The sequence below is a fragment of the Thermostichus sp. MS-CIW-37 genome, from assembly GCF_054060065.1.
In genome coordinates, this window is the sequence record NZ_JBSSCV010000002.1 from 112,783 (window position 1) to 168,307 (window position 55,525).

55 protein-coding genes and 2 pseudogenes (2 of these 57 running past the window's edge) are annotated in these 55,525 nt (G+C 58.9%); 17 read left to right on the top strand and 40 right to left on the bottom strand.

Features of this window, described 5'->3' with window-relative positions; translation table 11 throughout:
* Nucleotides 1–3,470, bottom strand: partial view of a methionine synthase gene (gene metH, locus ACVWYZ_RS01650; RefSeq protein ID WP_457465682.1) — the 5' portion only. It extends 181 nt beyond the left edge of the window; the window shows 3,470 of its 3,651 coding nt (coding positions 1–3,470); the start codon lies at nt 3,468–3,470; its stop codon lies beyond the left edge, outside the window.
* Between the two features lie 634 nt (nt 3,471–4,104).
* Here metH and rpoD point away from each other — a divergent pair.
* From rpoD to ACVWYZ_RS01670, 4 genes are all read left to right on the top strand, one after another.
* Nucleotides 4,105–5,316 carry an RNA polymerase sigma factor RpoD gene (rpoD, locus tag ACVWYZ_RS01655; protein ID WP_457465683.1) on the top strand — a complete coding sequence of 404 codons (1,212 nt, stop codon included), beginning with the start codon at nt 4,105–4,107 and terminating at the stop codon, nt 5,314–5,316.
* 84 nt (nt 5,317–5,400) lie between these two features.
* Nucleotides 5,401–5,679 (top strand): hypothetical protein, encoded by a 279-nt coding sequence (locus ACVWYZ_RS01660; protein ID WP_011433785.1) that lies wholly within the window; start codon nt 5,401–5,403, stop codon nt 5,677–5,679.
* The gene (locus tag ACVWYZ_RS01665) at nt 5,676–6,461 is read left to right on the top strand and encodes an adenosylcobinamide-GDP ribazoletransferase (protein ID WP_457465685.1); all 786 of its coding nucleotides are present in this window, start codon (nt 5,676–5,678) and stop codon (nt 6,459–6,461) included. The genes ACVWYZ_RS01660 and ACVWYZ_RS01665 overlap by 4 nt, the downstream gene beginning before the upstream one ends.
* A 278-nt stretch (nt 6,462–6,739) precedes the next feature.
* The gene (locus ACVWYZ_RS01670; RefSeq protein WP_041436693.1) at nt 6,740–7,198 is read left to right on the top strand and encodes a molybdenum cofactor biosynthesis protein MoaE; all 459 of its coding nucleotides are present in this window, start codon (nt 6,740–6,742) and stop codon (nt 7,196–7,198) included.
* 6 nt (nt 7,199–7,204) lie between these two features.
* Here the strand turns inward: ACVWYZ_RS01670 and ACVWYZ_RS01675 are convergent, their stop codons facing one another.
* Entirely contained in the window at nt 7,205–8,137 is a 933-nt protein-coding gene (locus ACVWYZ_RS01675; protein ID WP_414384440.1) for a bifunctional riboflavin kinase/FAD synthetase, read from the bottom strand.
* A gap of 33 nt (nt 8,138–8,170) precedes the next feature.
* A complete protein-coding gene (locus tag ACVWYZ_RS01680; protein WP_011433781.1) occupies nt 8,171–8,656 on the bottom strand; it encodes a CGLD27 family protein in 486 nt (161 codons plus the stop codon).
* Between the two features lie 182 nt (nt 8,657–8,838).
* Here ACVWYZ_RS01680 and ACVWYZ_RS01685 point away from each other — a divergent pair, with 182 nt between their 5' ends.
* Entirely contained in the window at nt 8,839–9,855 is a 1,017-nt protein-coding gene (locus ACVWYZ_RS01685; protein WP_457465687.1) for an FHA domain-containing protein, read from the top strand.
* Between the two features lie 149 nt (nt 9,856–10,004).
* Entirely contained in the window at nt 10,005–10,442 is a 438-nt protein-coding gene (gene hpxZ / locus ACVWYZ_RS01690; protein WP_457465689.1) for an oxalurate catabolism protein HpxZ, read from the top strand.
* Here the strand turns inward: hpxZ and ACVWYZ_RS01695 are convergent.
* Entirely contained in the window at nt 10,394–11,506 is a 1,113-nt protein-coding gene (locus ACVWYZ_RS01695; RefSeq protein ID WP_414344504.1) for an ATP-dependent 6-phosphofructokinase, read from the bottom strand. The two genes, hpxZ and ACVWYZ_RS01695, sit on opposite strands and share 49 nt — an antisense overlap.
* A 482-nt stretch (nt 11,507–11,988) precedes the next feature.
* Between ACVWYZ_RS01695 and ACVWYZ_RS01700 the strand changes: the two genes are divergently transcribed.
* A complete protein-coding gene (locus tag ACVWYZ_RS01700; protein ID WP_414355752.1) occupies nt 11,989–12,348 on the top strand; it encodes a pentapeptide repeat-containing protein in 360 nt (119 codons plus the stop codon).
* A gap of 29 nt (nt 12,349–12,377) precedes the next feature.
* On the opposite strand, the gene coaD is transcribed toward ACVWYZ_RS01700, so the two are convergent.
* From coaD to bchB, 4 genes are all read right to left on the bottom strand, one after another.
* Nucleotides 12,378–12,857 (bottom strand): pantetheine-phosphate adenylyltransferase, encoded by a 480-nt coding sequence (coaD, locus tag ACVWYZ_RS01705; protein WP_011433776.1) that lies wholly within the window; start codon nt 12,855–12,857, stop codon nt 12,378–12,380.
* A 20-nt stretch (nt 12,858–12,877) separates the two neighbouring features.
* Nucleotides 12,878–13,213, bottom strand: a complete 336-nt coding sequence (cutA, locus tag ACVWYZ_RS01710; protein ID WP_414330961.1) for a divalent-cation tolerance protein CutA — start codon at nt 13,211–13,213, stop codon at nt 12,878–12,880.
* A gap of 66 nt (nt 13,214–13,279) precedes the next feature.
* Nucleotides 13,280–14,284 carry a UDP-glucose 4-epimerase GalE gene (galE, locus tag ACVWYZ_RS01715; protein WP_457465770.1) on the bottom strand — a complete coding sequence of 335 codons (1,005 nt, stop codon included), beginning with the start codon at nt 14,282–14,284 and terminating at the stop codon, nt 13,280–13,282.
* Between the two features lie 56 nt (nt 14,285–14,340).
* Nucleotides 14,341–15,873, bottom strand: coding sequence for a ferredoxin:protochlorophyllide reductase (ATP-dependent) subunit B (gene bchB / locus ACVWYZ_RS01720; RefSeq protein WP_457465690.1), 1,533 nt, complete (start codon nt 15,871–15,873; stop codon nt 14,341–14,343).
* A gap of 713 nt (nt 15,874–16,586) precedes the next feature.
* Here bchB and ACVWYZ_RS01725 point away from each other — a divergent pair.
* Nucleotides 16,587–16,832 (top strand): annotated as a pseudogene (locus ACVWYZ_RS01725) (Mo-dependent nitrogenase C-terminal domain-containing protein); the annotation flags it as partial.
* Between the two features lie 533 nt (nt 16,833–17,365).
* On the opposite strand, the gene psbA reads toward ACVWYZ_RS01725, so the two are convergent.
* The 4 genes from psbA to ACVWYZ_RS01745 all read right to left on the bottom strand — a co-directional run bounded on the left by psbA (nt 17,366) and on the right by ACVWYZ_RS01745 (nt 22,923).
* A complete protein-coding gene (psbA, locus tag ACVWYZ_RS01730; RefSeq protein WP_414351839.1) occupies nt 17,366–18,430 on the bottom strand; it encodes a photosystem II q(b) protein in 1,065 nt (354 codons plus the stop codon).
* Between the two features lie 107 nt (nt 18,431–18,537).
* Nucleotides 18,538–21,081 (bottom strand): UPF0182 family membrane protein, encoded by a 2,544-nt coding sequence (locus ACVWYZ_RS01735; protein ID WP_457465692.1) that lies wholly within the window; start codon nt 21,079–21,081, stop codon nt 18,538–18,540.
* 4 nt (nt 21,082–21,085) lie between these two features.
* The gene (locus tag ACVWYZ_RS01740) at nt 21,086–22,528 is read right to left on the bottom strand and encodes a TIGR03279 family radical SAM protein (RefSeq protein ID WP_457465694.1); all 1,443 of its coding nucleotides are present in this window, start codon (nt 22,526–22,528) and stop codon (nt 21,086–21,088) included.
* A gap of 107 nt (nt 22,529–22,635) precedes the next feature.
* Nucleotides 22,636–22,923: a DUF2103 domain-containing protein gene (locus ACVWYZ_RS01745; protein ID WP_414373940.1), complete on the bottom strand. Its 288-nt coding sequence runs from the start codon at nt 22,921–22,923 to the stop codon at nt 22,636–22,638.
* A 77-nt stretch (nt 22,924–23,000) separates the two neighbouring features.
* Here ACVWYZ_RS01745 and ACVWYZ_RS01750 point away from each other — a divergent pair, with 77 nt between their 5' ends.
* From ACVWYZ_RS01750 to ACVWYZ_RS01775, 6 genes are all read left to right on the top strand, one after another.
* Nucleotides 23,001–23,702 carry a molybdenum cofactor guanylyltransferase gene (locus ACVWYZ_RS01750; RefSeq protein ID WP_457465695.1) on the top strand — a complete coding sequence of 234 codons (702 nt, stop codon included), beginning with the start codon at nt 23,001–23,003 and terminating at the stop codon, nt 23,700–23,702.
* Between the two features lie 32 nt (nt 23,703–23,734).
* Nucleotides 23,735–25,876 (top strand): FAD-dependent oxidoreductase, encoded by a 2,142-nt coding sequence (locus ACVWYZ_RS01755; RefSeq protein ID WP_457465696.1) that lies wholly within the window; start codon nt 23,735–23,737, stop codon nt 25,874–25,876.
* A 326-nt stretch (nt 25,877–26,202) separates the two neighbouring features.
* The gene (locus tag ACVWYZ_RS01760) at nt 26,203–26,541 is read left to right on the top strand and encodes a hypothetical protein (RefSeq protein WP_457465698.1); all 339 of its coding nucleotides are present in this window, start codon (nt 26,203–26,205) and stop codon (nt 26,539–26,541) included.
* An 84-nt stretch (nt 26,542–26,625) separates the two neighbouring features.
* Entirely contained in the window at nt 26,626–26,967 is a 342-nt protein-coding gene (locus ACVWYZ_RS01765; protein ID WP_011432043.1) for a histidine triad nucleotide-binding protein, read from the top strand.
* An 84-nt stretch (nt 26,968–27,051) separates the two neighbouring features.
* Nucleotides 27,052–27,702 (top strand): precorrin-8X methylmutase, encoded by a 651-nt coding sequence (locus tag ACVWYZ_RS01770; RefSeq protein ID WP_457465700.1) that lies wholly within the window; start codon nt 27,052–27,054, stop codon nt 27,700–27,702.
* A 500-nt stretch (nt 27,703–28,202) separates the two neighbouring features.
* Nucleotides 28,203–28,610, top strand: coding sequence for a hypothetical protein (locus tag ACVWYZ_RS01775; protein ID WP_457465702.1), 408 nt, complete (start codon nt 28,203–28,205; stop codon nt 28,608–28,610).
* Nucleotides 28,611–28,699: 89 nt separating this feature from the next.
* Here the strand turns inward: ACVWYZ_RS01775 and ACVWYZ_RS01780 are convergent, their stop codons facing one another.
* The 9 genes and pseudogenes from ACVWYZ_RS01780 to ACVWYZ_RS01820 all read right to left on the bottom strand — a co-directional run bounded on the left by ACVWYZ_RS01780 (nt 28,700) and on the right by ACVWYZ_RS01820 (nt 37,939).
* Nucleotides 28,700–30,448 (bottom strand): diflavin flavoprotein, encoded by a 1,749-nt coding sequence (locus tag ACVWYZ_RS01780; protein WP_457465703.1) that lies wholly within the window; start codon nt 30,446–30,448, stop codon nt 28,700–28,702.
* A gap of 115 nt (nt 30,449–30,563) precedes the next feature.
* Nucleotides 30,564–32,330, bottom strand: a complete 1,767-nt coding sequence (gene hflX / locus ACVWYZ_RS01785; RefSeq protein WP_457465704.1) for a GTPase HflX — start codon at nt 32,328–32,330, stop codon at nt 30,564–30,566.
* Between the two features lie 46 nt (nt 32,331–32,376).
* Nucleotides 32,377–32,550 (bottom strand): hypothetical protein, encoded by a 174-nt coding sequence (locus tag ACVWYZ_RS01790; RefSeq protein WP_457465705.1) that lies wholly within the window; start codon nt 32,548–32,550, stop codon nt 32,377–32,379.
* A 51-nt stretch (nt 32,551–32,601) separates the two neighbouring features.
* A pseudogene (locus ACVWYZ_RS01795) lies at nt 32,602–33,034 on the bottom strand (DUF488 domain-containing protein).
* A 151-nt stretch (nt 33,035–33,185) separates the two neighbouring features.
* Nucleotides 33,186–33,308, bottom strand: a complete 123-nt coding sequence (locus tag ACVWYZ_RS01800) for a dual OB domain-containing protein (RefSeq protein WP_457465707.1) — start codon at nt 33,306–33,308, stop codon at nt 33,186–33,188.
* Nucleotides 33,309–33,374: 66 nt separating this feature from the next.
* The gene (locus ACVWYZ_RS01805; protein WP_457465709.1) at nt 33,375–34,331 is read right to left on the bottom strand and encodes an ABC transporter permease; all 957 of its coding nucleotides are present in this window, start codon (nt 34,329–34,331) and stop codon (nt 33,375–33,377) included.
* 6 nt (nt 34,332–34,337) lie between these two features.
* The gene (locus ACVWYZ_RS01810; RefSeq protein ID WP_457465710.1) at nt 34,338–35,387 is read right to left on the bottom strand and encodes an ABC transporter permease; all 1,050 of its coding nucleotides are present in this window, start codon (nt 35,385–35,387) and stop codon (nt 34,338–34,340) included.
* Complete coding sequence (locus tag ACVWYZ_RS01815; RefSeq protein WP_457465712.1) at nt 35,377–36,939, bottom strand: ABC transporter ATP-binding protein; 1,563 nt, start codon at nt 36,937–36,939, stop codon at nt 35,377–35,379. Before ACVWYZ_RS01815 ends, ACVWYZ_RS01810 begins: the two co-directional genes overlap by 11 nt.
* Nucleotides 36,911–37,939 (bottom strand): BMP family protein, encoded by a 1,029-nt coding sequence (locus ACVWYZ_RS01820; protein ID WP_457465714.1) that lies wholly within the window; start codon nt 37,937–37,939, stop codon nt 36,911–36,913. Before ACVWYZ_RS01820 ends, ACVWYZ_RS01815 begins: the two co-directional genes overlap by 29 nt.
* Nucleotides 37,940–38,340: 401 nt before the next feature.
* Between ACVWYZ_RS01820 and ACVWYZ_RS01825 the strand changes: the two genes are divergently transcribed.
* Entirely contained in the window at nt 38,341–39,711 is a 1,371-nt protein-coding gene (locus ACVWYZ_RS01825) for an amidohydrolase family protein (protein WP_457465715.1), read from the top strand.
* On the opposite strand, the gene ACVWYZ_RS01830 is transcribed toward ACVWYZ_RS01825, so the two are convergent.
* The 4 genes from ACVWYZ_RS01830 to ACVWYZ_RS01845 are packed head-to-tail and all read right to left on the bottom strand — an operon-like array spanning nt 39,619 to nt 41,985.
* Nucleotides 39,619–40,077: an FxLYD domain-containing protein gene (locus tag ACVWYZ_RS01830; RefSeq protein ID WP_414332474.1), complete on the bottom strand. Its 459-nt coding sequence runs from the start codon at nt 40,075–40,077 to the stop codon at nt 39,619–39,621. The two genes, ACVWYZ_RS01825 and ACVWYZ_RS01830, sit on opposite strands and share 93 nt — an antisense overlap.
* Before the next feature lie 31 nt (nt 40,078–40,108).
* Entirely contained in the window at nt 40,109–40,735 is a 627-nt protein-coding gene (locus tag ACVWYZ_RS01835) for a 5-formyltetrahydrofolate cyclo-ligase (protein ID WP_457465717.1), read from the bottom strand.
* 44 nt (nt 40,736–40,779) lie between these two features.
* Nucleotides 40,780–41,244, bottom strand: a complete 465-nt coding sequence (locus tag ACVWYZ_RS01840) for an FKBP-type peptidyl-prolyl cis-trans isomerase (RefSeq protein ID WP_011432059.1) — start codon at nt 41,242–41,244, stop codon at nt 40,780–40,782.
* Between the two features lie 60 nt (nt 41,245–41,304).
* The gene (locus tag ACVWYZ_RS01845; RefSeq protein ID WP_011432060.1) at nt 41,305–41,985 is read right to left on the bottom strand and encodes a VOC family protein; all 681 of its coding nucleotides are present in this window, start codon (nt 41,983–41,985) and stop codon (nt 41,305–41,307) included.
* A 76-nt stretch (nt 41,986–42,061) separates the two neighbouring features.
* Here ACVWYZ_RS01845 and cobJ point away from each other — a divergent pair, with 76 nt between their 5' ends.
* Nucleotides 42,062–43,957: a precorrin-3B C(17)-methyltransferase gene (gene cobJ, locus ACVWYZ_RS01850; protein WP_457465718.1), complete on the top strand. Its 1,896-nt coding sequence runs from the start codon at nt 42,062–42,064 to the stop codon at nt 43,955–43,957.
* Nucleotides 43,958–43,973: 16 nt separating this feature from the next.
* Here cobJ and modB read toward each other — a convergent pair whose 3' ends face one another.
* Together modB and modA are read right to left on the bottom strand one after the other, a co-directional pair.
* Nucleotides 43,974–45,761, bottom strand: coding sequence for a molybdate ABC transporter permease subunit (gene modB / locus ACVWYZ_RS01855; RefSeq protein WP_457465719.1), 1,788 nt, complete (start codon nt 45,759–45,761; stop codon nt 43,974–43,976).
* Between the two features lie 37 nt (nt 45,762–45,798).
* Nucleotides 45,799–46,560: a molybdate ABC transporter substrate-binding protein gene (gene modA, locus ACVWYZ_RS01860; protein ID WP_457465720.1), complete on the bottom strand. Its 762-nt coding sequence runs from the start codon at nt 46,558–46,560 to the stop codon at nt 45,799–45,801.
* A 255-nt stretch (nt 46,561–46,815) separates the two neighbouring features.
* On the opposite strand from modA, the gene ACVWYZ_RS01865 reads away from it, so the two are divergent.
* Complete coding sequence (locus tag ACVWYZ_RS01865) at nt 46,816–47,028, top strand: TOBE domain-containing protein (RefSeq protein ID WP_414413814.1); 213 nt, start codon at nt 46,816–46,818, stop codon at nt 47,026–47,028.
* Between the two features lie 26 nt (nt 47,029–47,054).
* Here ACVWYZ_RS01865 and ACVWYZ_RS01870 read toward each other — a convergent pair whose 3' ends face one another.
* From ACVWYZ_RS01870 to ACVWYZ_RS01930, 13 genes are all read right to left on the bottom strand, one after another.
* A complete protein-coding gene (locus tag ACVWYZ_RS01870) occupies nt 47,055–48,707 on the bottom strand; it encodes a helix-turn-helix domain-containing protein (RefSeq protein WP_414407054.1) in 1,653 nt (550 codons plus the stop codon).
* Between the two features lie 343 nt (nt 48,708–49,050).
* Nucleotides 49,051–49,308 carry a hypothetical protein gene (locus tag ACVWYZ_RS01875; protein WP_011432066.1) on the bottom strand — a complete coding sequence of 86 codons (258 nt, stop codon included), beginning with the start codon at nt 49,306–49,308 and terminating at the stop codon, nt 49,051–49,053.
* Nucleotides 49,309–49,402: 94 nt separating this feature from the next.
* Complete coding sequence (locus ACVWYZ_RS01880; RefSeq protein ID WP_457465722.1) at nt 49,403–49,780, bottom strand: FeoA family protein; 378 nt, start codon at nt 49,778–49,780, stop codon at nt 49,403–49,405.
* Nucleotides 49,781–49,808: 28 nt separating this feature from the next.
* On the bottom strand, nt 49,809–50,108 hold the full coding sequence (locus ACVWYZ_RS01885; RefSeq protein ID WP_099813376.1) for a 2Fe-2S iron-sulfur cluster-binding protein: 300 nt from the start codon (nt 50,106–50,108) through the stop codon (nt 49,809–49,811).
* 42 nt (nt 50,109–50,150) lie between these two features.
* On the bottom strand, nt 50,151–50,516 hold the full coding sequence (gene nifW, locus ACVWYZ_RS01890) for a nitrogenase-stabilizing/protective protein NifW (RefSeq protein WP_414522058.1): 366 nt from the start codon (nt 50,514–50,516) through the stop codon (nt 50,151–50,153).
* The gene (locus ACVWYZ_RS01895; protein ID WP_011430665.1) at nt 50,513–50,776 is read right to left on the bottom strand and encodes a CCE_0567 family metalloprotein; all 264 of its coding nucleotides are present in this window, start codon (nt 50,774–50,776) and stop codon (nt 50,513–50,515) included. The genes nifW and ACVWYZ_RS01895 overlap by 4 nt, the downstream gene beginning before the upstream one ends.
* Before the next feature lie 60 nt (nt 50,777–50,836).
* Entirely contained in the window at nt 50,837–51,292 is a 456-nt protein-coding gene (locus ACVWYZ_RS01900; RefSeq protein ID WP_457465724.1) for a NifX-associated nitrogen fixation protein, read from the bottom strand.
* 2 nt (nt 51,293–51,294) lie between these two features.
* The gene (gene nifX, locus ACVWYZ_RS01905) at nt 51,295–51,714 is read right to left on the bottom strand and encodes a nitrogen fixation protein NifX (protein WP_414342057.1); all 420 of its coding nucleotides are present in this window, start codon (nt 51,712–51,714) and stop codon (nt 51,295–51,297) included.
* A gap of 81 nt (nt 51,715–51,795) precedes the next feature.
* Nucleotides 51,796–53,133, bottom strand: coding sequence for a nitrogenase iron-molybdenum cofactor biosynthesis protein NifN (nifN, locus tag ACVWYZ_RS01910; RefSeq protein ID WP_457465726.1), 1,338 nt, complete (start codon nt 53,131–53,133; stop codon nt 51,796–51,798).
* Nucleotides 53,121–54,527, bottom strand: coding sequence for a nitrogenase iron-molybdenum cofactor biosynthesis protein NifE (nifE, locus tag ACVWYZ_RS01915; protein WP_099887423.1), 1,407 nt, complete (start codon nt 54,525–54,527; stop codon nt 53,121–53,123). Before nifE ends, nifN begins: the two co-directional genes overlap by 13 nt.
* Complete coding sequence (locus ACVWYZ_RS01920; RefSeq protein ID WP_011430660.1) at nt 54,518–54,877, bottom strand: Mo-dependent nitrogenase C-terminal domain-containing protein; 360 nt, start codon at nt 54,875–54,877, stop codon at nt 54,518–54,520. Before ACVWYZ_RS01920 ends, nifE begins: the two co-directional genes overlap by 10 nt.
* A gap of 3 nt (nt 54,878–54,880) precedes the next feature.
* Nucleotides 54,881–55,105, bottom strand: coding sequence for a DUF2949 domain-containing protein (locus ACVWYZ_RS01925; protein ID WP_011430659.1), 225 nt, complete (start codon nt 55,103–55,105; stop codon nt 54,881–54,883).
* A gap of 42 nt (nt 55,106–55,147) precedes the next feature.
* Nucleotides 55,148–55,525, bottom strand: partial view of a ferritin-like domain-containing protein gene (locus ACVWYZ_RS01930; RefSeq protein WP_011430658.1) — the 3' portion only. Its footprint extends 168 nt past the window's final position; only the last 378 of its 546 coding nucleotides appear in the window; the start codon falls outside the window, past its right edge — the gene reads right to left on this strand; the stop codon is at nt 55,148–55,150.

Here is a 55,525-nt window from a genome sequence, read left to right on the forward strand (position 1 = left end):
CCCCGATAGCCCTGGTGCAGGATCTTGCGGATGTCGGGGCTATCTTCGTGGCCGAACCCCAGCTCCCGCCGGATGCGGGCATGGCACCATTCCGCCAGGGCTTCCGCCAGGGTCACAGCCAGGCCGTGGAAATACAGGTAGTCGGTGTACTGGCCCTCGGCAAAGAGGCGCTGGGCATAGGCGGTGGCCTCTGGGCCCACCGTAACCGCCTGCATGGGGAAGACATCTACTAGGCCAGTGGAGCGATCGGCAAAGAAGTCAGCGATACAGTAGCGGTGGCCGCTCTTTTGGCGGGGGAAGGTGAAGCGGGCCAGCTCCCGCACCTGGGGAGAAAGCTGGGGCCGCTCGACCGTCGGCAGTTGGAAGTAGGTGGTGGAGTCGGGCTCCAGGGCAAACAGCTCCGGGAAGCTGGCCGGGTCGAAGAGGATCAAAGTGTTCCCCTCTGCCTGGGCCGGGAAATAGCCGTAGACCACTTGGGGGTGCAGCAGATCTTCTGCCAGGATCCGCTCCTTCCAGCGCTCGATCACCGGCTCCACCTGGGTGGCGATAAACTCGGCAAACTCCTCCGCCGACTGGTCGCGGGGCTTGCGAATCTGCCATTGTCCGGCCACCAGGGCCTGCTTGTCGATGTAGAAGAAGACTTCCGGCCAAGGGATCTGATCTGAGGTGAGAACCTGGGATCCCCAGAAAGGCGGGATGGGTCGCTCGGTCTCCAGGGCAACGGCTTCAGAGCGGCGGGTGTCTTGGGACTCGGAGAGGGTGAGGGCGGGAGCAGCTCCCACGGTGGTCTCCGCAGGGGGCAGGCTGGGATCCGTTTCCTCTGGAACCCAAGAAGCCTCTTTCTGGCCATTGGCAGAGGGGGATCCCTGCTCCAAGTCATCCAGAAAACCCAGCCGGTCGTCCCAGCGGCCAGCAGCTTTGGCCTGCATCAGCCGATCCATAAAGTGGAGATCGACGAAGGCGTCGCGGCCATAGATCACCTGGCCTTTGTAGGTCTTGCGGCAGTCTTCTTCCACAAAGCGGCGGGTAAGGGCCGCCCCTCCTAGGATGACCGGCACGGTGATGCCCCGCTCGTTAAACACCTCCAAATTCTCTTTCATAAAGGCCGTGGATTTCACCAACAGGCCGCTCATGGCAATGCAGTCGGCCTTGCTCTTTTCATAGGCTTCGATGATGTTCTCCACCGGCTGCTTGATGCCCAGGTTGATGACTTTGTAGCCGTTGTTGGTGAGGATGATGTCCACCAAGTTTTTGCCGATGTCGTGGACATCCCCCTTGACGGTAGCGATCAAGAAGGTGCCCTTGCACACTCCCCCCTCCACCTTTTCCATGAAGGGCTCCAGGTATTTCACCGCCGCTTTCATGGTTTCTGCCGATTGCAGCACAAAGGGCAGTTGCATCTTGCCGGCACCGAACAGCTCCCCCACCTCTTTCATGCCATCCAGCAAAAAGGTGTTGATGATCTCCAGGGGGGGATAGTTCTGCAGCGCCTCTGCCAAGGTTTCTTCCAGGCCAATCCGCTCGCCGTCGATGATGTGCCGCCGCAGCCGCTCCTCCAGGGGTAAATCTGCAAAAGATCCGCCAGAGCGCAGTTCCTTCCCGGAAACGCCCGCAAACAGCTCCGTCAGCCGCGCCAGAGGATCGTAGGTGCAAATGCCCTCAGCGTTGAACGCTCGCCGATCCCAGATCAAATCCCGACACACCTGCTGCTGCTCTTCGGGGATCTTGTTCAGGGGCAGGATCTTGGCGGCACTGACGATAGCGGCATCCAGGCCGGCCTCGCGGCACTCGTGCAAAAACACCGAGTTCAACACCACGCGGGCTGCCGGCGAGAGCCCAAAGGAGATGTTGGAAATGCCCAAGAGAATGTGGGTCTCCGGGAAAGCCTGGCGGATACGGCGGATCCCTTCCAGGGTGGCTGCTCCGTTGCTACGGTCTTCCTCGATGCCGGTGGAAATGGGCAAGGCCAAAGGGTCAAAGAAAATCTCGTAGGGCGGGATCCCGTACTCAACCGCCTGACGATAGGCGCGCTCGGCAATCTGGAACTTCTTGTCGGCAGTGCGGGCCATGCCCTCTTCGTCGATGGTGCCGATGACCACCCCGGCGCCGTAGGTTTTGGCCAGCTCCAGCACCTTTAGGAAACGTTCTTCCCCATCCTCGTAGTTGGTGGAGTTGAGCAGACATTTGCCTCCCGCCACCTTGAGGCCCGCCTCCATCTTTTGCCAATCGGTAGAATCCAGCATCAGGGGAATTGGGATTTGGGTAACCAGCCGCGAGACCAGCTCCCGCATATCCCGCACGCCATCCCGGCCCACGTAGTCCACATTCACGTCCAGGATGTGGGATCCCTCCCGCACCTGCTCCCGCGCTAGGGCCACCAGGCCGTCCCAGTCTTCGGCGTTGAGCAGCTCCCGCATCTTTTTGGAGCCGCTGGCGTTGAGGCGCTCGCCGATGATTAAAAACGAGTTGTCCTGCAGGTAGGGCTGAGGGGCATAAATCGAGGCAGCAGCCTGGATCCGTTCGATGCTACGACGTTTGGGCCGCAACCCCTGCACGGCTTCCACCAAGGCGGCGATGTGCTCCGGACGGGTGCCACAGCAGCCTCCCACCACTGCCACCCCCAGATCCCGCACAAAGTGCTCCAGGTGGAAGCGCAACTGCTCCGGGGTGAGCTTGTAGTGGGCTTTGCCGCCGATGTTTTCCGGCAGGCCAGCGTTGGGGATGCAGGAGATGGGGAAAGGAGAATGGCGGGACAGATAGCGGATGTGTTCGACCATCTTGTCTGGGCCAGTGGCACAGTTGAGGCCCAGCACATCGATGGGATAGGGCTCCAGGATGGCCAGGGCCGCCCCGATCTCCGTGCCCACCAGCATTGTCCCCTGCACCTCAAAGGTCAGGGACACCACCACCGGCAGGCGGATCCCTCGCTGGGCAAACTCCTGCTGCACGGCCACCAGGGCCGCCTTGGTCTGCAAAATGTCCTGGCAGGTCTCGATGATGAGCAGATCCACCCCGCCGTCGATCAACCCCCGCACCTGCTCGGCAAAGCTGGAGCGCATGTCGTCAAAGCTGATGTGCCCCAGGGTGGGCAGCTTGGTGGTGGGGCCGATGGAGCCGGCCACGAAACGGGGCTTTTCCGGCGTCGAAAACTCGGCTGCTACCCGCTTGGCCAAACGGGCTGCTGCCACGTTCAGCTCGTAGGCTTTTTCCGGGATCCCGTACTCGGCCAAGACGATGGAGGTGGCCCCAAAGGTATTGGTCTCAACAACGTCGGCCCCCACTTCCAGAAAGCCGCGGTGTACCCGCTCCACCGCCTCCGGCTTGGTCAGCACCAGCATCTCGTTGCAACCCTCCAGCTCCGGCCCACCAAAATCCGCTGCCGTCAGGTTCTGGGCCTGGAGGGAGGATCCCATCGCCCCATCGAAGACAATTACACGTTCCTGGAGACAGTGCAGGAAGGGATGGGTCATAGAAGTCAAAGACAGGCAGGGTGTCATCGACCTAGAGTCTGATTTAAGTTAGCATCGAGCCATTTGCCCGGACTAGACCGAGGGGCCAGGGATCCCATCTTGGCCATTGTTGAGGTGAATTTAACATTTTCTTTGCCTGCCCCGTTGCTGTTTCCCCCAGGTCGGGCTAATTTAGGGAAGACGTTTTGGTGTGAACGGCTACAGTTGCTCGCAAAGGCTCCCCCCAGAGTCGTTTGCTGCCTGCTGTAGAGCGATCTTCTCCTCGCAGGTTGGAGTGGTTGAGGTGCTGAATGTTCCGTCCCCTTGGTAAAGTGCCTCGCACTCCGTCGCAGGATAGACGAAGAGAAAGATCCACCTTTCGCCACCTCGAGAGGCCCCGTCCATCAAGACGAGTCTTGCGCCAGTTCAGTTGAGCTCCATGAGCGATATCTGCTTCCAGATTGACCCGAGCAATCGGTTATTCAGAAGCGGGCAGGCTGGCCTAGGGCAAGTCAGGCTTTGGCTTGCGGATATCGGCTCCCTCACTCTGGCGTTGTGGGATGCAGCAGAGCTGCAACTTGCTCCTCTCCCTTTGGCGTCTAAGCTCCCTTAGTCACCTTCATTTGTCTGTGATTAGGATCACGAGGAACTCAGCATGGCTCAAGCAAAGGAATTGGTGAAATCGGGTAAAACAGCTCTTCTCGAACCGGATCTGGAAAATCCACCTTCCAGCGCCCTGGAGTTGGACACCGAGACAGATACCCTCGAGAGCGAACTGGATACCGGTGACACTGATGCTTTTGATGAGGATGACGACGACGAAGAGGCAGCAGAGGAGGATGGAGAGGCTGCCGCCGCCGGTGCCAAAGGTCGCTCAAAGCGCAAAGCTGCCAGTAAGAAAAAGCCCTACACCGATGACTCTATCCGGGTCTACTTACAGGAAATTGGGCGTATTCGGCTGCTGCGGGCCGATGAAGAAATTGAGTTGGCCCGAAAAATTGCCGATCTGCTGGAGCTAGAGCGCGCTCGCGAGGCCGTTTTTCAGCGCATGGGCCTCTGGTCAGACCCAGAAGAAGTGCCGGACACCCTCTGGGCAGAGGAGGTCAAGATGTCCCTGCCGGAGTTTCGGCGGCGGTTGCATCGGGGGCGGCGGGCCAAAGAAAAGATGGTGCAATCCAACCTGCGTTTGGTGGTGTCCATCGCCAAAAAGTACATGAACCGGGGCCTGTCTTTTCAAGATCTGATTCAGGAGGGATCCCTGGGCCTGATCCGGGCAGCCGAGAAATTCGACCACGAGAAGGGCTACAAGTTCTCCACCTACGCCACCTGGTGGATTCGACAGGCCATCACCCGTGCCATTGCCGACCAATCCCGCACCATTCGCCTGCCCGTCCACCTCTACGAGACGATCTCCCGCATCAAAAAGGTGACCAAGTTGCTTTCTCAGGAATTGGGCCGTAAGCCCACCGAAGAGGAGATCGCCACCCGCATGGAGATCACCATCGAGAAGTTGCGCTTTATCGCCAAGTCGGCCCAGCTCCCCATCTCTTTGGAAACCCCCATCGGCAAGGAAGAGGATTCTCGGCTGGGAGACTTTATCGAGTCAGAGGGGGAGACGCCGGAGGATCGGGTGGCCAAAGTCTTGCTCAGAGAAGATCTGGAAAGCGTTTTGGAAACCCTCACCGCCCGCGAACGGGATGTGTTGAAGTTGCGCTACGGCTTGGATGATGGCCGCATGAAAACTCTGGAGGAAATCGGCCAGATCTTTAATGTCACCCGCGAGCGGATCCGGCAGATCGAGGCCAAAGCCCTGCGCAAGCTGCGCCACCCCAACCGCAACAGCGTGTTGAAGGAATACATCCGGTGACTCTGGGGCCCATTCCTTCTAGCTCTCAGGGAGAGCCGGGGCAAGGGATCCAAGAGAGTTCCCGGCCCCCTAAGGCAGACTGAGTTGGAACTGCCAACCCGCGCGATGGAGGATCTTCAGCATGAACTCGAACCAGACTCCGCGGATCCCAGTCTTTCTGAAAAAGCAGCCCTCTTTCTGGTGTTGGCCGCGGTGGGCGCCATCGGAGCTTTGGTGGCCAAGCTCACCATTGTCAAGCTCACCATTGTGGTGGGGCGCACCGTTCGCAAGGATTCCTATTTTCTCTCCCAGAGGGCTGGATTGGCGGATCCCTTTACACAGACTCAAGGACTGAGCGATTGCGGCGCTTCTGGGCAGCCTTGACTTTCTACACGGCCCTGCCTCTGGGGTGGGTCGGAGACTTGCCGTTTGAGGGCATTGCCGCCTGGCTGCCGGGGGTAGGTGTGTTGCTGGGCGGGATCCTCTCCTTGGCCGGGATCCTGCTGCAGGTTTTCCCCAATCCGGTGCGGGCCGCTTTGCTCTTGGCCCTATGGGTTCTCTTGACCGGTGGGCTGCACCTGGACGGGGTGGCCGATACTGCCGATGGCTTGGCGATCAATGTCCACAAGAATCCTTACAAAGGGGATCCGGAACGTTCAACTGAGGATGGGCAAAAATCTGACTTGCAGGGATCCCGTCGCCGCCTGCAGGTGATGAGCGACAGCCACACTGGGGCCTATGGGGTGCTGGCCTTGGTGCTGGTGCTGCTGCTGAAATTTGCTGCCCTGAGTAGCCTTCAACCTTGGCCCCTCTTGCTGCTGGTGCCTGCTTGGGGGCGTTGGGGCCAGTTGCTCGCCATTGCCCTGTACCCCTACCTGCGCGAGCAGGGATCCGCCCGCTTCCTCAAGGACTCCACCTCCTTGCCGGGATCCCTGTGGCCGGGCACTCTGCTTGTGCTGGCCATCACCGGGGGGTTGGGCTGGGCTGGGATCTTGGCTTGGCCCCCTTTGCTGCTCTGGACGCTGGGATCCGCTCTGGGGGCTTGGGCCGTGGGCTATTGGATCTACCGCCAGTTGGGAGGGCACACGGGGGACACCTACGGGGCTACGGTGGAATGGTCAGAAGCGATAGCATTGCTGTGGGGATCCCTTATTGGGCCATCATGAATCTGATACATTTACGCTGAACACTGCTGAACATCACTGTTCAACTATGCAGCGATAGCATTCTGTTTGTTTCCAAACAGAATGGCGGTATCCCGCAAAGCTTTGAGTAGAATACCCAAAGCGCAGTTTCCGTGTCGTCTTACTACCAATTTTCTGCTTTGCTTTGGCTACCATGTTGGCAGACTCGAAAGTAAACAGAAAGATCAACTGGTAGTAATCCGTACTGAACATATTATACATTATTTTCAGTATAGTTGAGCTTATTATTGACTAGAGTCATGCTCCTGACCGTCCTGAAGACTTCCTTCCAGATTACCCTGGCTCCCCTGTCCATCGACCGTGTCCACCAAGAGGCCTACCATCCGGGCAATGGGGCCGTGGTGGTGATGAGCGGCACTGTTCGAGACAACACCAATGGCCGCCCTGTCGATTACCTGGAATACCAAGCCTACGAGCCCATGGCCCTGAAGGTCTTCGCCGATATTGCCCGACAAATTCAGCAGCGCTGGCCAGATGCCAACAGTGTGGTCATCCACCACCGCATCGGCAAGCTGCGCATTGGCGAGATCAGCGTCTTGGTGGCGGTGGGCACCCCTCATCGGGCCGAAGGGTTTGCTGCCTGCCAATTTGCCATCGACACCCTCAAGCACAACGCCCCCATCTGGAAAAAAGAATACTGGCGAGATGGCACCAGCGCCTGGGTGAGCCTTGGCGCTTGCGAGCTCTCTTCGGCATAGATCCCCCTACACCATACCCACTTGCTCAGCCAAACCCAATTGCTGGCGGGCTGTTTGGCAATCTTGCTGAATTTGCTGAATCAAATCTGCCACCGTGGGAAATCTCCGCTCTGGGCGGATAAAGCCCCGTAGCGCCACCCGCACCTCTTGCCCGTAGAGATCTCCTGTCCAATCCAATAGATGCACCTCGACGGTGTGCTGTAAACCGGCAAAGGTGGGCCGATGGCCAATGTTCATCACCCCAGGCAGAGCTGCCGCAGCAGCAGGCACATCCACCCAAACGCTGTACACCCCATCGCGGGGCAAAAACTTCTCCGGAGGCAAGCGGAGGTTGGCGGTGGGAAAGCCCAGTTGTCGGCCCCGCTGATCCCCTTGCACCACCTCTCCCATCAGACGATAGGGGCGACCCAAGAGCGCTTCGGCAGTGGACACCTCCCCAGTCGCCAAGGCAGCTCGAATGCGAGAGCTGCTCACCCGTTCCCCGTTCAGTTTCGCCTCCGGGATCACCTCCACCGGAATGCAGCGCTCGGATCCCCAAGCCTGGAGCGTTTGGGCGTTGCCGGAGCGACGGTGACCAAAGCAAAAATCCCAACCGACGCTGAGATGGCGAACGCGCAGGCCCTGTTCAAGTACCGTTTGGATAAACTCTTGGGGGGGCTGGCAGGCAAATGCAGGGGTGAAGGGGAGCAGTACCACCTGCTCAAAGCCCATTTGCGCCAACAGATCCAGCTTTTCGGCAGGGGGAGTGAGCAACAGCTGAGGCCGCCTCGTCAAGACTTCCTGGGGATGGGGATGAAAGGTGAGGACAGTACGTACCCCCTGAAGAGAATCTCGAATCGGCTGCAGCACCTTCTGATGGCCCAGATGCAAGCCATCGAAGTTCCCGATGGCCACAGCGGTGGGTCGCAAGGTTTGAGCCAGATCAGAAGTGATGTGCACTGTCCGGGATCCTAAAAACAGCCAACCAACTGCCTACCCCAGAGGCCACAGCAGGGCCACCAACCCACTCAAGCCCACTACGCCCCACAAGCTCCGTCGCAGGCGCTGCAACACAGGGTCGATCTGATACCTGACAATCAGCCGATGCTGAGCCAGCTCCTCTTCTGACTTGGCATACATCGCCCCATCGTACCAGCCACTTTCTTCATAGGGAATCTGGGCTTGTACCAAGCGCCGCCGCACATAAGCCCATCCCAAGTAGAGATGGAGCAACACCAGGCCGAGCAAGACATTGGCCCCCAGCACCGACCCAGAGACAAAGTGGCCCCAATCTCCGGCAAAGCTACTCCAAACCAGCGGGGAAACCGCCAGCACAACAGCTCCCCAAACCCCAAAGATTCGTTTTAAGTAAGGGATCCACCCCAAAGCAGGCCAGGAAAAAGGAAAGGCTTCCCTCAGCTCTGCATATTGCCGGAGCGGCTGTTGCTCAGCGGGAATGGGATGGGAGGGATCCAGCATAGACCTTAACGTATCTACACAAAATGATACCGGTCGGGTCGGCCCCCCGCCAAGCCCATCCTCAGACCTCCATCTCCCAGCAGAGGCGGCTCAGAAATCGAGCCCGGATACCCCCCATCAACCGAAGGCAAGCGGGGTATCGTATTTATTGAAGTGTGGTCGCGTCTACAACTTATCCCATCATGAGCGTCACAGGCGAATCTGCCGCCACCGCCGCACCCTATGTAGTCTTAAAAGAGCCGGATGGCAGCCAAAGAAAACACGTTCTCTCGGGAGCGACCGCTTGGACCCTAGGCCGTGATGAGGACAACGCCATCGTCTTGAGCGATCCCAGCGTTTCCCGCCAACATGCCCTGCTGCAATACCTCGACAACAACAGCATCTATCTCATCGATCTGGGCAGCCGCAACGGCTCGTTTGTCAACAATCGCCGCGTCAGCATTCCCACCCTGCTGCAGGATGGGGATCACCTCATCCTTGGACAATCCCAGCTGGAGTTCCACAGCGGATCCCTGGCCAGCTCAGAACCCAGCCCCGCGGCCAAACCTTCGGACACCCTGGTTTTACAAACCCGCTGGCTGATCTCGGTGGCGGTGGTCGATGTGCGAGGGTACGGACAACTGACTCAACAACTGGACGAGCGCCTGCTTTCCCAGGTGATGGGAGATTGGTTCCGGCGGGGGGGGGATATCATTCAGCAGTACGGGGGCACTGTCGATAAATACATTGGCGATGCGATTATGGCCGTTTGGTTCCATGTGCCCCAAGCCAACACTGCTTCTCTGGGCACGGAAGTGCCGGGAATTCACCTCGATGTGAAGTCGGTTTTGCAGGCCATAGCGAAGCTGTTTCAAATGACCGAGCAGCTGAACGGTGAGTTTCCGCTGCCTTCTCCCATTCGTCTGGGGGCAGGGGTCAACACAGGCTCGGCGATCGTGCGCCAGGTGGGCAACAACACCCGCCAAGAATATACGGCTCTGGGAGATACGGTGAATTTGGCCTTTCGCATCGAGAGCGCTACCCGCACCCTCAACGCCGACCTGGCGATCAGCCAGGACACCTATACCTGCTTGGCCAAACAGCTGGGGCAGGCAGCCGCCTGCTTCTCCCATCAGGCTGTGGAGCTGAAGGGGTATGCCCACCGCCATCAGGTGTACTACTGCGATGTGCGGTCTTTGCAAGCCGTTCTCAGCCCCTAGACTTGGATCCGACTACCCGGAGATGTCTTGCCGCTGTCTGCTGTCTGACAGAGCAAGGTGGGGGATCCCGCTGTTCTTTTAGAACCTCCTGCTGCTCCTTGAGCCGATAAGATGGCAAGGCCCATCTCGACTGCACAAGAGCCTGGCCCATGAGTGTGGTGAATCGCCCCGAGGTGGTGGCAGAGCTAACCGAACTCTACCATCAGTACGAAGCTGCCCTGACGAGCAATGATGTGCCCACCCTGAACCGCCTGTTTTGGGATGGCCCCCAGGTGGTGCGCTTTGGTGTGGGGGAAAATCTCTACGGGGGAGAGGAGATCAAGGCTTTTCGCCAACAGCGCCCTCCCACGAATTTGGCCCGCGAGATGCTGCGTTTGCAGGTGGTCACCTTTGGGGAAGATTGCGGCTCGGTCACCCTAGAGTTTCGCCGCCTGGTGAACGGGATCCCTCGCTTGGGCCGCCAAAGCCAGATGTGGTACAGGTTCCCCGATATCGGCTGGAAGATTGTCTCTGCCCACGTGTCGTTTTTGCCGGAAGATCAGGGGGAAATGCTGCGCAAAAGCTGCGGATCCACCTCGCCCACGTAGGTATTCAGCCCAATGGCCGTGGCGATCAAAGCCCCATCCACCTCCACCCGCCGATACTGGGAGATGGCCTCTGCCAGGGGCACATCCACCACCCGCCGATTTTGCCAGGCCACCATGCGGTCGTATTTGCCTTGGGCGATCAAGTCCACAGCAGCCACCCCAAAGGCTGCTCCCAGCAGGCGATCCAGAGGAGAGGGCGTACCTCCCCGCTGCAGGTGGCCCAAAACCATAACCCGCGTCTCGATGCCGGTGCGCAGGGCGATCTCGTTGCCGATGTAATGGCCGATGCCGCCGTAGAGAGACTGCCCCAGGCTGTTGGTGTAGGTCACCGGCTCCCCCGACTCGGTGCGAACTGCCTCCGCCACCACCACGATGCTGAAGTTATTGCCCCGCTCTTTGCGGTCGCGGATTCTTTTGCAGACATTCTCCAGCTTGTAGGGAATTTCCGGGATCAAAATCACATGCGCCCCCCCGGCAATGCCGGCGCTGATGGCAATGTGACCGGCATCCCGCCCCATGACTTCCATGACCATGACTCGGCTGTGGCTGATGGCCGTGTAGGTGAGCTGATCTAGAGCTTCCACAGCCACGCTCAAAGCCGTGTTGAACCCCACCGAGTACTCGGTGGCACCGACATCGTTGTCGATGGTCTTGGGGATCCCGACAAAGTTCCAATCCCCCTGCAGAGCCAGTTGCCGGAGAATGGCCAAGCTGCCATCCCCCCCCACCCCGATCAGCGCATCCAACCCAAGCCGGTGGTAGCCGGTGATCACTTCTGCCGAGCGATCCACCAAGCTGCCATCGGGCATAGGGTAGGCGAAGGGGTTGCCTTTGTTCACGGTACCCAAGATGGTGCCGCCGTAGCGCAAAATGCCGGAAACCCGCTTCACATCCAGCAGCTCCGCCTCCACCGGTCGAGCCATCAGTCCTGCCGTCGCATCTTTGATGCCATAAACTTCCATATCGTAGTCGCGGGCCCGCCGCACCACTGCTCGAATCACGGCGTTGAGGCCGCCACAATCGCCGCCACTGGTGAGGATCCCGATTCGCTTACGTTTGGGCATAGAGCTCTGGTTGGAGAAAGGTGAACATACTGAACAGAGATATGGGTCTACATCGATTGCAGAGAATCCCTACTCGATACAAGCGACGGATGTGAGCCAGTCGATCATTCATTATCCCGGTTCAGCCGGCCCTGGAGAAACACCCTCTGGCCGAGAGCCTGCTGAAAAAGGAGAAGTTGAGGGATCCATACAACCCAGCAAGATCAGGTCAGCTTGCGCTCCCGGTGGGGCTTGGAGTTGGCGATCAAGCCCAGCCGTTAAGCATCCTTCACAAAAAGAATTAAGAAACATTGCCGCACAAGCTGCCGATTGGGAAAGCCTTCGATATCTCTGAGGATAGATCTTTCCAAAAAAAACTTGGGGGCAACAATCCACTCAAAAACTGAAATCATTTGTTAAGCAGGGATGATCAAAACCCGGCCAACCCGATGATAGGGATGAGGATAGAGATAAGGCATCCAGTCTGATTTGGGAGCAGTACCATGACTCAAACCATTGCCCAGTGTGCTCTACAAGGGGCCTCAGAGTTGCTCAGCCGCTACCGGCAGGGAGAGCGCCATTTTCCCCAGTCCTGCTTGGAGTATGCCTTCTTGAGGGGGGCCGATCTGCGAGGGGCCAATCTCGAGGGATCCGATTTGCATGGGGCTAACCTGCGCTACGCCAACCTGCGGGGCAGCAATCTGGCAAAGGCCGACCTGCGCTGTGCCGACCTGCGCTATGCCGACCTTGAGGGAGCCTGCTTGGAAGGGGCCAATTTGAGGGGATCCCTCTACAATCACAGCACCTGCTTCCCGGTGGGGTTTGATCCGGTGACGGCAGGGATGCAGCCCTTTGAATTTTGATTGGGGAAGGAGAGGGGATCCCTGAGCCCTCAGGCCAAGGGAAAGCGCTCCCGCAAATCTCGAATCACCGGAGCGGGCACCAGATGATCGATGGGGCCGCCCAGCTTGGCGACCTCCTTCACCAGGCTGCTGCTGACAAAACTGTGCTCGCTGGCGGTGGCAAGGAACAAGGTTTCCAGTTCGGGAGCCAAAAGCTTGTTGGTGTGGGCCATTTGCAGCTCCACATCGAAGTCCGACAAGACTCGCAAGCCGCGCACGATCACCTTTGCCCCCCGTTGACGGGCGTAGGCCACCGTCAGACCTGAAAACGTATCAACCTCAACATTTTTGAGATGGGCCGTGGACAGGCTAATCTGGGCTTGCCGCTGCTCGGGGCTGAACAGAGGGGTTTTGTTGGGGTTTTTCAAGACGGCGACAATCACCTTAGAAAAGAGACGACTGGCTCGCTCGATAACATCGAGATGCCCAAGGGTAATGGGGTCAAAGCTGCCGGGGTAGAGGGCGATCATGGCCAACTGTGCACTATTCCCTAGCCTACCTGGTCTCGGGCCCAAGCCAAATAGGTTGTGCTCACTTGAGTGGCTGCCAGAGCCAGGATCTCGGGCTCAGCGTAGGGGTGCAGCTCTCGCAGCCGTTGTTCCAGGCGGGGATAGGCAGTTGCGGGCAATTTGAGCAGGATGAGGAACTCGGCATCGGTCTGCAGGGATCCCTGCCAGCGATAGTAGGACGTGATCCCGGGCAAGACCTGGGCACAGGCCACATAACGTTCGGCCACCAAGGTATGAGCCAAGCGATGGGCCTCGGTTTCGGATCCCACCGTGGTCATGACAACCGCGAGGGTATCGGGTGTGATCTTGTCGTCCATGCGGGGCGGGGAAGTTGTTAGCCGGGCGGTTTCTCCCTATCCTATCGCCCGCCGGGCTAGGCGTTCCTAGCTCACCGAGGGCTTGGCTTTCCCAAAGTAGGGTCGCTTCTGGTGCCAGCGCCAGGCAGTTTGAATGATCTCGGCCAGGTCGGTGTAGAGAGGTTTCCAGTTGAGATCCCGAAAGATGGCACCGGCATCGCCCACCAAGCGCGGGGGATCCCCAGGGCGGCGCGCTCCCATTTGCATGGGGATCTGTCTTCCGGTCACGGCTGCTGCGGTGGCAATGACCTCTTTGACGGAAAAGCCTTGGCCATTGCCCAGGTTGTAGGCTGCTGGTACGGGTCGGCCAGAGGCCAGCGCTTCTATTGCCAACACGTGGGCTTGCGCCAGGTCGGTGACATGGATGTAGTCTCGGATACAGGTGCCATCGGGGGTATCGTAGTCCTCTCCAAAGACCGTGATGTGGGGACGTTGGCCGCCGGCGACCTCCAACACCAAGGGGATCAAGTGGGTTTCCGGGTCGTGGGCCTCCCCAATTTCGCCATCGGGATCGGCTCCGGCGGCATTGAAGTAGCGCAGGCTAATGGATCGGATCCCGTGGGCAACCTGGAAATCTCGCAAGATCTGCTCCACCATCAGCTTGCTCTGGCCGTAGGGGTTGATGGGACGTTGCGGATGACTTTCGGGAATAGGGATCCGCTCTGGCACCCCATAAGTGGCACAGGTGCTGGAGAGCACCAGGTAAGGGATCCCGTGATCTCGCATGGCCTCCAGCAAGTTCAGGGATCCGGCCACGTTGTTGCGGTAGTATTTGCCGGGATCCTTCACCGACTCGCCCACATAGGCATAGGCGGCAAAGTGGATCACCCCTTCCGGGCGATAGTGTTGGATGACTTGATCAAGCCGCTTCCGGTCGGCAAGATCCCCAATCTCCAACGGCCCCCAGCGAACTGCCCAGGGGTGCCCGTAAACCAAGTTGTCGTAAGTGATGGGCAGATGGCCAGAGGCCGCCAGAGCTTTGCAAGTGTGGCTGCCGATGTAGCCCGCCCCGCCGGTAACCAGGAGACGCATAGGCAAACGTCAGATGGAAGATCCCACCCAGGGTAAAGGTTGTCAACGGGATCCCTTCAAGCTCCAAAAGCTTCTTTGGCGGCGTACATGACCTCCACACTGATCTCGGTCAAGCCCCGTTCGCGGGCAAATTTTTCGGTGTTGCGTTTAACCTTGCCGCGCACAAAGCCGGGCACCTTGTTCAGCTCCGCCTGGGCTTCCCGCGTCCAGATGAGGTCGGAATCGGCGCTCAGGCTCTTGTGAATCACCTCCTTGGTGTCGTGGCCACCGAAGATCTCCAACAGGTGATCTTCCATGCCCAGGGTAAAGGAGTTGTAGATCAAATCCACAATTTGGTTGGCGCCCTCGTAGCCCAAAAAGGGCCGGTAGCCGATAGGGAAATCCTGCACGTGGATGGGGGCCGAGATGACCCCACAAGGGATCCGCAGCCGTTTGCCCACATGCCGCTCCATCTGGGTGCCGAAAATCGCGGCAGGTTCCGCCTGGGCAATGGCGTCCGCCACGCGGGTGTGGTCCTCTGTCATCAAGACCTGATCGCAATATTCCCCCACCTCTGCCTGGAACCACTCTCCATCGTAGGTGCAATAGCTGCCCGCCCACACCACGTGGATCCCCATCTCGCGGGCCAGGATTTTGGTGATGGCCGCCGCGTGGGTGGAATCCCCGAAGACCACCGCTTTTTTGCCGGTCAGGTTTTGGCAGTCGATGGAGCGGGAAAACCAGGCCGCTTGGGAAATGTGCAGCGTTTGCTCCTGGATGTAGGCTTCATAATCGACAGGGATCCCTTGCTCATTCAGGATCTTCTGGATCTGGCGGATGAAGCGGGCCGTTTCCACCACCCCCATCGGGGTGATCTCGATGGAAGGCGTGCCAAACTCCTCCTGCAAGTAGCGAGCTGTCATCAGCCCCAGCTCCCGATAGGGCACCACATTAAACCAGGCCCGCCCCAGGTGTTTGAGATCGTGGACACTGGCCCCTTGCGGGATCACCAGGTTGAGCTGGATCCCCAGATCTCGCAGCAGCGCCTTCAGCTCCCGCAGATCGTGGGCATTGTGAAACCCCAGGCTGGAAATGCCAAGGATGTTACAGGAAGGACGCTCCGTCTTTTGGGGCGAGTCGTTCAGCTCCCCCTGTTTGCGAGCTTTGGTGATGTAGAACTCCACAATCTGGTGCAGGGTGCGATCTGCTGCCTGCAATTCGTTAACCCGGTAGTGGTCGACATCTGCCAGCATTACGTCGCAGCGACTGGCCAACTGGGCCTGCCGGACAAAGTGATGCAGATCTTCCTGCAAAATGCTGGAAGTGCAGGTGGGGGTGACCACGATCAAATCCGGGTGCTCCTCGCCGTCTTTGCGGACGATGTTGCGAATCACCTTTTCGTCGGATCCCCGCGCCAACACCTGCCGGTCAACGACGCTGGTGGTTACCGGAGTAAAATCCCGCTCTCGCTCCAACATGGAACGCATCACGTTGAAATAGTCGTCTCCCAGAGGAGCGTGCATGATGCTGTGAACGTTTTTGAAGGAGCTGGCCACCCGCAGCGTGCCGATATGGGCAGGGCCAGCGTACATCCAATAGGCCAATTTCATGGGCAGCCTCTCAAGAAAGCCAGAGACAAAATCAAGGATCCCAACCCACCGCCGGATGTGCACCCGCTGGGAATCTCTCCTGGCATTGTAGAACGCTCAGCAGCCGGCATCCCTTGGCTGTTATCCTCCGTAACTCCCAACCGAGACGCTCCCAAGCCAAACTCGATCAAAAGAAAAACAACCCTGCCAAGGCAAGTGTGATTACGGGGATCCCCCTACTCCGCCCAAAGGGCTTGTTCCATCCTAGAAATAGGAGCGATGGATACCCATCTGGCTCCAGAGCCCAAGCTGAGGAACTTCAGGGATCCTGACAGGGAATCGGCTGGTGGACAAGACAAGAGCAGAGGAGTTTTTGTATTTTTCGTTACATGTTAACTTTTGGAGACAAAACATGTAGCTCTACAACGTTGAGCAGAGATTCTTGTTTACAGAAGCAAGCTTTCCGTTGGAGAAGGCAGACTAACAGAGGGAAGAGAGATGGCTAATGTTTCCCTGAATACAAGCTCGACACAGAGAATTGTCGATGGCTAGTAATTTTGCGCGCCGTAACCGACCAAAGGCTGCTGCTTCTTCAAAGGTTGAGGTGAAAGCTTATGGGTTCCACAACGATTTCTTGGCAACGTGCTCGCAAAGCTCCTCAGGAGCTGCCTGGTTCCATGACTTCTGTGCTTTTCAAGTCCACAGGTCGCCTGCGCGACTGGTTGCAGGCTCCGTTGCGTCCCATTCAATCGGCTATGGATAACTTTAGCATCCGCGATCCACGCTTGGCCCATTTCCTTTGCCAGTGGATCCCGGCCCGCTGTCCCTTCGAGCGAGATGTGGTGTTGTTTGGCCACAAGGTGATGCATATTCCGCCCATGTGCAAACTTAACCCCTTCTACGACCAGGTGGCAGGGCTGCGCTTCCGGGCTTTGTCGTTTCTGGCAGAACGGGGGGAAGACATTAGCCGTTATGTGTAGGATAGGGGAACGCGGTCAATTCTGGCGGGGATCAGGATTGGGGCAACTACATTTTAGTAGTTGCAAATCCTCAAGCAACTGGGGTATGTCTGCCTAGATAATGGAGTCTGGATAATTGAGTTATAGTCGCTTCAGGTTAGGGTGAGACGCCCAGGCCATTGAGAGAAGCCTTCTGGCTCTATGAATTCAACGTTTTGGGTGCGGGTGCAGTGTCCTAGTTTGAGCGGAAACCAAGGACTCCGTCCCGCTGTCGCGAGGGGATGTGACACCACTTGCCCATTGCTGTCGGTGTAGAAGCTGGCCAGACCCACATCCAACCCCACTACCTGGCCGGTGTACCCTGCCTGCTCTACCCACACCTAAGGCCTTGAATGCACCTGATCGTGGGGCCTTTCTTGGCAGCCCAGGCATCTCGCCCTAAACTGAAACGGCTATGGATGCAACTTCACTGTTGCCGCCAGGGAAACAACAAGAAAATCCCCCAGCATTGGCCAGGGGATCGTTTGCTTTTGTCAAGCCGTCAGGTCAGACCATCAGCCACGCACCGCAGGCGCTACCTCCACCGCCGCCAAATCCAGCGGGAAGTTGTGCGCATTCCGCTCGTGCATCACTTCCATCCCCAGGTTGGCACGGTTCAACACGTCTGCCCAGGTCCCCACTACTCGACCGTTGCTGTCCACAATCGATTGGTTGAAGTTGAACCCGTTCAGGTTGAACGCCATAATGCTGATCCCCAGCGCCGTAAACCAGATCCCCACCACCGGCCACGCCGCCAGGAAAAAGTGCAGGCTCCGGCTGTTGTTGAACGACGCATACTGGAAAATCAACCGGCCAAAATACCCGTGCGCCGCCACAATGTTGTAGGTCTCTTCCTCTTGCCCAAACTTGTACCCCAGGTTCTGGGACTCCTCTTCCGAGGTCTCCCGAATCAGGGTGGAGGTCACCAGCGACCCGTGCATGGCGCTAAACAACGCCCCACCAAACACGCCGGCCACCCCCAACTGGTGGAACGGGTGCATCAGGATGTTGTGCTCCGCTTGAAACACCAGCATGAAGTTGAAGGTGCCCGAAATCCCCAAGGGCATCCCGTCCGAAAACGACCCCTGCCCAATCGGGTAAATCAAAAACACTGCTGTGGCCGCTGCCACCGGCGCCGAGTAGGCCACCGCAATCCAGGGACGCATCCCCAGCCGGTAGCTCAGCTCCCACTCCCGGCCCATGTAGCAGAACACCCCAATCAAAAAGTGCAGCACAATCAGTTGGTAGGGGCCGCCGTTGTACAGCCACTCATCCAGTGAGGCGGCTTCCCAAATCGGGTAAAAGTGCAGGCCAATGGCTGCCGAAGAGGGCACTACAGCCCCAGAAATGATGTTGTTCCCGTACAGCAAGGAACCGGAAACGGGCTCGCGGATGCCGTCGATGTCCACCGGCGGAGCCCCGATGAAGGCGATGATGAAGCAGGTGGTGGCAGTCAGGAGGGTGGGAATCATCAGCACCCCGAACCAGCCGATGTAAAGGCGGTTGTCGGTGGAGGTGACCCACTCGCAGAACTGCTCCCACACGTTGCTGGTTGAGCGACGTTGGATAACAGTAGTCATGAGGACAAACTTCCCTAAGGAAGCGCGAAGATTGACAACCTAACCTTAAAACATCCGTTAAGTTTCGTCAACCACCTGCCTCAAAAATGAGGAGGGGATCCCTTTCTCTACCGGCTACCCCTCGGCAGAAAGAGGGCTTCTAAGGCCTGGCCGAGAGTCGGTTCCATCACCACCCGGTCTTCGTAGGCAGCGATCACCCGGGTGAGCTGAGGCAAGCGGCCCTGTTCTGCTTCGATGTAAAGGGGCTGAACATAGAGCAAAGAAGTCTCGATAGGAATGACCAGCAGCGTGCCCAGGTTCACCCGCGACCCATGCTGGTTCCAGAGGGAAATTTGCTCGGAGATTAAGGGATCCTGATTGACCCGTGCTTCCACCTGTTCCGGGCCATAGATGAGCCGTTGCTTGGAAAACTCGTACACCAGGAGCTTGCCGTAGTTTTCCCCGTCGCAGCGGGCCGCTATCCAAGCCACCATGTTCTGCTTGTTAACAGGGGCATAGGGGGAGAGGAGGACGAACTCAGGAGTGTGGTTTGCAACCCCTTGGGGATCCCTCGGCAAGGTGAGAATGAGATACTGCGGCTGCATGGGAATGCGCCGTCGATTGCGGAACTGGCCGGGGATCTGCCATTGATCCTCGCGGTTGTAGAAGAGGCGGGGATCCGTCATGTGGTAGGTGGCAAACTGCTGCGCTTGCAGGCGGAAGAGGTCTTGCGGGTAGCGAATGTGTTGGCGCAGCGGCTCGTCCAGCTCCTGCAAGGGCTTGAACAGGGTGGGGTAGATGCGGGCGTAGGCTTGGATGAGGGGATCCTGAGGGTCGGCGATGTACCAGTCGATGCTGCCGTTGTAGGCGTCCATCACCGCCTTGACCGAGTTGCGGATGTAGTTGAAGGAAAAGCCGGGCACATGCTCGGAGTAAGGGTAGCGGCTGCTGGTGGTATAGGCATCGAAAAACCAGTAGAGCTTGCCATCTCCGATCACTAGGTAGGGATCCCGGTCGTAGAGTAAAAACGGCATCACCCGACGGATGCGCTCGCGGATTTGGCGGCGATAGAGAAAGCGGGTGGTAGAAGATAGCTCGCGGCTGAGAAGGATGCGCAGATCGCCAAAATGCCAGGCGTAGAGAAACCGCTGCCAGAGGTGGGGAATGGGCACGCCACCGCTGCCCTGATAGCTGCTGTACACATAGCGCTCTGCTGCAGGGTAGTCCAACTCCCGCGCCTCAGCACCCACGAAAACATCGGTGGTAGTCAGCTCGCCGTAGTAGAGGGCCGGCTGCTCCACCCGCAAGACGGGGGCCACCTCAGGGTAGCGGGGAGAAACCCGCGGCGGGATATCCGACAGGAAAAAGTCCGGCAGGCCCTCAGGGGTCACCACGTTCACCGGGCTGAGGGTGAGGCCGTAGCCGTGGGTGTAAAAAAACCGCCGGTTGACCCAGGTTTGGGCAGCGGGGGGTACCTGGGCAAAGTCCAGCTCGCGGGCGGCATGCATGACTTGGCGCAATTCTCCCCCGATGCGGTAGCGATCCACATTCACATAGGGGAATTGATAGTAGGGGCGGATTTCTTGCAGTTGTCGATAGGTGGCCAATAGAGGCTCCGCATCCCAGAGGCGCACGTTGCTCAGGGTGGATTGATTTTGCTGCAGGATCTCCCAGGTCAGGGATCCCTCTTCCGGGAAGGGTTGGACTTCGACATCGGCCAGGCCAAAGCCAGCACGGGTAAAGCGGATGTTGTGCTCGATGTAAGGGCGTTCCAGCTCCAGCTCGTTGGGGGCCACCAAGAAAGTTTGCACCAGTTGGGGGTAAAGTTGGGTGGTCAGCAGCCCAAACCCCAGGTAGGCTCCCCAGAGGATGGCCGGCGCCAAGAGAGAGCTGGCCCAGGGGGGGCACCAGGACTTGAGAAAAGGGAGGTTGAGGCGGATCCCTTGGCGGGCCAAAACCCAGAACCCCACTGCCGTCAAGCCCGCCACCCCGCTCATCAAGGTCGTGGCCGGCAGAGTTGCATGCACATCGGCAAAACCGGCCCCAAACACAACGCCGCGGGTGGAATAGAGCAGCTCGTAGCGATCCAGCCAATGGCCCCAAGCCCGAATGAGAAACAGGGATCCCCCCAGGATCAGCAAGTGCCGCTGGGCATAGAGAGAAAGGGCCAAGGTCAGCCGTTGCTCGGAAAGCCCCAGCTCCACCAAGTAGATGAGGACAACGGCAATCAAGGTGAGCAGCACGAGGTTGAAGCACCACTGCTGCAGCGTCTCCCAGAAAGGCAGGCTGAAGAGAAAAAAACTGAGATCGCGGTTGAAAATCGGATCTGACTCCCCGACGGGCCCCTGGTTCAGCCAGAGCAGCAGCGTAAACCAGTGATTGGAAAGAGACCCAGCAAAGAAGCCACTCAAACCTATGGCGATCACCCAGGCCCCGGTCAAGGTTGCCCCCCGCCAGCAGGAGCAGATGTTGGATCCCGTCACCGCCAGGGCAAAGAGGAAAGCGCCCAGGCCCAGCCCCCAGCGGGCAATCACCCGCGTCCACAGCACCGGCAGGGCATTCAGCTCGGCAAACCAGGCCAGATCTACGTAGAAAGCCGCCAAGCCCGTGATGGCCAGGATCCCCAGCCCCACCCAAAGCAGCAGAAGCAATCCGCGCCGCAACCTCTGCATTACCTCAGGATCCTCGGCCTAAAGCTGTTCTCGATCGCGTCAGCGGTGCAGTTTCCGTTCGCTTGAGCGTCGCGGAACACCCTAGGGTGCTGTAGGCATACCCCTGTTCTAGCTGTTGCACCGCCTGCACCAAGCCTGCTGGCCCGCCGTCCACCCGCACCACCGGGATCCCCACCTGGGCCTGCACCTCTTGCCAGGTCAGATCGTCCAAAAAGCGCTCCCCGTCCTTGAGGGCGATCTGGGGTAGCAATAGCCCATCATAGTCCGCCAAGTTTTCCACAGACTTCAGGGCATCCAAGATATCCTGCCCCGTCAGCAGCCCGGTCACCGTCAGGGTTTGGCCCCAAAATCGGCTGGCGATGGGCAGCAGCGTGAGCTGCAAATGGTGGATGCGATTCAGGCGCTGCACAATGGGCTGGAAGGCTTGCCCCACGGCATTGCCCACCACCCAAAGGGCCTTTACCGGAGAGGCCAAGCCGGCAGGCAAACTCACCTGCTCAAACTGGCTCAAAAATAGGCGCAGGGATCCCACGCCATTCCCCAGTTGGGGGTAATCTTCATAGTGCTCTTCCGGGGGCAGTTCCCACCCCGCCAGCAGATACCACTCATCGGCCAGCCAGGCAAAGGTGGATCCCAATTCTTGCCGAAACCCGACCTGCAAGGTTTCCACCTGCCGGATCACTTCTCGGGCCTTGGCTGCATCCACAGGAACCAGCTCATCTCCAGGGGGGCGAAAGCGGGTCAGCCCCACCGGCACCACTGCTGCCGAGAGGACGGTGGGGATCCCGTCTGCTGGCCGGCGAAAGGCGGCCAAATCGAGGAGTGTGCGGGTGAGGTGATCCCCATCGTTCCAGCCTGGGCAGACCACCACCTGTGCGTGCAGTTGCAAGCGATGCTGGCGAAACCAGGCCAACTGCTCCAAAATCAGGCCAGCCCGCGGGTTTTTGAGCAAGCGGCTGCGCAGCTCCGGGTCGGTAGCATGCACTGACACGTAGAGGGGAGAAAGGCGCAGGCGGGCAATGCGCTCCCATTCGGCGGCAGGCAAGTTGGTGAGGGTGAGGTAGCTGCCGTAGAGAAAACTGAGGCGGTAGTCGTCGTCCTTGAGGTGCAGCGTCGCCCGCATCTGCGGGGGTTGTTGGTCGATGAAGCAAAAGGGGCAAGCGTTGGCGCATTGGATCAGGCCATCGAACAGGGCCGTTTCAAACTCCAGCCCCAGATCCTCGTCGATCCCCTTCTCCAGCTCAACTGTGCGCGGGATCCCTTGGCTGTCCAAGATCTCCAGGCTTACATACTCCTCGGCGATCAGGAAGCGGTAGTCGATGAGATCGCGGGGGCGCTCGCCGTTGATGCTGACCAGGGCCTCTCCAGGTCGAATGCCTGCTTCTGCTGCCAGGGATCCCGGCAAAACAGCACTGATGCGGGCAGGCTTGAGGCTAGTACGAGACATAAGATTGACTCATAATCAGATGTGCTATTCGCGTTGGCAGGGCGGAGTCCTGGATCGGGACAGCGTTGTGTAGCAAGAACGAGGCTCGGTTGCGTTGCCAGAAGAGCTCACTGCAAACAGCGAAGAATGGCTGCCTCCAGCTCGGTTTGGCTGAGATCCGTCACCACAAACACCTCCTGCACGCTGCTTCCCTTGCGGGCCACCAGCTTGTACCCGCCCCGGATCGGCACCGAAACCCGCAACTGCAACTGGGGGATCCGCCCACGGCTGCAGGACAGAGCGCCCGGCGTCACGGTCTTGATGCCGGCCTGCCGGGTCAGGCGTTCCAAAACAGGGATCAACCCTGAGATATGGGTAGAGTGGTTCCAAACCAGACGACCAGAAGGCTCAGACATGGCGGCCAAAGTGAGGAGAGGATGGGATCCCTATCCTATTCCTCCACAAATACCTGCTGCTCGTTGTGGAAAACTGGATGTCCAAAATGCCTGAAGATTCCCCGCCTGCGGTCGTGGCTCTGATCTTGGCCGGGGGCAACAGCCGCCGCATGGGATCCGACAAAGCCCTGGTGCTTTGGGATGGGATCCCCCTGCTGCGACGGGTGGCTCAGGTGGCAGCAGCCTGCGCCGACGCGGTTTACATCCTCACCCCCTGGCCGGAGCGCTATGCGTCGGTGGTGGATCCCGGTTGGCATCTCTGGCGGGAAAACGTTCCCCCCCTGGTCGGGCAAGACCCACGTGGTCGGGACAGCATTGCGGAGCAACACCGAGGCCCGCTGCTGGCCTTTCAAGAGGGGATCCGGCGGCTACAAACCTTGGCTGCTCCCCCGGAGTGGATCCTGCTGCTGGCCTGCGATCTGCCCTGCTTGCAGGAGCAGGTTCTTGGGGATTGGCGACAGCGCCTTGCCACCCTGCCCCCTCAGACGGTGGCCGCCCTGCCCAAAAGTCAGCGGGGCTGGGAGCCCCTGTGTGGCTTCTATCGCCTGGCGCAGCTAGGTTCTCTGGAGAGTTTCTTGCAGGCAGGAGGAAGATCCTTTCAGGGCTGGTTGTCCCAGGTGCCAACAGCCATCCTGCCCCTGACCGTTCCCGACAGCGGGACGGAGTCCCTTGAGAGGATGCTCACCAATTGCAACACCCCTGCAGATCTGCAGCTGGGGGGAAACCTGGGTAGAGGGTGATCCCTGGGATCGGCAAAGGGAGGGATCCCCTCATGTCACAATGGGTAAAGATTTGCTCGGTTTCTTATCTCGGCGCCGTGCTTACTTCCCTTTACTACCGCGAGATCCCTTGCCCCGATAGTGCTCAAGTGCTGCGCTGGCTACAGGAGTGTATCCCCCTGCCCCAAGGCAGCCAGAAGGTTCTTACCCCCACGGGCCTGCGCCTACAGGGATCCGGCGCTGAGCTGGCCCTCTTCTTGTGGTCGGGGCTGAACACCACCTATCTCAAGGTGTTCCAGTGGTCGGAGCAGCCCTTCCCCCGCCAAGCTCGCTGGCTGAGAGAGCTGGAACAGGCCATCCAAAGCCAATTTCCCCACCGCTACCCGCAGTTGCCCCAGATCGATCTGAACCGGGGATCCATCTTCGATCAGCTTGAGCCTTTCTACCCGCAAACGGTGAAGTATTTTCGGCGGATCCCCAATGGAGAATTTGACCTGCAGCGGGTGTACTGGTGGGAAAAGCGCTGGCGGGAAGAAGTACAACATTGCCACGCAGCCCACCGCTCTGCTCAGCCAGTATTGTTTCGCCAGCCTGCCCCTGAGCCGGCCCCGGTGGAGTGGGATCTGGCCATCGTGGGGGGAGCGCTGGGAGCCCTCTATGGAGCGGCCATGGCCCGCTTGGGCTACCGCGTGGCCTTGGTGGAGCGGCTTCCTTTTGGCCGCATGAACCGCGAGTGGAACATCTCCCGGCGGGAGCTGCAAACCCTGGTGGATTTGGGCCTTCTGAGCGCCGAGCAGATGGAGAGCTTGATCCTGCGGGAATATACAGATGGGTTCAACAAGTTTTTTGACGGCAATAGCCCGGTTCGCGCCCCTGTCCTGCACACGCCCACGGTACTCAATCTGGCCATTGATGCCGAAAAACTCCTGCAGCTTTGTGGCCAGATCCTCACTTCCTGTGGGGGAGCCATCTACGAGCGCACCGAGTTCCAGCGGGCCTACATTGGCGAACAAGGCGTCACGCTGGTTTTGAAGGATTTGTCCACCGGCGAGGAGTTTCGGCTGGGATCCCGCCTTGTGGTGGATGCCATGGGAACGGCCTCTCCCATTGCCCAGCAGCTTTACCGCCATCGAGCTTTTGATAGCGTCTGCCCCACGGTGGGGGCCACCATCCAAGGAGGGTTTGAGCCGGGGGTATGGGATCCCCAATTTGGGGACATTCTGGCCAGCCATGGGGACATCAGCCGCGGTCGGCAACTCATTTGGGAGCTGTTCCCCGGGCCAGGCGAAGATCTCACCTTCTACCTGTTCCACTACCACCAGGTGCATCCAGAAAACCCCGGATCCCTGCTGGAACTGTACGAAGATTTTTTCACCATTCTGCCGGAATACCGCCGCTGCGACCCGGAGCGCCTGCAGTGGAAAAAAGCGACCTTCGGCTATATTCCCGGACGATTTGGCCAGCCCCGGCACCCTGTTCGCGGCAGCGGGGCGGAGTCTTCGGAACCCTTTGACCGGATACTGCTCATAGGGGATGCGGCGGCTATGCAATCGCCCCTTAGCTTTACCGGGTTTGGATCCCTGGTGCGCAACTGCCCCCGCCTGTGCGATCTCCTGGATACGGCGCTGCGCCACGACCTGCTCAGGGCGGCGGACTTAGCCCAGATCCGGGCCTACCAGGGCAACTCCGCCGTCACCTGGCTCTTCTCGCGGGGGATGATGGTGCCCACCGGCAAGGTGCTGCCCCCCGAGCGCATCAATGCCACCCTCAACAGCTTTTTTGGCATTCTCGCCACCGAGCCGCCGGAGGTGGTGGACGATTTCATCAAAGACCGGGCCGGCTGGCTGGCGTTTAACCGCATGGCCATCAAAGCTGCCCTACAAAACCCACGGCTGCTGCTGTGGATCTGGGAGGCCGTAGGGGCCAAAGGCTTTGCCCAGTGGCTGCCCACCTACTTCAGCTATACCGGCCTGGTCTTGACTTCTGCTGTGCTGAGGGGCTGGCTCCCAAGGCTGCTGCGCCGCCTACAGCCCTGGCTGGAAGCGCGTTATCCCCGTCTGTGGCTGCGCTGCCTGCAGTGGAGCTACACCCTCACCTATGGAGTGGGACAGCCGCGCATTCAGTTTCAACTCCCCCCCACTCAAGAAAAGACCCAAGACACAATACCAACTTGGATAGGATCCCTGCAGCAGTGACATACTCCCGCACTCACGCTGATGCACAGAGGGCGGGGCTCCCCGGCGGTCTAGCTAAATGCACCGGACACCAAGGCAATAGCGCTGTCGCCGTGATCCCTCAATAAGGTCTCTATCTGCCGCTCGCGTCAGCAGGGCAGCGTTTTTTCCGGCTTGGCAGCTTGCCCAAGTTGGGTATAATCAATGCCTAATCAGAGATCGACGGCAGTTGGGAAGGGATCCCGACTTCAAACCGGTCGAGAGACTGATGAACCCCATTTTTTGAGAACCCTTATTTTCGCAAAAAGTTAGGACTGAGCCCAGTCGCGTCAGCGTTGCGGAGCAACATGGTCTATACCTTCGAGATCATCGGCATTGCCCCTGCTCTACAGTTCTTTCATCAGCAACAGAAGCTGGCCCAGCGGCCCTGCGGGGTGGAATACCTGGGTACCAGCCCCTGCACCCTCGATGCGTTGCTGGGATCCCTGGAGGAAGTGCCGGCCCGGCGCGGCTGGGACTTGGATCAGTTGGTCGATACCGTTATCCGCTTTTGGTGCAGCAACCCCGATTTGGTCAGTATGTGGCGCTCTCGTTTTCGCGATGCCGGGCAAGATGCCCTGTTGGTCTCGCGGGTGGGGCACATTCAATCGCTGCAACAGGAATTTGAATGGCTGCTGAAGCAGTAGATGCCGAGCACCACTCTCGCCACCTGGGTGGGAGAATGTGCGGTTAGCAGGTAGGCTAGGGGCAGAACTGGTTTGTGAGCACCCATGAGCGACACAGTTTTCGGCAAGATCATCCGCAGGGAGATCCCTGCGCAAATCGTTTACGAAGACGATAGAGCCCTGGCCTTCAAAGACATCGCCCCCCAAGCCCCCGTCCACATCTTGGTGGTGCCCAAAGAGCCCATCCCCGGCATTTCCCAGGCCAAGCCCGAACATGAGGCATTGCTGGGACATCTCCTGCTGACCGCTCAACGGGTGGCTGCCGAGGCCGGTTTAAACAAAGGTTATCGATTGGTGATCAACGAAGGAGAGGACGGCGGGCAAACCGTCTTTCATCTCCACATTCACGTTCTGGGCGGTCGGGGGATGGGCTGGCCTCCGGGCTAAGCAATGGCTTTTCCCACCAACTGAAGCCTCTGCAGGTACAATCCTGTCATTACGGAGGTAAACAGCGGGTGGGGTCTGGAACCGATGGAGTGGCATGTAACCGATGCAGAGAGCCTGATGATCATCGACCAGGAGGTGGGCAAGCACGAGCTTTCTCCTGCTGAGTATGAGGTGGTTCGTCGGGTTATTTATGCTACTGCTGACTTCGAGTACTTGCACCTCATCCGTTTTGGCAACGAAGCCTTACAGGCCGGAGCGGCGGCTCTGGCAGCGCGTACCACCATTGTGGTCGATGAGCCGATGGTGCAGGTGGGCATTGCCTGGGCTGTTCAGAACACCTTTTCCAACCCCATCTATTGCAGCAGCGAAGCCATTACCCGCCCCCAAAGGGACAAGACCCGCTCTGCTTGGGGCTTGGAAACTCTGGCCCAACGCTACCCTGAGGCGATCTTTGTGATCGGCCAATCCCAGACCGCCCTCTCCACCTTGGTACGGCTGATTACCGAGAAGGAGGTGGCCCCTGCTCTGGTCATTGCCACCCCGGCTGGGTTTGTGAACGTGGTGCAAGCCAAACAGGAGCTGGCCGATTCCATGGTGCCCCACATCCGCACTGAGGGACGCAAAGGAGGCCCGGCAGTGGCTGCAGCGGTGTTGGATGGCCTGTTGGACTTGGCTTGGCACGCCTATGTACGGGTCAGCAGCGCAGATCATCCTGGCAAATCCGCGGTTTCATGACATGCTCCTTGCCCTTGGGCACCGTTCGCGGAAACAAGCCAAAACTTTGGCACTCAAAGCACATTTTTTCAGCAGTTGACTGCCCTGCCGCTGAAATCTCGCTTGGGACACCGCGCTTTATGGTCGTTTCAGTTTAGGGTGAGACGCCTGGACTACCGATCGCGCCAGCGGGACGGAGTCCTTGAAAAGCCTTCTGGCCTCGTGCATTCAATCATTCACTGTTTGAGGTGTGGGTGCAATGTCCTAGTTTGAATCGAAGTTTGAATTGAAATGACCATACACCCCTATAGTCAGTTGCTCTAGCGGTGCGGATGAGCTGGGGGCCTCGCAGCACCTTTGGGTCAAGAGTGGGTCTGCTGATCCAGATCACCCAGCCAAGGGGATCCCGATCACCCGGCCTTCAAGGCGGCATCGACAAGATGGGAGCTGCGCTCTCAGTCCTGCCTCTTCAGAAAATGGCCTGAGAAGCGGCTGGGTTGAGCTTATGGAGGGATCTTCCCGTGCGGCGTGCCATCTTCTTTTGCTGGAGCGGCTGCCTTCTGGCCTTGTTTTTTGCGCCGGGGGCTTGGGCACAAGCTGAGCCATGCCCGGTAGTCGTCCTTCTGCCCTCTTCACTGCAGTTGTCAGAGGTGTCAGCACCTGCCTCTGCCCTCTCGACAACCCAGATGGACAAGGCAGGGATCCAAGTCAGCCCCTACCAGCGCTGGCGACAGAGGTATGCCCCCTCAGATCCCCTCTCTTCGGGTTTGGGCAGCGTCCCTTATCGGCCAGCCCAGCAGGGATCCCAAAGGATTCAACAGGGAACAGAGAGACTGCCCTTTTGGCTAGAGCAGAGCGGGATCCGCCTGGGAGAAGACAGCCCCTTCTTCCTACATCCCGATGGCTTGGTCTATCGGCAGTCCTATTGAATTTGTGAGTCTGTTCGCCACAGGGATCCCAGCTTCCCCAGGGAGAAGGGCTAGGAGTGAGAAATTATCTCTCACTTCTCTCTTCTCAATTAGTAATGATTCCCTACCTTGCGGTGGTGGATGGCGGTGAGGCCCTCTGGGCTGGAGACCCGACCAGCTTCTAGGGTGCTGTACACCACCCAGTGATCGCTGGTTTCCAGGCGGCTCACCACACGGCACTCCAGGTAGGCCAAAGCATCGGCCAAGATGGGGGATCCGTTGGCAGCAGGGTAGGTCTTGATCCCGGCAAAGCGGTCGGCTCCCGGTGGAAATCGCTTCAGGAAGTGGCGCATCAAGGGTTGGTAATGGCCTTCTTGCAGCACATTTAACACGAAGGTATCTCCCACCTGCAGGAAGGATTCGATGGCCCGATCCTTGGCCACCGCAATGCTGATCCCTGGCGGATCGGTGCTGGCTTGGGCTACCCAGGAGGCGAGCATGGCGCTGGTGGCTTGCCCTTTGCGGGCTGTGATAATGTAGAGGCCATTGCTGATGCGGCCCAGGGCGCGATCCAAGTCGGCATCCAAGGCTTTCATCTGCTGAATGTTGCGATCCCGCGTCAGCCACTGCCCCAGATCGGTACCTGCTTCTTCGGCCAGTTGCAGCAGAGCCTCGCCGGCAGGCTGCTTAAGCAGAATGGGGGCAAACACCTCTTTGGCGCCGATCTCCTGCAGGGTGTTGCGGCAGAGGTACACCGACTCATCATCTTCGCCGCCCGACTCAAACAGACCAAAGCCTTGCTTGCTGTGGGCAGAGGCCAAAAGGGTTTTCAGCAGCACTTGAGTGGTGGCGGCCTCAGGCCCTGATTGGGGCGGCATGCCTATCACCACACCGGCGGCCAAGCTCATCAGCTCCCGCACCTCGTGGGCATCCACCAGCCGCAAATCTGCCAGCTCCACCTGGATGCCGGTTTTTTGGATCCCACGGGCAATGGCTTGAGCCAAGGTTTCCGCCTGGCCATAGCCGGACAGGTAGAACACTGCCACCAGGCGCTCGGCTTTGGCCTGCTCCAGGCTCCAGGTGCGATATTGCCCCACCCAGTCGGACAGGTGATGGCGCAGTAGGGGGCCGTGGCCGGTAGCAATGGCAGCGATGGGAGGCAAGGCTTCCATGCGCTTCAGGGCGGACAACACCGAGCGGGCATTGGGCCCCATGAGGCAGTCGTAGTAGAGCTTAAAGTCCGCCTGCAGCAGATGGGGATGCTCATCCCAGGCAAAGTCGTCGCAGTAGTGCATCCCAAACACGTCGCAGGTGTAAAGGATCTGGGTGCCGTGGTCGTAGGTGAGGATGGTGTCGGGCCAGTGCAGGTTGGGGGCCGAGATGAACTCCAGAACGTGCCCTTTGCCCAGATCCAAGCGATCTCCCTGTTTCACCACCAGCCGCCGGAAGGGCCGATGCACCAGATCTTCCAGAAATTGCATGGCCACCTTGGAGGCCACCACCGTCATCTGGGGCGCCAGCTCCAGCAGATCACCGACTAGGCCGCTGTGATCTGGCTCGGTGTGGCTGACCACCAGGTAGTCGATCGCAGTGGGATCCACGATCCCTTGCAGGCAATCCAGGTACAACTGGCGAAACTTCTCGTGGGAGGTGTCGATGAGGGCCACCTTCTCGCCGCGAATCAAGAAGGAGTTGTAGGTGGTGCCATTTTCCAGAGCAAATTCGATATCAAATCGATCCCGATCCCAATCTTGGGAGCGAATGGCGAGGGTGTCGGCCCCGATAGGCAGAGTTTGCAGCGTCAGATGGGGCTGGGCCAGGCGAGGTGCGACTTGAGGTGCAACTGCAGTGGTGGCCATGTTCTCTCCCTAACTTTAAGTCGGGTCACAATCCTGATCTCAATGTAACTGAATGTTTATGTTGACAGGGGGTATAAATGCAATTTGCAAGTTGCGAAATCCTTATGGAATGCTTCTAGGGATCTCTGGGTTCCTGACTATCGAAGGGGTTGGGGCTTAGAACTGCAGCAAATTGGGCCAGGGTGTGGCGCAACTGATCCAGGTTTTGGCCGGTGGTGGCGGAAACAAACAGGGCCTTCGGGTAGAGCAGGCGCACATCCTCTACCCATTCGGGATCCAGGCGGTCGATTTTGTTAAACACCAGTTGCCGGGGGCCGGTGGCCAAGGGCATCTCGTCCAGCAAGGTTTCCACCGCCTCGATCTGTCCTTCCCAGTTGGGGTGAGACAGATCCACCACATGCAGCAGGGCATCCGCTTCCGTCACCTCTTCCAGGGTGGCTTGAAAGGCATCCACCAGTTGGTCTGGCAATTCGGTTAGAAATCCCACCGTGTCGGTCAACAGCACCGCCTGCCGGTTGGGCAGATCCAGCCGCCGGGTAGTGGGATCCAAGGTGGCAAAGAGCTGGTCGGCGGCGTATACCTCAGCATGGGTGAGGGCGTTGAGAAGGCTGGACTTGCCGGCGTTGGTGTAGCCCACCAGGGCCACCACGGGAATTTGGGATGCCTCGCGGCGTTGGCGCAGCCGCTGCCGGTGGTGGCGCAATTCTTCCACTTCTTGCCGCAGCTTGCCGATGCGCCGTTGGATGGCCCGCCGCTCCATTTCCAGTTGGGTTTCCCCAGGGCCACGGGTGCCGATGCCCCCACCTAGCCGAGACATGGTGCGCCCTCGACCGGCCAAGCGAGGTAGCAAATACTGCAGTTGGGCCAGCTCCACCTGCAATTTTCCGGCCCGGGTTCTGGCCCGCTGGGCAAAAATATCCAAGATCACCTCGCTGCGATCCACCACCCGCACCCCCACCGCCTCTTCCAAGGTGCGCACCTGGCTGGGGGTGAGTTCCCGGTCGAACACCACCAAGTTAGCGCCCAGATCCTGGACCAGCAGAGCCAGCTCTTGCACCTTACCGGATCCGATTACCGTGGCCGAATTGGGTCCTTCCCGCCTCTGCCAGAGGGCTTGCAGCACCTGTCCGCCGGCACTCTCCACCAGGCGGCTCAGCTCCGCCAACCCATCCATGAGATCCTCGTAGCTCTGCCCGGACTCCTGCAGCCCCACCAGGATGGCCCGCTCCTGATCCAGATCCACCTGGCGGGCGGTCAACTGGCGCCGAAACCCATCCTCCAGCTCCGCCACCAGCTCCTGCAGATCCTGTTCTGCCAGGATCCCCAAAGGCAAAGGCTCAGAAACCTGCCAACGGCGCTCTCCCTCCGGCAGCAGATGGGCCAGATAGGCCCGGTGAACAAAGCCCGTAGCCGCTCCTCCCCGGCGTCGGTGCCCTCCTGACTTGGACACGGAAAGGGTGATGAGGGCATCCAAACGCTGCAAAGCCATGGCCGTCAGCGCTTTTTGACCGGGGCCCCCCTCCCCCATTTGGGTGGTGATGCAGCGGATCCCGGATAGGCGCTCGGCCCCCTGGCGGGGCAATTCCCAAGCGGGAATCTGGGTTTCAAAAGGGGATCCCACCCCTACGCGGATCACCTGGCCGCGCCGGTTGAGGTAAACGCTGATGGGCCGGCCTTCCAACTCTTGGGTCAGGGATCCCAGCCGTTGGGCAAACTCCACCGTCACCAAGCGGTCGGGGGGTAGGCGCAGTTGATAGAGCCGTTGCAGTTGCTTTTGTTGGTGGGGCTTTAACCCTTTGGCCTGTTCGCGAAAGCCTCGCGTAGCGATAGCAGAGCTGAAGCGGGGGTCGGTCTGATGGCGAGAGGTGCTAGCCCTGGGCATAGGGACGGGGAAAGACCCAAAAACAAGCTTTCATCTACCATACACGCTAGCTGACAGCAGGAACTTGGGATCCAAAAGCAACGGTGGCAAACACTGGCCCAGTGTTGGAGCTGCCCAAGCGGGGATCCCTGTATTGAGCTTGCTGTCGGTGAGAGAGTTTCCAAATCGGTTGGGCAGTCAGGGATCCCTTTCGCTCCGTGTTGCCGGAATCCTGCTGCAACTCGGAGTAGCTGCATAAATCGGAAAAATCCGTAGTGCCAGCTCTTAGTTATCATAGATGCACGATTTCAACATCACCCCATTTTCTGCGCAAATATTCAGCAACCAGCCTACGATGACAGTGCTCAGGTGTAGCTTCACTACAAAGCAGACATCCTCCATCGAGAATACTTTTATCCACTTGATCTTCAATGCGACGCTCGGCCATCAGCGACAAAAACTGTCTCTCATAATTAGACCAGTCACCACTAGCTTTATAAGCATCAAGAATTTCTTGGGTCGGTGCCAATTCTGGCAAATGAATGTATCCAAGCTTGCAGATCTCGTGAAGAAAAAACTCTAGATCCCTCTTTTTCGTGAATCCCGCCAGTTGCGAGGTGTTATTAAGTCGAGTATCAACAACTCGAACCAGACCAGGCTGTTTTAAGCGATTAAAAAAATTGCTCTGCACTTTTCTTCGTAAACCCTATCGTAAATATCTTCATGGCCTCGCGCTCCGCTCATCATTTTTTGACATTTTCTCATCTCGATAGGCGACACGCCTGCCTTGAATGAGATAGGCTTCGGCTATAAACTCTTCCCGACTTCTAAACAAGTCGCCCTCTGGAAGTTTGCAAAGGGCAAGAAGACGAGATTCTAGGGCCTCATAAGACGCATCCATTCCCCTGGCTCTCCGTTCTGCCATTCCTTGCCGGCAATACAGCGACCGGCCATTTTTCTGGAGTTGGCGAAACAGACAATCGTCTTGACGTAAGACATACAGGCTTCTGGGGCAAGGGCAAAGGCTCAATGGGAGTAATTTTCGGCTTCTTGAAAGTCCAGTAGTCAAATCCGTTCTTCAGGGCGAAAGGGGATCAAAAGAGCGCGGGGCGCCCTGGCATGGCGAGAGACCAAAATCAACGCCACAATACTGAGCAGATAGGGCAACATTAAGAAAAACTGATAGGGGATCCGGCTACCCCAAAGCTGCTGAAGGCGCAATTGCAAAGCATCAAACCCGGCAAACAGCAACGCTCCTCCTAAGGCTCGCCAGGGATCCCAAGCGGCAAAAACCACCAGAGCAATGCAAATCCACCCCCGCCCATTGACGATATTGAAGAAAAACGCATCGAACGCAGAGAGGGTTAAAAAAGCACCGGCCACGGCCATAAGAGCGCTGCCCACCATCACCGCTCCGGTACGAACGGCATAGACCGGGATCCCCTGGGAAGCGGCAGCCTGGGGATTTTCTCCAACCATGCGCACGGCCAGGCCCAGCGGAGTTCGGTAGAGGATGTAGGCCATGAGGGGCACCAGGAGAAGGCCGAGGTAGGTGAGGGGCGGCTGGGTAAACAGGGTTTCTCCCAGAAAGGGCAGGCTGGAGAGACCCGGGATCGGCCAAGGGCTGAAGGGGACGATTTTGGGGGGAGAGGTGACCTGGGGCAGGGCCATGCGATAAACAAAATAAGCAGCATTGATGGTCAAGAGGGTAATGCCAATGCCGGTGACGTGCTGGGAAACCCCAAGGCGGACGGTCAACAGGCTGTGAATCAAGCCCACACCTGCACCGAGGACGGCAGCAAAGGCTACGCCCCACCACAATCCGGATCCCTGATAGACCACCAGCCAACCGGCCATAGCCCCCAGGGTCATGATCCCTTCGATGCCCAGATTGAGAACGCCGGCCCGCTCACAGAGAACTTCGCCCAAAGTGCCAAAGAGTAAGGGAGTGGCAATGCGCAGGGTGGCTACCCAAAAGCTGGTGGTGCTAATTAAGCTGATTAGACTCAGGAGTGCAGACACGGGTGCTCAGTCCCAGCGCAAACGATAACGGGCTAGCCCCATGCAGACCAACATCCACAGCAGGGCAGCGGCAACAATGACATCGGCCAAGTAGGTGGGAACGCCCAAGCTGCGCCCCATGGTATCGGCTCCCACATAAACCCCGGCAATGAAAACTGCGGCCCCCACCACTCCCAAGGGATGCAGTTGGGCCAACAGGGCAACAACAATGCCGGTGTAGCCAAAGCCCGGGGATAAATCCAAGGTGAGATAGCCCTTGAGCCCGAGAAGTTCACAAGCTCCCGCCAAGCCTGCCAGCCCCCCTCCCAGCAGTGAGGTATACAAAATAACTCCCTGGACTGGGATGCCGAGAAACCTGGCCGCTTCCGGGTTCGCGCCTACGGCTCGCATTTCTAGGCCCCAAACGGTGAACTGCTCCAGCCCCCACACCCCCAAGGCAGCAAGCAGGGCGATGATTAAACCAGCGTGGAGACGACTGCGGGGGATCAGCCGCGGCAGTAGGGCAGCATCCACAAGGGCACGACCTTGGGGCCAACCCAGAGCCAGAGGATCTTTGAGGGGGCCTTCCAGGAGATAGCTGATCCCAAGAAGAATGACAAAATTGAGCAGCAAGGTGGTCACCACTTCGTCCACCTGGAACTGGGTCTTGAGCCAGGCCGGGATCCACAGCAACAGCCCTCCGGCAATCCAGCCCGCCAGCAGCAGCACCAGCACCAACCACGGGCGCGGCAGCGAAAGCCCAGCGGTGCCCAAGAGGCTGGCAGCCAGAGCCCCACCATAAAACTGGCCTTCTGCACCGATGTTCCACAACTTGGCCCGAAAACACACCGCCACCGCCAATCCCGTCAGGATCAGGGGAATGGCCCGCGTCAAAGTTTCGCTCAGGGCAAAGGGGGATCCCACCGCTCCCCGCAGCAAAGCTCCATAGGCTGCCAAAACCGGGGATCCCGTCCACAGGATCAGCAGGCTACAGGAGAGGAAAGCCAGGACAATGGCTGCCATCGGCGCGCTCAGGATCAGCCAGAGGGGCACCGTGGAACGGGGTTCAACACGCATCAGCCACCTCCTGCCCGGCCATGCGCAACCCCAAGGCGGTCACCGTTGTGGTTTGGGTTGGGATTGCTGGGGAAAGCCGACCGCGATAGAGCACCGCCACTCGATCCGCTAAACTCAGCAATTCATCCAGGTCTTCGGAAATGAGCAGGATCCCGGCTCCAGCCCGGGCTGCTGCCAGAAGTTGGGCATGCACATAGGCCACAGCCCCCAGATCCAGTCCCCGCGTCGGTTGGTGAGCCACAATCACCTGGGGATCCCGACACAGCTCCCGCGAGAGGATCACTTTTTGCATATTTCCGCCGGACAGCAGTTGCACCGGCATCTGGAGCGCCCGCCAGGGATCCCCCCTCTGGAGCCCCCGCACATCGTAGGTCTGTAGCCAGGTGTGGGCCTGCTGATAGATTTGGCGGTGACGCAGGATCCCCCACCGCGAGAATTCGGGATCCCGATAGCGCTCGATGACCCAGTTTTCCCATAGGCTAAGGGAACCAATCAGCCCAGTTTTGTGGCGGTCTTCTGGGATCCGGGCCATGCCTTGCCGCACCATCTCAGCAGGAGAGATCAGCCGCAGGACTCGGCCATACAGATGCAGATGACCTTGGTGGGGCCGGATCACCCCGCAGATCAGATCTGCCAGGACGGATTGCCCATTGCCCGCCACCCCAGCAATACCCACGATTTCGTGACGCCGCACCGTCAGAGAAACCTGCTCCAGATGCTGCTGCCCCACCCGACAGGAGACCTGCTGCAACTCTAAGACCGTCTCCCCCGGAGACAAAGGGGCTTTGACCACCGCCGCCAACCGCTGCCCCACCATCGCTTCCGCCAGAGCTGTGGGATGGATCTCAGCCGTCTTGCCCGTCATCACCACCCGCCCTGAGCGCAGCACCATCACCCGGTCACTGGTGCGCATCACCTCCTGGAGCTTGTGGGAAATCAGCAGGATCCCCAGCCCGCGACCGGCCATCTGCCGTAGGGTGTGAAAAAACGGCTCAATTTCCGGTGGGGTCAACACCGCCGTAGGCTCATCCAAAATCAGGATCCGCGCCCCTCGATACAGCACCTTGAGGATCTCCACCCGCTGCCGCTCCCCTAAGGTTAGGGATCCCACCAGGGCATCGGGATCCACGGCCAACCCCAATTCCTCGGCCAGCTTTTGGATGCGCCGCCGTCCCTCTCGCCGCCGAGACCACAGGTGCCACAGGGGCTGAGTGCCCAGAAGAATGTTGTCCAGCACCGACAGATTATCGGCCAAGACCACATGCTGATGCACCATGCCTATCCCTGCCGCCAGGGCAGCCGCCGGGGATCCCAGCTTGAGGGGCCGACCAAACACCCACACCTGACCCTGATCGGGAACGTAGTGCCCAAACAGGATATTCATCAGCGTCGTTTTGCCCGCCCCATTTTCCCCCAAGATGGCCAGAATCTCCCCGGCCCGCAGCTCAAGATCAATCTGGTCGTTGGCCAGCAGAGCACCAAAGCGCTTAGTAATGCCCACCATCTTCAAGGCCAAAGGCGCTTCAGAGGGTGGACTTGGGTTCGCTATCATCGATGGCTACAACAAAAGACCCTGCCAGAATCTCTGCCTGCCGCTCCATCACCTTAGCTTTCAGTTCAGCCGGAACTTTGTCGGCAAAGGTTCCCCAGTCGGAGAGGCTGGATCCCCCATATTTCATCATGCTGTAGATCCCGTAGTCCTCTGCCTTAAACTCTCCGGCCTTCACCGCGGCAATGGCTCTGTCGATGGTGGGTTCCATGTGCCACAGGGCGCTGACCACCACTGTTTCTGGATAATCAGGCTGGGTATCGATCACATTGCCGATGGCCAAAACGCCCCTCTCTTTGGCGGCATCAGATACCCCAAACCGCTCTGCATAGAGGATATCTGCGCCGGCATCAATTTGGGCAAAAGCCGCCTCTTTGGCTTTGGGGGGATCAAACCAACTGCCGATAAAGGTGACCAAAAACTTCACCTCCGGCTGCAGTTCCCTCGCCCCTGCCATAAAAGCATTCATGAGGCGGTTCACCTCTGGAATGGGATAGCCCCCCACCATGCCGATAATTTTGGAGCGCGTCAGCCCCCCGGCCACCATTCCCGTCAGATAGGAAGGCTCGTGGATGTAGTTGTCAAACACGGCAAAATTGCTCAGGGCAGGATCCGGCTTGAGGCTGGATCCCATCAAAAAGCTGACCTTGGGATAGTCTTTGGCTACTTCCCGCGCTTCCCGCTCCACCCCGAAGACCTCACCCACCAGCAGTTGGACGCCGCTCTCGGCATACTGACGCAGCACCCGTGGGTAGTCGGTGTTGGAAACTGACTCTGACCAGGTGTAGTCAATATCCCCCCGCTCCTGGGCAGCCATCAACGCTTTATGGATCCGGCTCACCCACTGCTGCTCAATGGGAACCGTATAAACCCCGGCCACCTTCAGCTTGGTTCCTTGAGCCACCGCGGCATCGCGAACCAACCAGCGGCTCCCCATCAGGCCAGCCACAAAAGCCCCAGAACGCAGGCAGAAGTCCCGCCGGGAGAGTTCTAAACGTGCCATAGTCGCTTCTGTTGAGGTTAGTTCGAGATCGGGTTACTGCTCGGCTTATCCTAAGGGGGAGATCCCTGAAAATATGTATCCTGAAATACAATTTTTTGAGAAGGAGCTTGTTTGTAATGGACAACGAAGTTTCGCTGACGGTTGGAATGGATGTAAGGGCCAAGTCCTCTCAAATCAGCTCTCGATAGATTATCCCTCTGACTACTTGGTTGATATCTTGCACAACCGGATGCTGTTGGGGACTACAGCCCTCTTTTATAAAGTGAGCAATAACCCAATCAACTGGTTTCCTAAATTCGGGCTTTGAGGTAATTTAAGACATCTTTATCTGATTTGGCCTATCATTCAGTCAACTGTAGTTGCTTCTTTCCATCCTAAGTTCAAACAAATAGCCACAACATATGGATCTCATTTTGCGCCGGGCCAATTTGCCGGATGGCCGCAAGGGAATCGATATCGGTATCCAGGGGGATCGCATTGTGGCTCTGGAAAACAACTTGCAAGCCACTGCCCCCCAAGAAATTGATGTCAGCAACCGCTTGGTGTCGCCCCCCTTTGTGGATGCCCACTTTCACATGGATGCCACCCTCACCTATGGGATCCCGCGCATCAACCAATCGGGGACGCTGTTGGAAGGGATCGCCCTCTGGGGGGAGTTGAAGCCGCTGTTGACCCCCGAGGCGGTGATGGAGCGGGCCTTGACCTATTGCGACTGGGCGGTGGCTCGTGGGATCCTGGCCATCCGCACCCATGTGGATGTGTGCGATCCCAAGCTGTTGGCGGTGCGGGCGCTGCTGGAAGTCAAGCAAAAAGTGGCTCCCTACTTGGATTTGCAACTGGTGGCTTTTCCCCAGGATGGCTACTATCGCTCGCCAGGGGCGGTGCAGCTTCTGGAGAAGGCTCTGGATTTGGGGGTGGAGGTGGTGGGCGGAATCCCCCACTTCGAGCGGACGATGGCCGAAGGGACGGCTTCGGTGCGGGCCCTGTGCGAGATTGCAGCAGCGCGGGGTCTGCGGGTGGATCTGCACTGCGACGAGACCGACGATCCGCTTTCGCGCCATGTGGAAACCTTGGCCTACGAAACGCTGCGGCTGGGCTTGCAGGGGCGGGTAGCCGGATCCCATCTAACTTCCATGCACTCGATGGACAACTACTACGTCAGCAAACTGATCCCCCTGATGGCCGAGGCAGAGCTGGGGGTGATCGCCAACCCGCTGGTCAATATGGTCATCCAAGGTCGCCACGATACCTACCCCAAGCGACGGGGGCTGACCCGGGTGCCCGAGCTGATGGCCGCAGGCTTGACGGTGGCCTTTGGTCATGACTGTGTGATGGATCCCTGGTACCCTTTGGGCAGCGGCAACATGCTGGAGGTGGCCCACATGGCCATCCACGCCGCCCAACTGACTGGCTATGAGCAGATGCGCCAGTGTTTTTTGGCGGTAACAGAAAACCCGGCCCGCATTCTGGGGTTGGAAGGCTACGGCCTAGAACCCGGTTGCTATGCCGATCTGGTGGTGCTCCAGGCTGCTGATGCTGTCGAAGCTATTCGCCTGAAACCGGCTTGCCTGTATGTCTTCCGCCGGGGCCGGCTGATCGCCCAAACGCCGCCTGTGGTCGCGCAACTCCATTTGCCTGAGCGCCCCACCCAGGTGGAGTTCACCCGCCAGCTTTGGACCTCATCGGCGCACGGTACCGCTGAAGCCGCTGGCTTTGAATTGCTCCAGGGTGAGGGGCAGGGGGCTGGTTATGGGCACCGAGATGCGAATTGAAAAAGGGCTCTCGCCGGGAGGAACTTCTGCAATGGCCCCCAGGCGGGTACGCTCCGGCAGAACCTCGTTGCCGTTGGCATCGTAAAGCCGACCGAAGACATCCGCGTTCAGCAGGGTATTTTTGGAGCGGTTGACCACTGTGCCTTCGACGAACAGGCACCTGGCCGGTATGGGGTTGCCGTTGCTGGTCACCAGGTTGGTGTATTCGGGGGTATCGGGACAGGGGGTGACGTGGAGATCCTTCAGTTGCAGGGGGATCGCCCCAAAGCCCATCAAGAGCACCGCCAATGCCACACAGCCAAAGCTCATGCAGACAAGACGCAGCTTTTGGGTTAGCCACTGCGCCGGCTTCCAAACTTGGCTCATCGTTTTTCCTCCAAGGCCCACCCTCTTTAGTCTAGGGGATCCCCGTCTCGTAGAACCTTTCCTCGGTTTGGATCCCATCCAGGCGCTGATCCCAAGGATCCTGAGGTAGAGGCTGCTCCAGTAGGCAGGCTTGGGGGACAATGCCCCACTTGGGCACACTGGGATCCGGCAAAGCGGCCAAAAAGCGGTCGTAATAGCCGCCGCCATAGCCCAAACGCCTTCCCCAACGATCGCAGGCCAGGGCAGGCACCAGGATCAAATCCGCCTCGGTGGGGTCGAGGGTTTTGCTGTGGGGAGAGGGCTCCAGTAGCCCCCGGCGATTGGGAATCAGCTCAGCCGAGCCGTACCGGTGCCACTGCATTTGCCGCTGCGGCAGACAACGGGGGATCCCCCACTGCTTCTCCGGGAAAAGGACAAACAGGGATCCCAGATCTACCTCGGAGCCAAAAGCTACGTAAGCCAGGATGGTTTTGGCAGCCAAGAGCTGGGGGCAAGAAGCCAAGTGAGCCACTACCTTTTGACTGATGAGGGATCTGTCCAACCCCTGCCGCACCTGGCGAAAGTGCTGGCGCAGGCGAGCTTTTTCTAGGGCAGGATCTGCTGCCAGAGAACTGGGCCGCCAAGAAGAAGACAGTTCCGGGGAAGGGAGTTCCTGCACAAGCCCAATGCCGCTTGGATATTCGGTCTCTGCAAGATCTGAATCTACTGGATGGCCAGGAGTTCCACTTCAAAGTCCAGGGTGGCGTTGGGGGGGATCACCCCGCCTGCCCCGCGGCTGCCATAGGCCAACTCCGGCGGAATGCGCAAGTAGCGCTTGCCCCCCACCCGCATGGTGGCCAGCCCTTCCTCCCAGCCACGGATCACCTGCCCTACTCCGTAGGTGAAGACAAAAGGCTGATTGCGCTTGTAGGAGCTATCGAAGATGGTGCCATCCTGTAGCTTGCCCACGTAGTTGACCACCACCGTTTGCCCCGGCTGAGGCGAAGGCCCACTGCCTTGAGCAATATCGTAGTATTGCAATCCCGACTCGGTGGTGATGAAGTCCTTGGCTGGGGATTGCACGCTCACCACCGGATTGTCCTTGGCCCGCGATAGAGCTATGGCCGGCTGGCCGCCCCACACCCCAAGCCACAGCAAGCCCAGCACCAACAGCAGCACCCGTTTCATCCGTTGGCGTCTCCCCACCGCCGACTTTTTGCTTTCCTTTACCAATCTTAGAGGATCTCGCTAGCCTTTCAGTTCGGCAAATTCGATGATCTGACCCTGGTGATCCCGCACCCAAAAGACAAAGGGTTTCTCGGAGCGAATGCTGTTGCGGATCCCTTGTTTGTTGATTCGCTTCAGAAGGGCCTTAAGGGACTCCCGCTCATAGCTGACATGGCGATAGCGAACGCCGCTGCTGCGGCCCGCTGCCGGTACAGTCCCGTAAGCAGAAGCAGATGAGGAGCTAGGCCTAGAGGCGTTGCCGTAGGAACCGGACCCCGCATAGGGATCTGTAGAGCCAGGGATCACGTGCAATTGAACATTGTCGGAGAGTTGGTACCAAAGTCCGGGGGTATCCAATTGGGTGGGCCCAGAGGTGGGACGGGCTTTGGCATCGAAGCGGGGACTGAGGCCAATATCCCCTGGAAAGTAAGCGGATCCCAGGCTGTAGCCGACCATGCTTTGCTCGTAGCCGTAGTAGTACTGCAGGGGCAGCTCCGCTTCCGGCAGTTTCAACACCTTCTCGTAAAACCCTCTGGCCTGCTCCAAGTCCGGCACGATGATGGTGTGGACGCGGGGAGCGCCGCTTAAGAATGTCCACATGGCCCCCCCATAGGCCGATAGCAGCAAAAACATCAGCCCCTTCGTGGAGAGCAAAACCTCCAGGGGGATTAGGGGCAGCATCAGTCCAGGTGGGATGACCATCGGCACTTGTCCCTTCGCGGGTGGCTCTATGTCCAGTATAGGATCTGGGGAGAATCCTGGCCTTGGCCCACGCTCGATGAAGCTTGCTCTGTTTGCCCCCAGCCCGCGCGCCCGCCGGTTGGCCAACTCTCTGATCCCGCTCTTGGGCAAGGAGGTGAGCTGCTGGAGCAAAGCTGACCCGCAGGGGCTGCCCTCCCCCTGGCAAGCCTACGGGGATCCCAGCCATCCCACAGCGCCCAGATCTCTGGCAGAAGCTGTTGCCCAAACTTGGCCCCAGGTGCAGGGCTGTCTTTTCATCCTGGCTGCCGGCTCGGTGGTGCGGCTCATTGCCCCTCTCCTGCAGGATAAGCAGCGGGATCCGGCGGTGGTGGTGGTGGACGAAGCCGGTCGCTGGGCTATTAGCCTGTGCGGGGGACATGTGGGGGGGGCCGATGCCCTGGCGCGGCAGGTGGCCGCTACCTTGGGAGCCCAGCCGGTTCTCACCTCTGCTTCCGAGGGGCTGGGGATCCCGCCTTTGGATTTGCTGGGGGATCCCTATGGCTGGCGGCGGGGCCAAGGGGATTGGAATGAGGTGGCCGCTGCCTTGGCTCGTGGGGAGCCCGTGGCCGTTCACCAAACCTGTGGCACGCAACTTTGGCGGCGGGCTTGGCCGGCAGAGTATCCCCTGGTGGCTGCCTCCCCTCCCCATCCTGTGGCCCACATTTGGATTGGGGAATACCTCTCCCCTGCCACGGGGATCCCAACCGTGCACTGGCATCCGCGGGTGCTCTGGGTGGGGGTGGGCTGCGAGCGGGGCACCACCCGCGCTTGGCTAGAGGGATCCCTGCGCCGCCTGCTGCAGGCCCAGGGGCTGGCTTTTGAGGCCATTGCCGGCTTGGCCACCCTAGAGCTCAAGCAAGACGAGCCGGGTCTTCTGGAGCTGGCTCAGGCCCACGGCTGGCCCATTGAGTTTTTCTCGGCAGAGGCCTTGGCCGGGATCCCGGTTCCCCACCCTTCGGAGGCCGTTCGGCAGGCGGTGGGCACTCCCTCCGTAGCCGAGGCGGCTGCTCTTTTGGCGGCTCAGATCTGGGGAAGAGGTGACCGAGCTTTTGAGAGGCCCTCTTGCGTTGCGGAGGGGAAGGCAACTCTTCTCTGCCCCAAGCAGGTCTTCACGTCAGAAACCGAAGGGGCCTGCACCCTGGCCATTGCCCGCGCGGCGCAGGAGTATTCCCCTCGCAGCGGCCACCTCTGGCTCATCGGCACTGGTCCTGGGGATCTGGGTCAATTGACTTTGGCTGCCCGTATGGCTTTAACTCAGGCCGATGTGGTTGTTGGCTACCAGCTTTATCTGGATCTGGTGGATCCCCTTTTGCACCCCGGCCAAATCCGGGAGGCCTCTCCCATTACCCAAGAGCTGCAGCGGGCCAAACAGGCCATCGCTTGGGCGCAGCAGGGGCTGAAGGTGGCGGTGATTTCTTCGGGGGATGCGGGCATTTACGGCATGGCGGGGCTAGTGTTGGAGTGCTTGGCCCGCTCTGGCTGGGATGGGATCCGCCCTTCTCTAGAGGTGCTGCCGGGGATCTCTGCCTTCCAGGCGGCTGCCGCCCGGCTGGGGGCTCCGCTGATGCACGACTTCTGCGCCATTTCCCTCTCGGATCTGCTTACCCCCTGGCCAGTGATTGCAAAACGCCTGCAGGCGGCTGCAGCTGCCGATTTTGTGGTGGCCCTTTACAACCCCCGCTCCCGGCAGCGGCTGGATCCCTTCCTCAAGGCTCTACAGATCTTTCTGCAGGCCCGGCCCGCCCATACCCCCGTGGCTTTGGCCCGCAACCTCTACCGCCCCGGCGAAACCCTCCACCTCACCACCCTAGGGGAGCTGGATCCAGAGCAGGTGGACATGCTCACCCTGGTCTTTATCGGCAACTCCCAGACCTTTCGCCATGGGGAGCGGCTGATTACCCCGCGGGGCTACCGCTTGGGCGAGCCCACCTGACTCCTGGGCTCTAGACTCAAAACACCCTCAGATGCCGGGGATCCAACTGTAGCCACCAGGGGGATCCCCAAGTCTCCACCTCGCGCCAGCGCTCCCGCCACACCTCAGCTTGCAGGTGATAGTCCTGGCGGTGGGCAGGAGGACCGCCCAGCCTAAAGAAGAGAGTCAGTCGGTGGGGGGTCTCGCTCCACTTCACCAGCCAAGCCGGAAACGTGTTGGGCAGCTTCCCGTCGGGCCTGAAGGTGAGGTGGTGGGCGCGGATGGCGATGTATTCTCCCGCTGGGGATCCCTGTACCTGCAGCTCACAGCCCCAATCCAAGGCCAGCACCCGTTGAGGGCCCAGGAGCTTGGCCCGCGAGATGTTTTTGCAACCCGTCAGTTGCGCCACACTAAGGCAGGGGGGAGCCTCAAATAGCTGACGCTTGTCCCCCTGGGCAATGATTCGCCCCTGCTCCATTACAGCCAGATCCCCGCAGAGGCGGAAGGCTTCCTCAATGTTGTGGGTTACCAAAAGCGTGACTCCCTTGTAGCCCGCTAGGATTTCCCCCATCTCCTGCTCCAGTTGGCTGCGCAGGTGGGCATCCAAAGCAGAAAAAGGCTCATCCAGCAGCAAGATCTCCGGCTCAGAAGCCAAGGCTCGCGCCAGGGCCACCCGCTGCTGCTGTCCTCCGGAGAGCTCCGTGGGATAGCGGTTTTCCCAGCCCTTCAGCTTGACCAACCGCAGCTGGGCCTGGATCCGCTCTTGTTTTTCCGCTTCGCTCAAGCCCGCAGGGATCCCAAAAGCGATGTTCTGGGCGACGGTGAGATGGGGAAACAGAGCGTAGTTCTGGAAGATCACCCCTACCCGTCGCTGAGCGGGGGGCAGCCGGATCCCCTGTTCGGCGTCGAACAGGGCCCGCTCGTTGAGCAAAATGCGCCCCCCATCCGGGGTTTCAATTCCGGCAATGCAGCGCAAAAGCAGGCTTTTGCCGGATCCAGAGGCCCCCAGCAAGCCCAGGGGTCGCCCATCGCAGCTCAGTTGTGCCTGCAGCTCAAACTGGGGCAGCTTCTTGTAGATGTCTACCCAGAGGCGAGGGGCCGGAGTTGAGAAATCCGGATCCCTTCTGGTGAGAACCTGTAGAGGACGAGAGGGAGGTCGCTGCCAGGGCCGTCGCTGAAACCAAAGGTTAACTGCCGTCATCACCCCCAAGGACAACATCAAGACCAAGGCCGAGCTAATGGCTGCCCCCCGCATGTCCCCCGCCTGAACGGCAAAGAAGATGGCCATGGATAGGGTTTGCGTGCGGCCCGGGATATTGCCTGCCAGCATCAAGGTGGCGCCGAACTCCCCCAGAGCGCGGGCAAAACTGAGGGTAATCCCCGCCAGGATCCCTGGTAAGGCCAAAGGGATCAGCACCCGCGTAAAAATCTTGGCCCTGCTTGCCCCCAGCGTGCGGGCTGCCGCCACCAGCGTCGGGTCGATCTGCTGGAAAGCTCCCAAGGCCGTGCGGTACATCAGGGGCAGGGCCACCACCACTGCCGTGATCACCCCGGCATACCAGGTGAAGATGACCGATAGGTTCAGCGAGGCCAAAAGTTGTCCCAGAAGGGTTCGCCGACCAAATAGCAGCAACAATAGGAACCCCACCATGGTGGGCGGCAACACCAGCGGCGCCAACAAGAGGGCCTCGATGAGAGAGCGCCAGCGACCTCGGTAGTGCAACATCCCGTAAGCTGCCAGCGTCCCCACCCCAAAGGTGATGCCCGTGGCCAAGCCGGCAATCCGTAGGGAGATCCAAAGCGGGGATAGGTCGTAGTCGCTCATTTGGAGCAACTCATCCGCGCCATTGCAGAGGGATCCCTCACAAGCGGATAAAGCCGTACTTCACAAACACCTCTGCTGCTTCTTCTGAGGTTAAAAACTCCAAGTAAGACTGTCCGGCGGGAGTATCGCGCACCAATGCCACCGGGTAGATAATTGGCGTAATGGGATCCGCCGTAGCCACTACCCGCACCCGATCCGAAAGCTGAGCATCCGAGGTAAACAGGATCCCGGCGTCGGCATTGCCCTGCTCCACCGCCGTCAAAATTTCCCGCACCGTGCTGGCAAACACCATCTTGGGCCGCAGCGTCTCAAACACCCCCGCCTCGGTGAGAATTTCCTGGGCATAGCGTCCGGCGGGCATGGCCTGCAGATCCCCAATGGACAGAACCCGGATCTCTTCCGCCACCAAGTCGGCAAAATCCTGAACCTTGGTTCTGGCATTGGCAGGCACAATTAAAGCCATGCGGTTGCTGAGAAGATCTCGCCGGGATCCCTCCACCAGCAGGTTTTGCTTGGCAAGGGCGTCCATAAAAGAGGCGGCTGCGAAAAATACTACGTCCAAAGGAGCCCCCTGCTCCACCTGTTGCTGGAGAGAGCCGGAATTGGCGAAGTTGTACTCAACCTTGATGTCGGGATAGCGGGCGGTGAACAACCGGTCGATTTCCGTTAAAGCCGGTTGCAAGCTCACCGCAGCCCCCACCAAAATGGGCTGAGATTGCGCCAAGCCGGGAGCCGACCCCCACCTCAAAGCCAGAGCGGCCAGGATCCCCAGGAATAACATTGCAGTTCTTCGTTTCATAGCCATTTTTCTTTGACCCGTGACGACTTTCAGAACAGGAAAATCCACCAATCGCTCGGTACTTTGACCATTAGAGGTTGCAGTTTGTATCTCGAAGATACATAATCTAGACTATTGGCAGCCCTTCCTCCCCAGAGGCAACGATAAGCATCTGATAGTATTGAAACCGGTGTTGAATGACCATCCGGCAAGCTCCTCTCTTGTTCAGTTCGGTCAACACCCCTGTTGCTCTGCTTGTTCAACAAAGGAGAAGTCATGCAAATCAGCACTCGCAACTTTTTTAAAGGAACTGTAAAAAGCTTCCAGGTGGGCATGGTCAATGCCGAAATTGTTCTGGAAGTTGCACCAGGCATAGAAATAACAGCCATTATTTCTAAGCACTCTGCCGAACGGTTGGGTATAGCAGTTGGAAAAGAAGCGTATGCTGCCATCAAAGCCTCGGATGTGGTCATTGCCGTGGATGAGTGAGTGGATGAGTGAATTGAGTGACTGGCCTAGACTTGCTGTTGCCTGGGATCCAAATACAGGGCTTTGATAAGGCGCTGGCGATCGTTTAGGCTGATCTGAAGCCGCCCATTCTCTACATCCCGCACCCAGCTCTGGCTGCGCCCCAGCCTCTGGGCCAATTCCCGCTGGCTGATTCCCTTTTGCTGGCGTGCCGCCGAGATATCCGCTCCACGCAAAGCTTTGCTTGAGGGGAAGTCTTTTGGGTTTTCGGGAGGGCCAGGGAGATCCGAGTCTGTTGCAACAGGCGCAGACTTTGCCCTACGCTGCCGCCGAGATCCCGATTCTCGGGTCGGGGATCTGGCTTCTTGAACTACTCGACGATGCCAGTCGGAGGGCAGATGAAATCGTTGAATGCGAGCCTGCATCAAGAGTCCCCACTTGCCCCGCGGCCCGGCAGCCGTCAGCAAGCCACCGTTGTTGGCATCTTCAATCCAAAAGTTCAATGCCTCGTCCGCATCCTCGGGCACAGCTTCCAGGCGAGCCCACAGGGGTTGAATGGAAGAAGGATAGGTGAGGGGATCGAACTCCGGCTTGAGGCCGTAGTGGTTGAGAACCTCCAGATCGCTTTCAAAGGTGCGCACCAGCCGTTTGCGTTCTTGGAGATTGAGATAAGCTTCCTGCAGTCGCTCTTCCCCGTAGGCCACTCGCATCAGGGTGGGCACCGTCAGACGCTGTTGCCGCCCCATCCTCACTTTGAACAACAGCCACAGCAGCAGGCGCATGGCTCCTTCATGGTGTTGCCAATGGCTCATCACGGCCTGCAGCAGGGATAGGGGCAGGCTGCTGTACTGATAAAAGGCTTGCCCCTGGCGGCACCCTTGTCGATTGAGAAAGTACCGTGTCCATTCGCCGGGCTGAATCGCCCAAGTCAGGCCCACCAGATGGTTGCAGCCCTGCTCATCTTTTTGAAAGTGGCGATGCATCTTGAGCAGCCTCCACAGAGGGCCAGCCGGTACCGAAAACCCCTTCACCCGCCCCTGATCCGGCCAATCGATGGAGACTTGAATCCGACAGAGCTGCTCTATCCAGGTCATGAACAGGTGGAGACGGGTCATCTTGCTCAGATCTTTACGTTTATCCCAGCCCAAATAGGACTCCAATTGTGAGTCGGTGAAAACAAAGGATTCCTTCCAGGGGCTATCCAACCCGGCGGCATAGGCAGCAAAAATAAGATGCAAACAGGCAGTTCGCACATCGATCGGAGCACTTTGTGGGATCCCGTCCAAACATAGAGTTAGGGTCAGGGATCCCTGGTTGTGGCCAACAGATTTCTGATAGCAAACCTGGTTGTCTCCCTGCTTCTGAAGATTGAGAGATTGAAATTGAGATAGGAAATTGCAGGCTTCCCAAACCACAATCGATGAAGCAAAAGCCTGGCTATGGCCGTTCAAAAATAGAGGTGGACTGCTGCGAATGCGGGCCGTGACCGTGCGGTTGCGCCCCTTCATGGCTTCATAAGGCTGCGGGGCAGAACCGGGACACAGGCTAACGCACTGAGGTTCTGGGAAGAAACCTTCGCAGTCATTGCACAACAGAGGATTAATCCAGTATTCCCCATCCTGGACAACGATAGCTTTTGTAGGACAGCTATCTACGCAAGCGTTGCAACCGATACAATCCCCTGAGATTTGATAAGCCATAGCCCTCAAACTCCATAACGTTTCCCTGTAGCTCTCCCTCGTTCACACCTGCTATCGCATCTGCGCAACCCTAAACCCGGCCATGGAGACCTTCCTCGCAAAGCCGTGGCAGCCCGGCGAGAGACCTTAGTTTAAGGTCTGTTTCCTAAGCTCAATTCGTGAACTGGATTGAACGATACCTCAAAAGATCCCCGGCAGGCCAGGGAGATTTGGTCTAGGGTGAACCTTCTGGAAAGCTTTGTTTTCTCTTAACTTCTAATGTTTGCAGTGAACTTTTGAGATGGCTTTGCAGGCTACTCCTCCCTCCTTGAGAGCCTTTTAGGGATCCGAACTGCAACAAGTGTCAGGCGAAACGCTCAATAACCAAGCCGACACAAGGTCGTCCGCCCACCCAATACGTCGATTCATCGGCAAGGTTGTGGCTTGGCTCTAGATGCCAACCCAAGGGATTGGGTTCTAGCTCCAGCGCCCGCACGATTTCTTCTGGGCTGAGCCCTGTGCAGAGTTGAATGTGTTGCAACTTGGGAAATGGCTTTTCCACAAGGCTAAGCTCTTCAGCAGCTTTAAGGATGGAGCCCAGGTGTAGCAAACAGGTGTTCATAGCTTTGCTCCCAAATCAAGATAGATTATGAAGAGATGTGCTTACCTTGAGTGTCTCTCATTGCAAATTAAAAATTGGGTAAATAGACTACATTTTAGAAGGCTCTTGGCAAATTTAAGATTGTTTTCTTATTCGGTTCTTGGGTAGACATCAAGGCGCAACGGGGATCCATGTAAACCCAGATGGGTTTAGCTAAATGAGCAGGAAGGGAAAGTTGGCCACTGGATAGGAGTAGGATCCACTCAGGGTGACGTTGGATAACCTGGAGATAGGTACCTGGAGTGAGACCCATTTGCTGCAATTGGGCGCAAGCAGCTTCGGATCCGCGCAGTTGGTAGATGCGACCTTCTTCTCCAACCTTCATGAGTTGGAGAGGAGATATGGTTATTGAGATCTTAGGGACGGTGGGCGGGGCCAACATACAGGGATCCCTAATCTTAGAAGAGGCCATTTGAGCCTTGCCCGAGTCCATTTGCGAGCAGCTTGGAAGCAGCGATCTATCAAACCAAGTAAGCTTCCTGGTGAGTGCGAATCGTACAATTGGAGCGAGGTTTAGCCACGCAGAGCAGCACAAATCCTTTGGCTATTTGCTCCTCATCCAGAAAGGTTTGCTCCGATTGATCGACTTCTCCTTCTACCACTTTGGCCACGCAAGAGGAACAACTACCGGAGCGGCAGGAAGAGGGCAAATCCACATCTTGATCCTCAGCCGCTTCTAGGATGGTCGAATCTTCATCTACTGAGATATAGGTGTCGAGCCGTCGTTTTGGGTTAACCAAGTGAACTGTGTAGGTAGCCATGATGGAGTCTCCAGAGAGTTGACGAGGGGTAAACAAGGGAGCTTAGGCAGGGATCCCAGGGCTGCATTCGCCCCGCTCTCCCAAAGAGCTGCAGCCGGCACAGCCGCCGACAGCATCTGGACAACCGTAGTCTTGAAAGACTCGGAATAGCTTCTCCTGCTGCGGAGTAGAGGTGAGAAAGGTTTGGTACGCTTTTTCCAGCGCTTGCCGGGCTTGCTCCAGCCATTCTTCTTCGCTGCCCTGGAAGTGCTCCAGAGGAGCCAGATACTGAGCGAATTTGCGTAAGATATGCAGGCGATTCACGTTGACCACCCGCGGATCGTAGGGGAGCTCGAAAAAAGCGAAATAATCCTCGGCATTGACTAGGGCTTGGAAGTCTTTCCAACGGCGGTTGTGGTTCCAACTCATCGGCAGGTCTCCAGGGTTTTCAAGCGTTGTCTGAGGGTGTGCAGCCGGGCAAACAGGGCATAGGTGCGGGCTGCCAAGTCGGGGAGTCGCTCGAACCCGTCGGGTAGCCCCTCGGCCAGATCGTGCAGATCCATTTTCAGTTGGCCTGCTTTGCTGTTTAGGCGCTTGATCTCGCTGCGGAGCTGGTCGGCAGACAGGTGTTCAAAGGGCTCGAAATCCAGGCCGTTCACAACATTCTCAACGTCACTCTCATTCAACATGGGCAAGGCACTCCTGATGGCTAAAGAAATTGCTGCACAGACAAAAGGGGAGGCAGGCGGCTACAGCCGGCCCACCTCGGGGTAGGTTCGGGCCAGTTGGATCCCTTTGTCGATAAGGGCAGTGGCTTTTTCGCTGAGCTGTTCGAGGGAGTCAAAGCCAAAGCGATGGGCGTCTCGCAGGGTGTTGACCACCAACAACAGCCGCCCCGAGAAGACCAGCACCCAACCAAAGCCTTCGCTGTTGAGATCCAGCACCACCTGAGCCAGGAGGCCCGTCTCCTTTTCGATCAGGGCGGCAATGGCGCGGTAGTAGATGAGGATGCGGCTCCGCACTGCCGGATCCACCTCCCCTTCGAGGGATATCTGGCGTTTTTGGGCTTTGGTGACGACAAAGGGCTTGAGCAGCAACTCATCACTCCAGGTGCGGTAGGTGCCGTAGGGATCCGCCGCCCGCAGCTGGCGGACGATCTCCTGCAGGATGGGGCTGGTCGAGGGGGAAAGAGGGGTAACCGTCATGGCTAAACCTCCGCAGGGGAAGTAGAGGGATTTGGGGCTTCGGCTTTGCGGGCGCGCTCGGCCAAGAGCACTTTGCGCAGCCAGGGGGGAGGATTGTGCAGGGTGGTTACCAGGCGCTGCAACAAGCTCTCGATGGATTCTTCTTCCGACTGCACTTTGATGGGGGTGATGCGGCGGTTGATCAGGCGGGCGGCGGCACTGCTGCCAATGGCAGCCACGTAGATGAGGGTGACATCGGCCAAAGCCTGCAGCTTGGGCACCAGCTTGTCCTCGTTGCCATCTGCCTCCAAGTTGCCCCCAAAGGTGAGGGTCTTACAAAATCGGTAGCCTTCGGGGGTGACTTCGTAGAGGTCGATCTGGTTGGCCCAGCCAAAGTGGGCATTGACGTGCTTGCCGTCGCGGGTTGTAAAGGCCACTTGCATAGGCGTTCTCCTTAGAAACGTGAACTTGAGGGTTTGGGGGAGCTAGGGGCACTTGGGCTGCCCTTCGAAGCTCTGGATCCCTTAGAATCCCTGCCTAGAAACCTGGGGTGGGCTGGGGTGACGGGCTTCCTCCTGCTCCATCAGCAGGTTGCCGACGGCAAACAGTTGGGATAGGGTGCCGCGATAGCCCACCTGACAGATGTGGTTGGCCCCCAGCCGGTCGAAGATAGGGATCCCCATTCGATGCACTGGGATCCCCAGCCGCTTGCCCAGGCGCGCCACGTGGGAGTTGCCCACCAGCAGGTCAGCCCCGGGTGCTAGCTCCTCCAGATCCCCCAGATCTCCCACCCGCACTGCCTCAATGGGAAGGGTGCTCAAGTGGGGATCCGGTGTGGGACTGATGGCCGCCTGGATCTGACAGCCCATATCCAGCAGCCAGTCCACCCACCCCCAGAGCAGATCGGCTTCTAGGGCCAAGGCAATCCGCTGGTTGCCGAAGAAAAAGTGGCAATCCAGGAGGGCATCCTGGACTTGGCTGCGCTGGCGGCGGTAGCGAGAGGGCACCGGCTGCTGGCTGTGATCGGCCAAGGTTGCCAAAAAGGGATCCACAGCCTTGAGACCGGTCAGGTGGGGGAAAACCCGATAGGGGGTGCCAAAGCGCTGGGCCAGGATCTGAGCGGCAGGGCGCATGCTCTCGCCGACAGCTATGGTGAGGCCGGATCGCCCGAGCTGGCGCAATTGCTCAAGGGTGGTGCCGCCGTCTGGGGTCGCCCTAAAGCCGGTGCCCAAGTGTCCGTCCAGGGAACCCGCGGGATCCGGCACCAGGATCGGCTCTAGGCCAAAAGCCTCCGCCATTTCTTTGATCTCCTGGGCGTCGGCAGGGGTGAGGGCAGGCCCGCACAGCACCGTTACCTGGGCAGGGCGGACGGATCCCGACGGCGATTCCGGCAGGGTGCTGACCAAGCTGTTGACGGCGATGGCATAGCCGTCTTGCAGAGATCCCTTAAAGTCAGGCGTGGAGGCCAAGACGATGGGCAGATCCTGCAATTGCGGCTGGCGTCGGCGCAGCTCCCGCAGGATGCGCGGCATATCGTCCCCGCGGGTTTCCGTGAGGCCGGTGGTCAGAAGACCAATCAGCTCCGGCTGGGCCTTCTCCACCAAGGTGAGGATGGCAGCTTCGACATTCTCCTCGCCTCCCAAGATGGTGTCCACTTCGGACATGGCAGTGGTGGACATGGGAATGGCCTCGCGGAAATGACGTACCAGCAGCGCTTTGGCAAAGGCCGTACAGCCTTGGGAACCGTGGAAGAGCGGCAGACAGCCCTTGATCCCCAGAAAGGCCAGGGCCGCCCCCAGCGGAGCGCTGAGTTTGAGGGGGTTGACGCTGAGGGGCTTGCGTTCTTGAATCAACTGGGCCATCCTCCCACCTCCTTTGCTGCTGAGGTCTCCCAGGGGGCAGGCCGTCGCAACTGCTCCCAAATGGGACTGTGGAGGGCGGCATCGATCTCCCGCGCCAAGTTCACCAGGCCGCGATAGCCGGCATAGGCATGGTGCCGCTCCTGGTTGATGTCCAGAAAGGGGATGCGGGCCTTGAGGGCGGTGTACTGGTTGCGTCCGCCGGCGATGAGCAAGTCCGCTTTCGTGCGCTCCACCACCTTGAGCAGCTCTTGCGGGCTGCCCTTGTCCAAGAGAATGCCATCCTGGCCAAGCAGCTCGCGGATGCGGGCTTTGTCTTCTTCGGTGCTTTTGCGGGTGCTGGTGGCCGTTACCTGCATCCCCAGATCTCGAGCGGCGGAGATGATCGACCAACTTTTCACCCCGCCGGTATAAAGGACAACTCGTTTGCCCGCCAGCCGCTGCCGGTAGGGGGCCAAAGCCGCCTCGGTGGCGCGAGTTTCCCGCTCGATGAGGGCCTCGGTACGCTCCTGCAGTTCGGGATCCTTCAGCCCTTGGGCAATGGCCCGTAGGCAGTGGTTCATCTCCTGCAGCCCGTAAAAGGAAGCCTCAATGTAGGGGATCCCATAGCGCTCCTGCATCTTGCGGCCCACATTGAGCAAGGCTTTAGCGCAGATGAGAACGTTTAGCTTGGCCCGGTGGGCGGTACAGATCTCGTGGTAGCGGCCATCGCCGGTGATCTTGGCCAAGATGCGGATCCCCAGCTCGTCAAACAGAGGCAAGACATCCCACAGCTCGCCGGCAATGTTGTACTCGCCGATGAGGTTAATGTCGCGGGGAGTGGTGTACTCCGGGGAGGCGGTGCCGATCACATAGTCCAGCAGGGCTTCTCCGGCCAGACGGTTGCCTAGGTTTTTGCTGCCCACAAAGCCGGGCGCATTCACCGGAATGACCGGGATCCCAAGCTGGCGGCTGGCCCGCTGACACACGGCCTCCACATCGTCGCCAATGAGGGCAGTTACACAAGTGAGATAGACAAAAATGGCGGCAGGCTGGTATTTGGCCTGCAAGTCAAGGATGGCCTGGAACAGCTTTTCCTCCCCCCCGAAGATGATCTCGTTCTCGCTCAGATCGGTGGTGAAGCCCACCCGATAAAGCTGGGGGCCAGAAGAGAGGCTGCCCCGCGTCCCCCAAGAGTTGCCGCTGCAGGCGATTGGCCCATGTACTAGATGGGCGGCATCGGCGATCGGCACCAGGGCAATCGAAGCCCCGTCAAAGGCACAGCCTCCCTGCGCTCCTCCTGGCTTGGCTTGCTCGGCACAGACTTTGTTTTTGCCTTTGCCGTCTTTCTTGTGGTTGTGCTCGCAGGCGGTCTCGTTGAGCAGCTCCGCCACTTTAGTCCGGCTGATCAAGGGCATGATGGGATCTCCTGAGAAGAGGGGGGCTGGGGTTGAGCCGCAGCTTCGGCCAGATAAGCCGCCGCCCGCAGCCGCAGGGCGATGATCTCCTCGTAGAGGGGGTTGATGCGACAGAGGGCCGGAATGTGAACGGTGCGGGATCCCAGTCGGATATCCCGCTCAAAGGGACAGGAAGCCGGGATCAAACGACAAATCCAACGCGCCTGCCGGGATCCCCGAATTTCAATGCTGTTGAGCCAGCGGCGCGGCCACTTCAGGGCGGATCTGAAAATTGAGTTCAAAACCAGGCCGAGCCATCCCAAAGGGTTGCCGACTCTGGGAAAGGGAAGAGAAGGGTAGGGATAAGTCATGGCTTAAACCTCCGAATGGGTAGAATTGGTAACAAGAGGAGGGGGAGCACACCATTCAAAAATCTGCTCCAGTTGCTCCAAGGAAATCAGCCCGTAATGCCAGAGGATCATCGGCAGGGGGCCCTGTTCACACCCATGCCGTTTCAGGGCGAAGGTGAGGGCGGATTCCGGGATCCCAAGCTCGACTTGCAAAAACTGGAGCAGCGGCGCCCGATCGGGGGTAAGCATGGCAGAGTCTCCCAAAACGAGGGGTGGGCGTAGATGGGCAAGCTAGGATGGGGACAAGCCCAAAACCAAGCTGTCGGCAGCCAGAAAGTGGGCCAGGTGAAAGGCCCGTTCTTCCGTCCGCAGCAAAATCTGCTCGTAGAGGTGACGGGTGGCGCGATCCCCAACACTTTCCGCCAGAGCCGCCTGGCGACGCAGCAGATCGATCAGGCTTTGCTCGGCCCGCAAATCCGCTTCCAGCATGGGCCGCACGGCCAATGCATCGTCCCCTTCCGGGCTGAAGCAGCACAGCTCCGCCAGCTTGGCAAAGCTGGAGGCCGGGATCCCACCCAGGCCGTTCAGGCGCTCCCCCACCTCATGGGCGTGGTTCTGAACTTCCTGTAGACTTTCGTTGAAAAATTGGTGAATTGAGTAGAACTCTGC

Bases quoted from the DNA above. Each gene is read 5' to 3' on its own strand.
- ACVWYZ_RS01845 (WP_011432060.1), bottom strand. From the start codon at position 41,985: ATGGTCATCCCACCTGGACTGATGCTGCCCCTAATCCCCCTGGAGGTT.
- ACVWYZ_RS01780 (WP_457465703.1), bottom strand. From the start codon at position 30,448: ATGGCCACCACTGCAGTTGCACCTCAAGTCGCACCTCGCCTGGCCCAG.
- nifX (WP_414342057.1), bottom strand. From the start codon at position 51,714: ATGCAAGTGGCCTTTACAACCCGCGACGGCAAGCACGTCAATGCCCAC.
- ACVWYZ_RS01745 (WP_414373940.1), bottom strand. From the start codon at position 22,923: ATGTCTGAGCCTTCTGGTCGTCTGGTTTGGAACCACTCTACCCATATC.
- ACVWYZ_RS01830 (WP_414332474.1), bottom strand. From the start codon at position 40,077: ATGAGCCAAGTTTGGAAGCCGGCGCAGTGGCTAACCCAAAAGCTGCGT.
- ACVWYZ_RS01815 (WP_457465712.1), bottom strand. From the start codon at position 36,939: ATGATAGCGAACCCAAGTCCACCCTCTGAAGCGCCTTTGGCCTTGAAG.
- ACVWYZ_RS01875 (WP_011432066.1), bottom strand. From the start codon at position 49,308: ATGAACACCTGTTTGCTACACCTGGGCTCCATCCTTAAAGCTGCTGAA.
- ACVWYZ_RS01820 (WP_457465714.1), bottom strand. From the start codon at position 37,939: ATGGCACGTTTAGAACTCTCCCGGCGGGACTTCTGCCTGCGTTCTGGG.
- ACVWYZ_RS01880 (WP_457465722.1), bottom strand. From the start codon at position 49,780: ATGGACTCGGGCAAGGCTCAAATGGCCTCTTCTAAGATTAGGGATCCC.
- ACVWYZ_RS01680 (WP_011433781.1), bottom strand. From the start codon at position 8,656: ATGCTGGATCCCTCCCATCCCATTCCCGCTGAGCAACAGCCGCTCCGG.
- ACVWYZ_RS01920 (WP_011430660.1), bottom strand. From the start codon at position 54,877: ATGACTTATCCCTACCCTTCTCTTCCCTTTCCCAGAGTCGGCAACCCT.
- ACVWYZ_RS01685 (WP_457465687.1), top strand. From the start codon at position 8,839: ATGAGCGTCACAGGCGAATCTGCCGCCACCGCCGCACCCTATGTAGTC.
- ACVWYZ_RS01925 (WP_011430659.1), bottom strand. From the start codon at position 55,105: ATGCTTACCCCCGATCGGGCGCCGCTGCTCCAGTTTTTGCAAGTCGAG.
- ACVWYZ_RS01810 (WP_457465710.1), bottom strand. From the start codon at position 35,387: ATGCGTGTTGAACCCCGTTCCACGGTGCCCCTCTGGCTGATCCTGAGC.
- ACVWYZ_RS01900 (WP_457465724.1), bottom strand. From the start codon at position 51,292: ATGACGGTTACCCCTCTTTCCCCCTCGACCAGCCCCATCCTGCAGGAG.
- ACVWYZ_RS01765 (WP_011432043.1), top strand. From the start codon at position 26,626: ATGAGCGACACAGTTTTCGGCAAGATCATCCGCAGGGAGATCCCTGCG.
- ACVWYZ_RS01865 (WP_414413814.1), top strand. From the start codon at position 46,816: ATGCAAATCAGCACTCGCAACTTTTTTAAAGGAACTGTAAAAAGCTTC.
- nifE (WP_099887423.1), bottom strand. From the start codon at position 54,527: ATGCCCTTGATCAGCCGGACTAAAGTGGCGGAGCTGCTCAACGAGACC.
- ACVWYZ_RS01770 (WP_457465700.1), top strand. From the start codon at position 27,052: ATGGAGTGGCATGTAACCGATGCAGAGAGCCTGATGATCATCGACCAG.
- hflX (WP_457465704.1), bottom strand. From the start codon at position 32,330: ATGCCCAGGGCTAGCACCTCTCGCCATCAGACCGACCCCCGCTTCAGC.
- nifN (WP_457465726.1), bottom strand. From the start codon at position 53,133: ATGGCCCAGTTGATTCAAGAACGCAAGCCCCTCAGCGTCAACCCCCTC.
- galE (WP_457465770.1), bottom strand. From the start codon at position 14,284: ATGCGTCTCCTGGTTACCGGCGGGGCGGGCTACATCGGCAGCCACACT.
- ACVWYZ_RS01750 (WP_457465695.1), top strand. From the start codon at position 23,001: ATGTCCAAAATGCCTGAAGATTCCCCGCCTGCGGTCGTGGCTCTGATC.
- ACVWYZ_RS01825 (WP_457465715.1), top strand. From the start codon at position 38,341: ATGGATCTCATTTTGCGCCGGGCCAATTTGCCGGATGGCCGCAAGGGA.
- rpoD (WP_457465683.1), top strand. From the start codon at position 4,105: ATGGCTCAAGCAAAGGAATTGGTGAAATCGGGTAAAACAGCTCTTCTC.
- ACVWYZ_RS01800 (WP_457465707.1), bottom strand. From the start codon at position 33,308: ATGTCTTACGTCAAGACGATTGTCTGTTTCGCCAACTCCAGAAAAATG.
- ACVWYZ_RS01760 (WP_457465698.1), top strand. From the start codon at position 26,203: ATGGTCTATACCTTCGAGATCATCGGCATTGCCCCTGCTCTACAGTTC.
- psbA (WP_414351839.1), bottom strand. From the start codon at position 18,430: ATGACTACTGTTATCCAACGTCGCTCAACCAGCAACGTGTGGGAGCAG.
- hpxZ (WP_457465689.1), top strand. From the start codon at position 10,005: ATGAGTGTGGTGAATCGCCCCGAGGTGGTGGCAGAGCTAACCGAACTC.
- nifW (WP_414522058.1), bottom strand. From the start codon at position 50,516: ATGAGTTGGAACCACAACCGCCGTTGGAAAGACTTCCAAGCCCTAGTC.
- ACVWYZ_RS01700 (WP_414355752.1), top strand. From the start codon at position 11,989: ATGACTCAAACCATTGCCCAGTGTGCTCTACAAGGGGCCTCAGAGTTG.
- ACVWYZ_RS01895 (WP_011430665.1), bottom strand. From the start codon at position 50,776: ATGTTGAATGAGAGTGACGTTGAGAATGTTGTGAACGGCCTGGATTTC.
- modB (WP_457465719.1), bottom strand. From the start codon at position 45,761: ATGAGCGACTACGACCTATCCCCGCTTTGGATCTCCCTACGGATTGCC.
- ACVWYZ_RS01870 (WP_414407054.1), bottom strand. From the start codon at position 48,707: ATGGCTTATCAAATCTCAGGGGATTGTATCGGTTGCAACGCTTGCGTA.
- modA (WP_457465720.1), bottom strand. From the start codon at position 46,560: ATGAAACGAAGAACTGCAATGTTATTCCTGGGGATCCTGGCCGCTCTG.
- ACVWYZ_RS01735 (WP_457465692.1), bottom strand. From the start codon at position 21,081: ATGCAGAGGTTGCGGCGCGGATTGCTTCTGCTGCTTTGGGTGGGGCTG.
- cutA (WP_414330961.1), bottom strand. From the start codon at position 13,213: ATGGACGACAAGATCACACCCGATACCCTCGCGGTTGTCATGACCACG.
- coaD (WP_011433776.1), bottom strand. From the start codon at position 12,857: ATGATCGCCCTCTACCCCGGCAGCTTTGACCCCATTACCCTTGGGCAT.
- ACVWYZ_RS01695 (WP_414344504.1), bottom strand. From the start codon at position 11,506: ATGCCCAAACGTAAGCGAATCGGGATCCTCACCAGTGGCGGCGATTGT.
- ACVWYZ_RS01755 (WP_457465696.1), top strand. From the start codon at position 23,735: ATGTCACAATGGGTAAAGATTTGCTCGGTTTCTTATCTCGGCGCCGTG.
- ACVWYZ_RS01885 (WP_099813376.1), bottom strand. From the start codon at position 50,108: ATGGCTACCTACACAGTTCACTTGGTTAACCCAAAACGACGGCTCGAC.
- ACVWYZ_RS01840 (WP_011432059.1), bottom strand. From the start codon at position 41,244: ATGAAACGGGTGCTGCTGTTGGTGCTGGGCTTGCTGTGGCTTGGGGTG.
- bchB (WP_457465690.1), bottom strand. From the start codon at position 15,873: ATGAAATTGGCCTATTGGATGTACGCTGGCCCTGCCCATATCGGCACG.
- ACVWYZ_RS01670 (WP_041436693.1), top strand. From the start codon at position 6,740: ATGCTCCTGACCGTCCTGAAGACTTCCTTCCAGATTACCCTGGCTCCC.
- ACVWYZ_RS01740 (WP_457465694.1), bottom strand. From the start codon at position 22,528: ATGTCTCGTACTAGCCTCAAGCCTGCCCGCATCAGTGCTGTTTTGCCG.
- cobJ (WP_457465718.1), top strand. From the start codon at position 42,062: ATGAAGCTTGCTCTGTTTGCCCCCAGCCCGCGCGCCCGCCGGTTGGCC.